The 57,671-nt window shown below is 48.4% G+C and carries 53 protein-coding genes, 1 pseudogene, 1 riboswitch and 2 other annotated features; of the genes and pseudogenes, 9 read left to right on the plus strand and 45 right to left on the minus strand.

Going from position 1 to position 57,671, the window contains the following annotated elements:
- From INF29_RS02850 to INF29_RS02860, 3 genes and pseudogenes are all read right to left on the minus strand, one after another.
- Positions 1-77, minus strand: a pseudogene (locus tag INF29_RS02850) (IS200/IS605 family transposase); the annotation flags it as partial.
- A gap of 225 nt (positions 78-302) precedes the next feature.
- Entirely contained in the window at positions 303-2,933 is a 2,631-nt protein-coding gene (ppdK, locus tag INF29_RS02855) for a pyruvate, phosphate dikinase (RefSeq protein ID WP_072850481.1), read from the minus strand.
- 23 nt (positions 2,934-2,956) lie between these two features.
- Complete coding sequence (locus INF29_RS02860) at positions 2,957-3,127, minus strand: hypothetical protein (RefSeq protein ID WP_193484471.1); 171 nt, start codon at positions 3,125-3,127, stop codon at positions 2,957-2,959.
- Positions 3,128-3,496: 369 nt separating this feature from the next.
- Here INF29_RS02860 and INF29_RS02865 point away from each other — a divergent pair, with 369 nt between their 5' ends.
- Positions 3,497-4,144, plus strand: coding sequence for a DUF1129 domain-containing protein (locus INF29_RS02865; RefSeq protein ID WP_193484473.1), 648 nt, complete (start codon positions 3,497-3,499; stop codon positions 4,142-4,144).
- A 98-nt stretch (positions 4,145-4,242) separates the two neighbouring features.
- Here the strand turns inward: INF29_RS02865 and INF29_RS02870 are convergent, their stop codons facing one another.
- From INF29_RS02870 to glgB, 19 genes are all read right to left on the minus strand, one after another.
- Positions 4,243-5,631: a glycine--tRNA ligase gene (locus INF29_RS02870; RefSeq protein WP_193484475.1), complete on the minus strand. Its 1,389-nt coding sequence runs from the start codon at positions 5,629-5,631 to the stop codon at positions 4,243-4,245.
- A 78-nt stretch (positions 5,632-5,709) separates the two neighbouring features.
- Positions 5,710-5,898, minus strand: a binding site (T-box leader).
- A gap of 60 nt (positions 5,899-5,958) precedes the next feature.
- Positions 5,959-6,729, minus strand: a complete 771-nt coding sequence (recO, locus tag INF29_RS02875) for a DNA repair protein RecO (protein ID WP_193484477.1) — start codon at positions 6,727-6,729, stop codon at positions 5,959-5,961.
- 330 nt (positions 6,730-7,059) lie between these two features.
- The gene (locus INF29_RS02880; RefSeq protein WP_153801576.1) at positions 7,060-7,209 is read right to left on the minus strand and encodes a hypothetical protein; all 150 of its coding nucleotides are present in this window, start codon (positions 7,207-7,209) and stop codon (positions 7,060-7,062) included.
- Between the two features lie 85 nt (positions 7,210-7,294).
- Entirely contained in the window at positions 7,295-8,200 is a 906-nt protein-coding gene (gene era, locus INF29_RS02885; protein ID WP_191343597.1) for a GTPase Era, read from the minus strand.
- 10 nt (positions 8,201-8,210) lie between these two features.
- Positions 8,211-8,678, minus strand: coding sequence for a hypothetical protein (locus tag INF29_RS02890; protein WP_072850494.1), 468 nt, complete (start codon positions 8,676-8,678; stop codon positions 8,211-8,213).
- A 3-nt stretch (positions 8,679-8,681) separates the two neighbouring features.
- Complete coding sequence (locus INF29_RS02895; protein WP_193484479.1) at positions 8,682-9,251, minus strand: uracil-DNA glycosylase; 570 nt, start codon at positions 9,249-9,251, stop codon at positions 8,682-8,684.
- A gap of 6 nt (positions 9,252-9,257) precedes the next feature.
- A complete protein-coding gene (locus INF29_RS02900) occupies positions 9,258-9,596 on the minus strand; it encodes a DUF6054 family protein (RefSeq protein WP_193484481.1) in 339 nt (112 codons plus the stop codon).
- A gap of 26 nt (positions 9,597-9,622) precedes the next feature.
- Positions 9,623-10,015 (minus strand): cytidine deaminase, encoded by a 393-nt coding sequence (locus INF29_RS02905; RefSeq protein WP_193484483.1) that lies wholly within the window; start codon positions 10,013-10,015, stop codon positions 9,623-9,625.
- Between the two features lie 18 nt (positions 10,016-10,033).
- Positions 10,034-10,501, minus strand: a complete 468-nt coding sequence (gene ybeY, locus INF29_RS02910) for an rRNA maturation RNase YbeY (protein WP_072850502.1) — start codon at positions 10,499-10,501, stop codon at positions 10,034-10,036.
- Positions 10,485-12,608 (minus strand): HD family phosphohydrolase, encoded by a 2,124-nt coding sequence (locus tag INF29_RS02915; protein ID WP_193484485.1) that lies wholly within the window; start codon positions 12,606-12,608, stop codon positions 10,485-10,487. Before INF29_RS02915 ends, ybeY begins: the two co-directional genes overlap by 17 nt.
- On the minus strand, positions 12,574-13,578 hold the full coding sequence (locus INF29_RS02920; RefSeq protein WP_191343635.1) for a PhoH family protein: 1,005 nt from the start codon (positions 13,576-13,578) through the stop codon (positions 12,574-12,576). The genes INF29_RS02915 and INF29_RS02920 overlap by 35 nt, the downstream gene beginning before the upstream one ends.
- Positions 13,541-14,785 (minus strand): sporulation protein YqfD, encoded by a 1,245-nt coding sequence (gene yqfD, locus INF29_RS02925; RefSeq protein ID WP_330608254.1) that lies wholly within the window; start codon positions 14,783-14,785, stop codon positions 13,541-13,543. Before yqfD ends, INF29_RS02920 begins: the two co-directional genes overlap by 38 nt.
- A gap of 12 nt (positions 14,786-14,797) precedes the next feature.
- Positions 14,798-15,061: a sporulation protein YqfC gene (gene yqfC, locus INF29_RS02930; protein WP_193484490.1), complete on the minus strand. Its 264-nt coding sequence runs from the start codon at positions 15,059-15,061 to the stop codon at positions 14,798-14,800.
- A gap of 316 nt (positions 15,062-15,377) precedes the next feature.
- Complete coding sequence (locus tag INF29_RS02935; RefSeq protein WP_072850512.1) at positions 15,378-16,172, minus strand: ABC transporter ATP-binding protein; 795 nt, start codon at positions 16,170-16,172, stop codon at positions 15,378-15,380.
- Between the two features lie 4 nt (positions 16,173-16,176).
- Positions 16,177-17,073 (minus strand): ABC transporter permease, encoded by an 897-nt coding sequence (locus INF29_RS02940; protein WP_072850514.1) that lies wholly within the window; start codon positions 17,071-17,073, stop codon positions 16,177-16,179.
- 110 nt (positions 17,074-17,183) lie between these two features.
- A complete protein-coding gene (locus INF29_RS02945; RefSeq protein WP_072850516.1) occupies positions 17,184-18,185 on the minus strand; it encodes an ABC transporter substrate-binding protein in 1,002 nt (333 codons plus the stop codon).
- Positions 18,186-18,539: 354 nt separating this feature from the next.
- Positions 18,540-18,989, minus strand: a complete 450-nt coding sequence (locus tag INF29_RS02950; protein ID WP_072850518.1) for a GatB/YqeY domain-containing protein — start codon at positions 18,987-18,989, stop codon at positions 18,540-18,542.
- 36 nt (positions 18,990-19,025) lie between these two features.
- Entirely contained in the window at positions 19,026-19,202 is a 177-nt protein-coding gene (rpsU, locus tag INF29_RS02955) for a 30S ribosomal protein S21 (RefSeq protein ID WP_022255363.1), read from the minus strand.
- 358 nt (positions 19,203-19,560) lie between these two features.
- Positions 19,561-21,822, minus strand: a complete 2,262-nt coding sequence (glgB, locus tag INF29_RS02960) for a 1,4-alpha-glucan branching protein GlgB (protein WP_193484492.1) — start codon at positions 21,820-21,822, stop codon at positions 19,561-19,563.
- A gap of 416 nt (positions 21,823-22,238) precedes the next feature.
- Between glgB and INF29_RS02965 the strand changes: the two genes are divergently transcribed.
- Entirely contained in the window at positions 22,239-23,864 is a 1,626-nt protein-coding gene (locus INF29_RS02965; RefSeq protein ID WP_193484494.1) for an MBL fold metallo-hydrolase RNA specificity domain-containing protein, read from the plus strand.
- 112 nt (positions 23,865-23,976) lie between these two features.
- Here the strand turns inward: INF29_RS02965 and INF29_RS02970 are convergent, their stop codons facing one another.
- From INF29_RS02970 to INF29_RS02995, 6 genes are all read right to left on the minus strand, one after another.
- On the minus strand, positions 23,977-25,320 hold the full coding sequence (locus INF29_RS02970; protein ID WP_193484496.1) for a TldD/PmbA family protein: 1,344 nt from the start codon (positions 25,318-25,320) through the stop codon (positions 23,977-23,979).
- 9 nt (positions 25,321-25,329) lie between these two features.
- Complete coding sequence (locus INF29_RS02975; protein WP_193484498.1) at positions 25,330-26,712, minus strand: TldD/PmbA family protein; 1,383 nt, start codon at positions 26,710-26,712, stop codon at positions 25,330-25,332.
- Positions 26,706-27,263: a Holliday junction resolvase RecU gene (locus tag INF29_RS02980; protein WP_193484500.1), complete on the minus strand. Its 558-nt coding sequence runs from the start codon at positions 27,261-27,263 to the stop codon at positions 26,706-26,708. The genes INF29_RS02975 and INF29_RS02980 overlap by 7 nt, the downstream gene beginning before the upstream one ends.
- 86 nt (positions 27,264-27,349) lie before the next feature.
- Positions 27,350-28,147, minus strand: a complete 798-nt coding sequence (locus tag INF29_RS02985; protein WP_193484502.1) for a divergent polysaccharide deacetylase family protein — start codon at positions 28,145-28,147, stop codon at positions 27,350-27,352.
- A 110-nt stretch (positions 28,148-28,257) separates the two neighbouring features.
- Positions 28,258-29,628, minus strand: a complete 1,371-nt coding sequence (locus tag INF29_RS02990) for an MATE family efflux transporter (RefSeq protein ID WP_193484504.1) — start codon at positions 29,626-29,628, stop codon at positions 28,258-28,260.
- A gap of 103 nt (positions 29,629-29,731) precedes the next feature.
- A riboswitch (FMN riboswitch) is annotated at positions 29,732-29,843 on the minus strand.
- Positions 29,844-29,854: 11 nt separating this feature from the next.
- Positions 29,855-30,355 (minus strand): zinc ribbon domain-containing protein, encoded by a 501-nt coding sequence (locus INF29_RS02995; RefSeq protein ID WP_193484506.1) that lies wholly within the window; start codon positions 30,353-30,355, stop codon positions 29,855-29,857.
- Between the two features lie 301 nt (positions 30,356-30,656).
- Between INF29_RS02995 and INF29_RS03000 the strand changes: the two genes are divergently transcribed.
- On the plus strand, positions 30,657-31,232 hold the full coding sequence (locus tag INF29_RS03000) for a xanthine phosphoribosyltransferase (protein ID WP_072850542.1): 576 nt from the start codon (positions 30,657-30,659) through the stop codon (positions 31,230-31,232).
- Between the two features lie 402 nt (positions 31,233-31,634).
- Positions 31,635-33,284: a SulP family inorganic anion transporter gene (locus INF29_RS03005; protein ID WP_193484508.1), complete on the plus strand. Its 1,650-nt coding sequence runs from the start codon at positions 31,635-31,637 to the stop codon at positions 33,282-33,284.
- Between the two features lie 71 nt (positions 33,285-33,355).
- Here INF29_RS03005 and INF29_RS03010 read toward each other — a convergent pair whose 3' ends face one another.
- On the minus strand, positions 33,356-33,787 hold the full coding sequence (locus INF29_RS03010; protein WP_193484509.1) for an acyl-CoA thioesterase: 432 nt from the start codon (positions 33,785-33,787) through the stop codon (positions 33,356-33,358).
- A gap of 221 nt (positions 33,788-34,008) precedes the next feature.
- Between INF29_RS03010 and INF29_RS03015 the strand changes: the two genes are divergently transcribed.
- Positions 34,009-35,598, plus strand: coding sequence for a potassium/proton antiporter (locus INF29_RS03015; RefSeq protein WP_193484511.1), 1,590 nt, complete (start codon positions 34,009-34,011; stop codon positions 35,596-35,598).
- 47 nt (positions 35,599-35,645) lie between these two features.
- On the opposite strand, the gene INF29_RS03020 is transcribed toward INF29_RS03015, so the two are convergent.
- The 5 genes from INF29_RS03020 to INF29_RS03040 form a co-directional block, all read right to left on the minus strand.
- Complete coding sequence (locus INF29_RS03020) at positions 35,646-36,578, minus strand: cation transporter (protein WP_193484513.1); 933 nt, start codon at positions 36,576-36,578, stop codon at positions 35,646-35,648.
- 223 nt (positions 36,579-36,801) lie between these two features.
- Positions 36,802-37,149: a CD1247 N-terminal domain-containing protein gene (locus tag INF29_RS03025; RefSeq protein WP_022255378.1), complete on the minus strand. Its 348-nt coding sequence runs from the start codon at positions 37,147-37,149 to the stop codon at positions 36,802-36,804.
- A 36-nt stretch (positions 37,150-37,185) separates the two neighbouring features.
- Positions 37,186-37,749 carry an elongation factor P gene (efp, locus tag INF29_RS03030; RefSeq protein WP_022255379.1) on the minus strand — a complete coding sequence of 188 codons (564 nt, stop codon included), beginning with the start codon at positions 37,747-37,749 and terminating at the stop codon, positions 37,186-37,188.
- 161 nt (positions 37,750-37,910) lie between these two features.
- Positions 37,911-38,420 carry a YqeG family HAD IIIA-type phosphatase gene (locus INF29_RS03035; protein ID WP_193484515.1) on the minus strand — a complete coding sequence of 170 codons (510 nt, stop codon included), beginning with the start codon at positions 38,418-38,420 and terminating at the stop codon, positions 37,911-37,913.
- 9 nt (positions 38,421-38,429) lie between these two features.
- Complete coding sequence (locus tag INF29_RS03040) at positions 38,430-38,777, minus strand: NifB/NifX family molybdenum-iron cluster-binding protein (RefSeq protein ID WP_072850554.1); 348 nt, start codon at positions 38,775-38,777, stop codon at positions 38,430-38,432.
- Between the two features lie 143 nt (positions 38,778-38,920).
- Between INF29_RS03040 and INF29_RS03045 the strand changes: the two genes are divergently transcribed.
- Positions 38,921-40,036, plus strand: coding sequence for an aminopeptidase (locus INF29_RS03045; protein ID WP_022364769.1), 1,116 nt, complete (start codon positions 38,921-38,923; stop codon positions 40,034-40,036).
- Between the two features lie 473 nt (positions 40,037-40,509).
- Here the strand turns inward: INF29_RS03045 and INF29_RS03050 are convergent, their stop codons facing one another.
- Positions 40,510-40,743: a hypothetical protein gene (locus tag INF29_RS03050; protein WP_193484517.1), complete on the minus strand. Its 234-nt coding sequence runs from the start codon at positions 40,741-40,743 to the stop codon at positions 40,510-40,512.
- 162 nt (positions 40,744-40,905) lie between these two features.
- Positions 40,906-41,143 (plus strand) — a binding site (T-box leader).
- A 71-nt stretch (positions 41,144-41,214) separates the two neighbouring features.
- On the opposite strand from INF29_RS03050, the gene metG reads away from it, so the two are divergent.
- From metG to INF29_RS03065, 3 genes are all read left to right on the plus strand, one after another.
- Positions 41,215-43,194, plus strand: a complete 1,980-nt coding sequence (metG, locus tag INF29_RS03055) for a methionine--tRNA ligase (RefSeq protein ID WP_193484519.1) — start codon at positions 41,215-41,217, stop codon at positions 43,192-43,194.
- Positions 43,194-43,949, plus strand: coding sequence for a TatD family hydrolase (locus INF29_RS03060; protein ID WP_193484521.1), 756 nt, complete (start codon positions 43,194-43,196; stop codon positions 43,947-43,949). Before metG ends, INF29_RS03060 begins: the two co-directional genes overlap by 1 nt.
- Before the next feature lie 357 nt (positions 43,950-44,306).
- Positions 44,307-45,098: a G5 and 3D domain-containing protein gene (locus INF29_RS03065; protein ID WP_193484523.1), complete on the plus strand. Its 792-nt coding sequence runs from the start codon at positions 44,307-44,309 to the stop codon at positions 45,096-45,098.
- A 357-nt stretch (positions 45,099-45,455) separates the two neighbouring features.
- Here INF29_RS03065 and INF29_RS03070 read toward each other — a convergent pair whose 3' ends face one another.
- The 10 genes from INF29_RS03070 to secA form a co-directional block, all read right to left on the minus strand.
- Positions 45,456-46,376, minus strand: coding sequence for a stalk domain-containing protein (locus INF29_RS03070; RefSeq protein ID WP_193484525.1), 921 nt, complete (start codon positions 46,374-46,376; stop codon positions 45,456-45,458).
- Positions 46,377-46,528: 152 nt separating this feature from the next.
- A complete protein-coding gene (gene thiI, locus INF29_RS03075) occupies positions 46,529-47,704 on the minus strand; it encodes a tRNA uracil 4-sulfurtransferase ThiI (RefSeq protein WP_022255389.1) in 1,176 nt (391 codons plus the stop codon).
- Positions 47,705-47,713: 9 nt separating this feature from the next.
- The gene (locus tag INF29_RS03080) at positions 47,714-48,868 is read right to left on the minus strand and encodes a cysteine desulfurase family protein (protein ID WP_193484527.1); all 1,155 of its coding nucleotides are present in this window, start codon (positions 48,866-48,868) and stop codon (positions 47,714-47,716) included.
- A 13-nt stretch (positions 48,869-48,881) separates the two neighbouring features.
- Positions 48,882-49,607 (minus strand): 16S rRNA (uracil(1498)-N(3))-methyltransferase, encoded by a 726-nt coding sequence (locus INF29_RS03085; RefSeq protein WP_054328827.1) that lies wholly within the window; start codon positions 49,605-49,607, stop codon positions 48,882-48,884.
- A gap of 3 nt (positions 49,608-49,610) precedes the next feature.
- Positions 49,611-50,588 (minus strand): 50S ribosomal protein L11 methyltransferase, encoded by a 978-nt coding sequence (gene prmA, locus INF29_RS03090; protein WP_072849163.1) that lies wholly within the window; start codon positions 50,586-50,588, stop codon positions 49,611-49,613.
- 332 nt (positions 50,589-50,920) lie between these two features.
- Positions 50,921-51,655, minus strand: a complete 735-nt coding sequence (locus tag INF29_RS03095) for a nucleotidyltransferase family protein (protein ID WP_193484529.1) — start codon at positions 51,653-51,655, stop codon at positions 50,921-50,923.
- 21 nt (positions 51,656-51,676) lie between these two features.
- Positions 51,677-52,660 carry an RluA family pseudouridine synthase gene (locus INF29_RS03100; protein WP_193484531.1) on the minus strand — a complete coding sequence of 328 codons (984 nt, stop codon included), beginning with the start codon at positions 52,658-52,660 and terminating at the stop codon, positions 51,677-51,679.
- 40 nt (positions 52,661-52,700) lie between these two features.
- A protein-coding gene (prfB, locus tag INF29_RS03105) for a peptide chain release factor 2 (RefSeq protein WP_096348611.1) occupies positions 52,701-53,805 on the minus strand; the annotation gives its coding sequence in 2 pieces (ribosomal slippage) (positions 52,701-53,729 and positions 53,731-53,805; 1,104 coding nt in all).
- A 45-nt stretch (positions 53,806-53,850) separates the two neighbouring features.
- Positions 53,851-54,969, minus strand: a complete 1,119-nt coding sequence (locus INF29_RS03110) for a GNAT family N-acetyltransferase (protein ID WP_193484533.1) — start codon at positions 54,967-54,969, stop codon at positions 53,851-53,853.
- A 15-nt stretch (positions 54,970-54,984) separates the two neighbouring features.
- Positions 54,985-57,564 (minus strand): preprotein translocase subunit SecA, encoded by a 2,580-nt coding sequence (secA, locus tag INF29_RS03115; protein WP_072849155.1) that lies wholly within the window; start codon positions 57,562-57,564, stop codon positions 54,985-54,987.
- Between the last annotated feature and the right edge of the window lie 107 nt (positions 57,565-57,671).

A 57,671-nucleotide genomic window follows, 5' to 3' on the forward strand; every position in this document is an offset into this window, starting at 1 on the left:
ATTTTTCTTCTATACTTTGGTGTAAATACGATATGATACTTGCATACCCATTTTGTGTGTGCTAAACTGTTTGCCATAAAAGCATCGTCCTTTCTTATGTAAAATATTTAGGCTTGAACACCCTTATTTTACAACAAGGACGATGCTTTTTGCTTAAGCTTTAATCTCACCCGCAGAGCGGGCGGTTGTTAAAGGCTGCTTTGCAGCCTTCAGCACTAAAGTAATAACAAAAAAAGGATAAATCCTTTCGGATTTATCCTTTTTTGTATCCCTTATATCAGAATCTGTTTACAAATTCCAAATTAGTTTCTGGGGAAGTTGATCTGAGCCTGAGCTGCTGCCAGTCTTGCGATAGGTACGCGGAAAGGAGAGCAGGATACATAGTCCAGACCGATCTGGTGGCAGAATTCTACGGAAGAAGGATCGCCGCCATGTTCGCCGCAGATACCCAGGTGGATGTCAGGGCGTACGGGTTTTGCTTTTTCTACAGCAATCTGCATCAGCTGACCAACGCCTGTTCTGTCCAGTCTAGCTGTAGGGTCGCATTCATAGATGTTTTTGTCGATGTAGTCAGCCAGAATCTTACCAGCGTCGTCACGGGACAGACCATATGTCATCTGTGTCAGGTCGTTTGTACCGAAGGAGAAGAATTCAGCTTCTGTAGCGATCTGGTCAGCTGTCAGAGCAGCTCTGGGGATTTCGATCATGGTACCTACCAGATATTTCAGTTTTTTGCCTTTTTCTTCCATTACTTTTTCAGCTGTTTCTACAACAACGTTTTTCACGTATTTCAGTTCCTTGATTTCGCCAACCAGAGGAATCATGATTTCGGGTACGATTTCGATACCTTCTTCTACAGAAACTTCAACAGCAGCTTCGATGATTGCTTTTGTCTGCATTTCTGCGATTTCAGGATAGCTTACAGCCAGACGGCAGCCTCTGTGACCCATCATAGGGTTCAGTTCGTGCAGACCTTTTGCTTTGATTTTCAGTTCTTCAACAGTTTTGCCTGTTTCTTTTGCCAGAACTTCGAATTCTTCATCTGTGTTAGGCATGAATTCATGCAGAGGGGGATCCAGAAGACGGATTGTAACAGGTCTTTCGCCCATTGCTTTGTAGATGCCTTTGAAGTCTTCTTTCTGGAAAGGTTCGATACCAGCCAGAGCTGCTTTTCTTTCTTCTACTGTTTCAGCCAGGATCATTTTTCTGAATTTCATGATTCTGTCGCCTTCGAAGAACATATGCTCTGTTCTTGTCAGACCGATACCTTCTGCGCCGAAGTCGATCGCTGTCTGAGCGTCGTGAGGTGTATCAGCGTTTGTTCTTACTTTCAGCACTCTCTTTTCGTCAGCCCAAGCCATGAATTTTGCAAAGTTGCCGCTGATTTCAGGGTCAACTGTAGGGATATCTTCGCCATAGATGTTACCTGTGGAACCATCCAGGGAGATGTAGTCGCCTTCTTTGAATGTTTTGCCGCCCAGTGTGAATGTTTTTGCTTCTTCGTTCATTTTGATTTCTTCACAACCGGATACGCAGCATGTACCCATACCACGCGCAACAACGGCTGCGTGAGATGTCATACCGCCACGAACTGTCAGGATACCCTGTGCAGCTGCCATACCTTCGATGTCTTCAGGAGATGTTTCCAGACGAACCAGAATTACTCTGTCGCCAGCTTCAGCCTGCGCTTTTGCGTCTTCTGCTGTGAAGCATACTTTACCAGCAGCAGCGCCGGGAGATGCAGGCAGACCTTTGCCGATAGGAGTCGCTGCTTTCAGTGCTTTCTGGTCAAAAGCAGGGTGCAGGATCTGATCCAGCTGTTTAGGATCTACTTTCATCAGCGCTTCTTCTTTTGTCAGCAGACCTTCGTCTACCATTTCTACAGCGATACGCAGAGCAGCGTTAGCTGTTCTCTTACCGTTTCTTGTCTGCAGGAAGTACAGTTTGCCTTCTTCAACTGTGAATTCCATATCCTGCATGTCTTTGTAGTGGTTTTCCAGTTTATTTGCGATTTCCATAAACTGCGCATATACTTCAGGCATATCTTCTGCCAGTTTTGCGATGGGCTTAGGAGTACGAACGCCGGCTACAACGTCTTCACCCTGTGCGTTAACCAGGTATTCACCCAGCATCGCTTTTTCACCAGTTGCTGCGTTTCTTGTGAAAGCAACACCTGTACCGGATGTATCACCCATGTTACCGAATACCATCATCTGTACGTTAACTGCAGTACCCCAGCTGTAAGGGATGTCGTTCATTCTTCTGTAAACGAATGCACGAGGGTTATCCCAGCTGCGGAATACAGCCATAGCAGCTTCAAACAGCTGTTCCTTAGGATCCTGAGGGAATTCTTTGCCCTGGTCTTCCAGATAGATCTGTTTGAACATTTCAGCAACTTTCTTCAGGTCGTCTGCGGACAGGTCTGTGTCGTATTTTGCGCCAACCTGTTCTTTGTATTCGTCCAGTTTTCTTTCGAATTTGGATTTGGAAACGCCGATAACAACGTCTGCGAACATCATGATAAATCTTCTGTAGGAGTCATAAGCAAATCTGGGGTTGCCAGTTTTTCTTGCCAGACCTTCTACGGAAACATCGTTCAGACCCAGGTTCAGGACTGTGTCCATCATACCGGGCATGGATGCTCTTGCACCGGAACGAACGGAAACCAGCAGGGGATTTTCGGGATCGCCCAGTTTTTTGCCAGCCATTTCTTCCAGTTTGCCCAGAGCCACTTCGATCTGTTCGATCATTTCGTCAGTCAGCTTTTTGCCGCCTTCGTTGTACTCTGTGCAGGCTTCAGTTGTGATTGTGAAACCCTGGGGAATCGGCAGACCCAGGATTGTCATTTCTGCCAGGTTTGCGCCTTTACCGCCCAGCAGGTTACGCATGGAAGCATTACCTTCGCTGAACATGTAAACATACTTTTTGCTCATACTTTTTACCTCCTGTAAACACTTTATAATGATAAAGATGATTTGGGATACATACAAAAATCAAAATCCGCCGTCCTATCAACCGGCGCATCTTGTAAAAAACTTTGCAAGCCGCCTCGCCTTCCCTTTTTTTCTTCCCAATAAGAAACAGACGTAATTTCTTCTTCAGGGCAAGTGTTGATGCAGTTTGCCATGCTTTTTCTTTTGCAGAATTTTCCCTATACTAAGATTATACCAAAACGCCATGGAACGCAAGCCGATTTTTTTGATTTTTTTGAATTGTTTTTGACGTATTTTGCCGCAGGGCTATGTATACAATGTATGCTTTTCAATGAAATGCACAAAAATTTCCATGCGTTTTGTCCAAAACCACCAAAAGAAAAATCAACCTTTCTTTTCACATTTTCTTTTCCCCGTTTCTTGTCAGCAATCTCCTTGGCTTCTGGGGCTTTCCATTGACCCGGAAGCCCCTTGGTTTTACAATATCCATAACGGCATAAGAGGTGCTTTCCACCCCCTTAGTATTACCTGCTTTCCATATATATTGATCGGAGGAAATCTTCATGCATAAAGAAACAAAAGCACTGCTTCAGGAAAACAACCAACGGGAAACCCTGCTTTCTCCCAATTTTCAATCTGTCCTCACCGACATGGTGGTCTATCTAAGAGCCTCTCGTCTGCCATTTTCCCTTCAGGAACAAGTGCGTCGGGACATTACGGATATGTTTCTGGCAGGTCAGGAAAAAGGGGCTTCTCCTGCCGAAATCATCGGCATGGACTTTCAGGAATACTGCGATAGGCTTTTGCAGGAACTTTCTCAGAATAACCGCCGCACGCAAACGCTCTGTACCATCCGTGATATGTCCTTGGTTCTCTGCGTGGGAATGGCTGTTCTGTTCCTGCCGGAACTAATTGGTGTGCTGCTGTCACACACACCCTTTCTGACACTCACGTTGGGGAAACTGATTTTTCTCGTAATCCTCATTACCTTTGCTTACGCCCTCGTGGAGAATATCTGCAAAAACGCTTTCACCTCTACGGAAAAACAAAGCGCTCTCATCAAAAACATGCATTTTCTATGGCTGTTTGTGGGTTTTATACTACTGTTTTTCCTGAAAAAACCCGCTTGGGAAATCCCATTCTTCATTCCCCTCCTCGTTTGTGCCGTCCTGCTTCTGTGCTACGGACTGCTGAACCATTTTCTGGACTGATTTACAAACAAAGAAAGCACGAAACCTTCTATTATATATAGAAAGATTTCGTGCTTTTTCATTGCCGATTTTCAAATATTGCCGATTTTCATGGAAGATTAGAATTCCATTTTTTCTTTCAGGTAAGGAATCAGGTCTGCGATAGGCATTCTTACCTGTTCCATCGTATCTCTGTCACGAACGGTTACGCTCTGATCTTCTTCGGATTCAAAGTCGTATGTGATGCAGAAAGGTGTACCGATTTCATCCTGTCTTCTGTAACGTTTACCGATGGAGCCGGTTTCGTCGTATTCGCAGTGGAATTCTTTGGACAGCATGTTATAAACTTCGATGGCTTTGTCACCCAGTTTCTTGGACAGAGGCAGTACTGCTGCTTTTACGGGAGCAATTGCGGGATGGAAATGCAGAACAGTTCTTACATCGTTTTCACCCACTTCTTCTTCGTCGTAAGCTTCGCACAGGAATGCCAGTGTCATTCTGTCTGCACCCAGGGAAGGTTCGATGCAGTAAGGGATATATTTTTCGTTCTTTTCCTGATCGTAGTATGTCATATCCTGACCGCTTGTTTCCTGGTGGCATTTCAGGTCGTAGTCTGTTCTGTCTGCAATGCCCCACAGTTCGCCCCAGCCGAAGGGGAACAGGAATTCAATGTCTGTTGTGCCTTTGCTGTAGTGAGACAGTTCTTCAGGAGAGTGGTCACGGAGTCTGATGCTTTCTTCGGACATGTTCAGATCCAGCAGCCACTGTCTGCAGAAGTTTCTCCAGTAGCGGAACCAATCCATATCTTTGCCGGGTTCACAGAAGAATTCCAGTTCCATCTGTTCGAATTCTCTTGTTCTGAATGTGAAGTTACCGGGTGTGATTTCGTTACGGAAGGATTTACCAATCTGACCGATACCGAAAGGCAGTTTCTTTCTGCTTGTTCTCTGTACGTTTTTGAAGTTTACGAAAATACCCTGGGCTGTTTCGGGACGCAGGTAAACCACGTTTTTCGCATCTTCTGTAACACCCTGGAATGTTTTGAACATCAGGTTGAACTGACGAATATCTGTAAAGTTGTGAGCGCCGCAGGAAGGACATGCTACCTGGTGTTCGTCAACGAAAGCTTTCATCTGTTCGTTGCTCCAGCCGTCAACAACTTCTTCAGGCATGTTGTGTGTTTTCATGTGGTCCTCGATGAGTTTGTCTGCACGGAATCTTTCTTTACATTCCTTACAGTCCATCAAAGGATCACTGAAGCCGCCAACGTGACCGGAAGCTACCCATGTCTGAGGGTTCATGAGGATCGCGCAGTCAACACCTACGTTGTAAGGGCTTTCCTGAATGAATTTCTTCCACCAAGCTTTCTTTACGTTGTTTTTCAGTTCCACACCGATGGGACCGTAATCCCATGTGTTTGCCAGACCACCGTAAATTTCAGAGCCGGGGTATACAAAACCTCTGTTTTTTGCCAACGCTACGATTTTTTCCATTGTCTTTTCTACCATTTGAAAAACCTCCTTCAAAAATTCCATTAGAAACTTTTTTCGAGGAATAAAAAAAGCCTTTTCATCCCTCGCCGTAAAGCAAGGGACGAAAGGCATCGTGTCTTCCGCGGTTCCACCCTCATTGATTTGCATTGGTTTATGCAAACCCACTCTTGTGAAAAATTGCTGCTCCCAAGTGCCATTCTTCGCTTTGTCCTGCCGGTCTTGCACCAACCGCCGGCTCTCTGAAAGTCCGCCGCAAATACTCCTCTTGTTCGTCACAGCTATGTAATTTGGTATCAATCTAACACGTTTCCAGAAGAATGTCAAGGGGAATTTTGATTTTTTTCAAAAACAAATGTCCGCCGCAAAACGTCTGCTTTTCAAGTCCAATCCCACGTGCATCTGTAAATACTGCCGCATGACCTTGTCCAATTGTTCCAAGGCTTCGGGAGAAAGACGGAACCCGAAAATCTGTTTTCCCTCGTTTTCCAGCACATGAGAAAGAGCCGCTCCCACTGCCGGCAAAAGTAGACTTGCTCCCGGTCTTTTGTGGTTCTGGCAGGTAAATCCTTCCCCGTCGAAATATAGCTGCGCCGGCGTTTCCTCGCACACCATGCAGTCTGCCGATGCCAGCAGACCGGATAGCTGCAAATACTTGATTTCAAAGATACGCCCTGCCAGTTTTGGCTCCAGATGTCCCTTTGCCATACCCTGCAAGGTAAAGAGAAGGAGCTGCACGATTTCATCCTGTTCCATGCCTTCGGGGCATGTTTTCTCCACCAGTTCCGCCAGATACACCGCCTGCGAAAGAACAGCCACGTCATTTCGCAGACCGTAAAAACTCTCAATCAAATCAATCTGCGTCACCGACCAGAAGCCCCGCCCTTCGTAAATGGTAAAATCGCAGTAGGCAAAAAGCTGTGTCCCTGCCAGCAGATGACTTTTGGCATTTTTTGCCCCTCTGGCAGACAGACGCACCTTCCCTACCCCTTTGGCAAGAACGGTGATCTGCTTGCTGCTTTCGCCCCGCTGGGCTTCCCCTATGACGATGCCTCTGATTTTCCCTACGCTCATGGCTCTAACTCCCTTATCCATAAAACCAACGGAGAAAGCCATGGGCTTCCTCCACTCAGGGTGTCGAAAAAGTCGACACCCTGTCGTCAAAATCAGGATTTTGACGAGATTCCTGTATGTATAAACAGTACGTTCCATCGGCATAAAAATGCCTTGAAACGTGCTGTTTTCCTCGTCGGAAGTGAATTCCGACTGCGGATTCCAGTTGGGAAACCCACACCGCAAGAGATGCGGACAGCCATAAATGGCTGGCATTTGCGGAGCAAATGTGTTGACCCTTTGTTTCCCAATCCCTTCCGCGTTCTTGAAAAAATATATCCCTTCGTTTTTCTACAGTTTGAACGGAGAAAGCCATGGGCTTCCTCCGTTATGTCAATAAAATTCTTTATATTTTGAGCTGTCTGTAATACGTCTGCGTCCATTTTCCTGCTCCCGTCTGGTGCTTTCGTGATACCGCAGATAATCGCTGACCTGCCCTGTCTGTGTGAACCGCTGCCATAATGCCGTCTGTTTTTTGTCCATATCCATCGTCCCTTTCCGTTTTTAGAATATGAAAGAGAACCAAAACCATACGGCACAATTCCTGCCAGTTCTTCCAGCGAATTTTTTAAATATTTTTCTTGTCGTAACCGAAGTTTTTCAGCAGGAAATCGCTGTCCCGCCAGTCTTTTTTCACCTTTACCCAAATCTGCAGGAAAATAGGAGAACCTAACAGACGTTCCATATCCTGACGGGCATAGGTGCCGATTTTTTTCAGCATACTGCCGTGTTTGCCGATAATGATACCCTTATGGGAATCTTTTTCGCAGTAAATCAGTGCCTGTACGTCTACCATGTTCTGGTCAGGACGTTTCTTCATGGACATGATTTCCACGGCGATACCATGAGGGATTTCATCCTGCAGCAGATACAGCGCTTTTTCACGAATGATTTCAGACGCAATCTGTCGTTCCGGCTGGTCTGTCACCATTTCCGCAGGGAAATACTGAGGACCTTCCGGCAGGAATTTCCGAATGACAGAAAGCAGTGTTTCTGTGTTGCTGCCTGTTGCCGCGGAAATAGGCACCACTTCTTTGAAGGGGTACAGTTTCCGATAAGCGTCGATAATAGCCAGCAGTTTTTCCTTATCGGGCACGGTGTCGATTTTGTTGATGACCAGCACCACAGGTGTTTTCACGTTACCCAGTTTTTCCAGCACATACTGGTCTGCTTCCAGCACCTTGTCTGTGGGTTCCACCAAAAACAGTACCAAGTCCACTTCCTTGAATGTGTTCTCAGCGGAGCGCACCATAAATTCACCCAGTTTGTGTTTGGGTTTATGAATACCGGGTGTGTCCAAAAATACACACTGGAAATCGTCTTTTGTCAAAATACTTGTGATTTTATTTCTTGTGGTCTGAGGTTTGTTGGACGTAATGGCAATCTTTTCTCCAATCAGGCAGTTCATCAGTGTCGATTTCCCTACGTTTGGTCTGCCGATGAGAGATACAAATCCAGAATAAAATTTTCCCATAGCTGCCTCCTTACGCCTGTTCTGCTTTTTCCGCTTCTTCCGCAGCCTTTGCCGCCGCTTCTCTGGCGTCCCATTCTGCCTGCATTTCCAGCATCATCATATACTGGAGCCATCTGTCGTTTTTGGTGTCGATGTCTTCCTGTGTCAGACCTTTCAGTACGGTCAGAGCCTGATAATATTTCATACCGTCCTCAACGGTGATATATTCGGATTTCATGCCCAGCACAATGCCGATGCGGTTGGGCAGCATATACCGGCGGATTTCTTCCTGTACGCCTTCAATGGGTTTGCCCAGACGTTTCATAAATTCCAGGGCATTTTTGTAGTGGATGATGTATTCACTTTCCTTGATTTTCACCCGCTGACCCTGCCATTTTGTTTCGATGTATTCCACGATTTCATCCATGGTTTTGGGATTTGCCTGTACTTCGATGCCTGCAAATCTTGCTTTCAATGCTTCAATGCCTTTTGCTTCCATTGTTTACACTCCTTGTTCTTTCAATTCATCATATTTTTTCCGAATGGCCTGCATATCTTCCCAAGCCGGTCGTTTTTTCGTTTCGTCCCGTAATAATGCGGAAGGGTGGTAAGTGGCAATGATGTGATAGCCTTTCCGCTCGATCCACTGCCCCCGCTGTCTTGTGATTTTAAAATCAGGCGAAATGATGGTTGTCGCCGCAATTCTGCCCAGACAAACAATGATTTTCGGGTGAATCATGGCAAGCTGGTATCTGAGATAATTCAAACACGCTTCTTTTTCGTCATCATGGGGATCTCTGTTTCCGGGTGGTCTGCATTTGACGATATTTGCCACATACACGTCCTCCAGAGAAAGATTCACCGCCGCCAGCATTTTATCCAGCAGCTGTCCCGCGGAACCCACAAAGGGAATCCCCGTCAAATCTTCCTGCTGACCAGGCCCCTCCCCGATGAACATAATATCCGCGTTGCGGTTGCCCTTGCCAATGACCACGTTCGTCCGCATTTCGCTCAAGCGGCACTTTTTGCAGTTATAGCAGGCACCCTCTAAAATTTCCCAGCTTTTTTCCATAAACCATCACTCCAACATATACTGACGCAAAGCGTTTTCCGCCAGTTCCACAAAATCTTCTCCTGCGCCCCAGTCAAAACGGAAAATGGCACCTTGTCCGCCGCCGCCTGCCGCCAGATGCACATGGGTCACCCCGCCAAAATCTGTGGCAAGAACAGTCAATGTCGCCCGATTGCTGGAACGCACATAATATTTTTCAAATAATCCCATGGCTACAGTCCCCTGTTCTGTTTCCTGAATATATTTATCCAGAAATTCTGCGGAAATGGCATTGCTTACCTGCTGCCACACCAGTTCCAGCACCTCCTGTGGCGCAATGGATACTTTCAAATCTTTCACTTCCATGAGAAATCCCCCTTTTCCTCAGGCTTTTACTTGATATCCTCCCCACGGAAACCAAAAGGCAGCAGTTCCGTCAGGGCAAATTCCTTCTCCCCTTCTAATTCGCTCCAAAGGACCACTTTTCCTTCCGGCATAAACTCAAAAAGTACCTGTCTGCAAATGCCGCAGGGAGCCGCGTAATCGCCGCTGCTTGCCACAATGGCGATTTTCTCAAATTCTCGCACGCCTTCAGAAACAGCTTTTGTCACCGCTGTCCGCTCTGCGCAAATGGTCGCCCCATACGTGGCGTTTTCCACGTTACATCCTGTAAAAACTCTGCCGTCCTTTGCCAGCAGTGCCGCCCCCACCTGAAAATGAGAGTAAGGGGCATAAGCCCTTGTCATGACTTCTTTTGCCTTTGCGATCAATTCCTGATTTGTCATGGAAACACTTCCTTTCCCTTATGCGCGGGGAATTCCCGCCAGTTCCAGAATCTCTTTCTGTTTGGCGAACATTTCTTTTTCTTCTTCCGGCTCCATATGGTCATAGCCCAAAAGATGGAGCATGCTGTGAGCGGTGAGGAAGGCAATTTCCCGTTTCAGGGAATGACCGTATTCCTCCGCCTGTTCTCTTGCCCGTTCCAGAGAAATGATGATATCCCCCAGAACCACTTCGCCCTTCTCGTTTCTGTCCATGATTTCCCCTTCTTCAAAGGTCAGCTGGGGAAAGCTCAGCACATCTGTAGGGCGGTCGATGCCGCGAAATTGTTTGTTAATCTGATGGATTTCCTCGTTATCCACGATGGAAATGCTGATTTCGCATTCTTCCTGGAAGCCTTCGTATTTCAGGCTGTCCAGAGCAATTTTTTCCATAACGGCTTCCATCTCTTCCGGGAAGCCCTCTGTCCGTATATCAATCAGTACTGTCACTGTTTGTTTCCTCCTGTTCTGTGTCTGCCTTTTTCTTGGCAGCCTCTTGGATTTCCTTCTGTTCTGGATAGGAAACCCGTTCATGATACATGCCGTGGAACACCTTCAGAAAAGCCAGTCGGATGGTTTCCAGTTCATTCAGGGTCAAACCGCTGTTGTTCAGCTGTCCATCGTCCAGTTTGTCTTTCATCAAGTTTTTCACAGCCGCTTCTGCTTCTTCCATGGTTTTCCCATGACCCAGCATGGAGCGCACCGCCGCTTCCACCGTATCCGCCAGCATCACCACTGCCGACTCCCGGCTGGAAGGGATGCGTCCCTGATAGCGGTAATCCGCTTCGTTCACATTCTCCGCGCCATAAAGCTTCAAAGCTTTGAAATAGAAAAATTTCACCAGAGAATTGCCGTGGTGCTCCACGATCATATCCCGCACCACCGGCGGCAGTTTATACCGTTCTGCCAGTTCCAAGCCGCCTTTGGTGTGTCCCGTGATGATTTTCGCACTTTTTTCCGGCGGCAGTTCGTCATGGGGGTTATGTCCCGACTGATTTTCCGCAAAAAACTGTGGATACCGCAGTTTTCCCACATCGTGATAATAAGCCCCGGCTCTTGCCAGCGCCGTATTGCCGCCAATGTCATAAACGGCTGTTTCTGCCAGATTTGCCACAATCAAACTATGGTGATATGTCCCCGGCGCCTCAATCATCAGCTTCCGCAGCAATTCGTTGTTGGGATTGGTCAGTTCCATCAGTCGCAGTGGTGTGTTTGCCTCAAACATATTTTCCCAGAAAGGCAGACTGCCCACAGCCACAATCATAGACAGCAGTCCCGTTACGGCGCCAATGCCGCCTTGGAACAGCAGTTCCGTAGAATACCCTTCCCCGAAGAAAAATCCCAGAGAAATGGTAGTCACAAAATCCACTGCCGCCATGCCCAACGCCGCCGGAATCAGATGGGAACGCTTGTCCGTTTTCTGAATGATGAGGGCAGCAAAAGTACCGCTGATGAGGGCGTACATCAAAAACTGCACATCCCCATTGAAGATAAAGCATCCGATGATGCAGAACAAAGCATTGAGCCACAACGCCATCCGTCTGCCCACCAGCAGGCTCACCAGCATAGCAAAGAGCCCTACGGGAACAATGGTGAATATTGTCAGGTTTGCCAGTATCCGTATGAGCAGCACCATCATCATGTAGATGGTGAATAACATGCGTATTTCATTGGGCTTGAGGAGAATATTCCCCTTGCCCCACCGGAAAAACAGATACAGCGCCGCAAAGAGCATACCTGTAATGACCAGACTGCCCAGCATAGGCATCAAACTGCCTTCCAGCCCCGTTTCACTGACCAGATTCAGCGCCACCAGCTTGTCGTAAATCTCCTGGGTGATGATTTCCCCTTCGTCTACGATTTTCTGGTTTTTGCGGATGAGAACTTCATCCACTTCCGCCCGTTTTTCCTCTTTGGCTGCTTCCACAGCCGCCTCATCCACAATGAGGTTAGGTTCCACAGCTGCCGACAGGATGACCCCTGCCATGGTTTTCAAGTCACTGCTCCATGCCAGTTCCTGCAAGTAAGTCAGCCCGGACGCTTTGGCTTCCGTCAAACCGTCTGCTGTGACCCCTTTATCATAAATCTCCTTCAGTACCGATACACAGTCATTGGCAAATGCCTTCCGCTGTTCTGCCGTGAGATTTTCATAAGCCATGAGCTGTCTGTTGGACAGCACCACAGGCAGTTCCAGCGAAATCTCCTGGACAGCGTTATAAAAACTTTCCCCCTCCGGCAGTCCTGCCAGAACTGTATCCAGCTCCTGAAAGACCCCTTCCACCATGGTCACGTTTTTATCCATGACAGTGGTATCCGTTTTATAAATTGGTCCCACACTGTTTGCCGCCGCTTCCCGGAGTTTCTCCGTTGCCGCTTCATCCACCGTGTCTTCCGGTGCCACATACCGCTTGGTTGCCACAGAGCCTACCTGCACCGTTTCCCGCTGCTGGATAGAGCCTGTCCCAATGCAGACGATGGTCACCACAAAAGCCAGCACAAACAATACAATCCGGTGCAGCTCCTTACGCTCTGCCCCATCTGCTATCTTTCTTTCCATCTGCATCACTCCGCTTTCTGGATTCAAACTTTTCATATGCCAGAATGATTTTCTGTACTAAGGGATGACGCACAACGTCCTTGTTGGTAAGGGTAATCATGCCGATGCCCTCGATGCCGCTCAAAATTTTGGTAGCTTCCAACAAGCCGGAGCGTTTGCCCTCTGCCAAGTCGATCTGTGTCAAGTCCCCCGTAATGACCGCCTTGGAACCATACCCGATACGGGTCAGGAACATTTTCATCTGTTCCGGTGTGGTGTTCTGGGCTTCATCCAGTACAATATAGGCGTTATCCAGTGTACGTCCGCGCATATACGCCAGAGGCGCCACTTCGATAAGCCCTTTTTCCATATTTTTTGTGAAATTTTCTACCCCCATGATTTCATAGAGCGCATCATAGAGGGGGCGCAGATAAGGGTCTACCTTCTGCTGCAAATCCCCCGGCAAAAAGCCCAGTTTTTCCCCTGCTTCAATGGCAGGACGGGTCAAAATGATGCGGTTGACTTCATTGTTTTTGAATGCGGTGATAGCCATTGCCATTGCCAGATAAGTTTTCCCGGTACCAGCAGGACCAATGCCAAATACCACCGTATTGTTCTTCATCAGGTCGATATATTTTTTCTGCCCCATGGTCTTGGGTTTTAAGGGTCTGCCGTTGGCAGTAATGCAGATCAGGTTGTCATAAACCTTTTCCAGTTCCTGCAAATCGGCTTCTTCGGCGGAAGAAATGAAGTATTCCAGATTCTGTTCTGTGATTTCTTCCCCTCTGCGGGCAAGGGCAGCCATGGAGTTGAGCACATTCCAAGCCTTGTGTACGCCTCTTTCTTCCCCAACCACTTTCACATCATCGCCGCGGTTGACGATCTGCACACCGCAGCTTTTTTCGATTTTTCTGATATTGCTGTCAAACTGCCCGAATACAGGCAGGATAATGTCATTCTCCAACTGAATGGTTCTCTCTATTTGACTCATCTTCGACATCAAATTCCTTTCTCACTTGTTTTTTTCCAATTTCTTCGGACAAAGTCACTTTGCACACTGCCCGGACTCTGTCTGTATATGTTTCATATCTGATTTCCGTCTGCTCCACGGACTCGCCTTCTGCCAGCCCTTCCGCCGCTTTTTCCTTGCATTTTGCTTCCAAAAGGGCTTTGGCTTCCTCTACAGTATAAGTCTTTTCCGCCGTTTCATAGGGGCGGTAAACCTCTGTCCGCAGAGAAAAAGGCAGTGTCCAGTCTCCCAGACCCATGTTTTTTTCTTCCAAAACTTCTTTCTCGAAGTCGCTTTCCATGTGTGGCTTGATGAAATCCAGTTCCAAATCCCCAAAAAGCAGCACATGATTCTCCTTATCCTTGCCGCCGAAAATCTTTTCCGTTTCCGTCAGCATTTGTTCTTCCGTCACCTCTGCCCATGTGGTTGCCTGCACGCTTCCGCTGGCTGCCACATATTCTGTTTCCATGGGCTCCCCTTCCAGCCCCACCTGCACCTCCGCGGAAATGAGCACATCCCCAGCCTGTACCACATCTCCCGCCTGCACAAGGGGCGTTCCTTTGGCTGCCGTGATTTTCTCCACCACGCCGTCTTTTTCGGCAATGATGTCACAGGGCGTTTCTTCTTCCATGGGCGTAGGAGTCACAATGGTTTCCGCTACTTTTACCGTAGCTTCTGCCCCCTTGATGGACACACTCACCCAAGATAAGTCCGAAATATCCGCCAGCAGCGCCTTGGTCACCGCGTCTGCGTCCACCTGTTTTTTCCATTTTCCCGGCTTCAAGCCGTATGCCTCGCAGGCAGTCAAAATCTCCTCTGTTGTCAGCCGTTCATTGCCTTCCACATGAACCACCCAGACGAAAGAAGAAAGCACATAGAGTGCCGCCGCAAAAAATAAGATGCCCACTGCGAATATGGGATGGGTCTTTGCATGCCGCATCTTTTCCGGCAAACCACCCAATGCCAAAATCTCCAAATGGCACCCTGTCTTTTGGGCACATTCTTCCAGTTCTTTCAGTCCCGCCAGAGAAGTTTTCATCTCCATACCGCCGCCGACACCCTTGGCATCCCAGAATAAAATCCGGCGGTATGCAGCCAGATTCATGAACCGTTCCATGGAAAAACCGGTTATTCTTATCATAACATATCCACGCAAATAATACCACAATACGGGCAACAAATTCCGCACCTGCCTTCCTTCCTACCGCAAAAATTCCAGGCGGAAAATCCGCCCTTTCACCACGATACAGGCTGCCGACATCTGCTTCAGTTCCAGCCCTTCTCCCGTCAGCAGCAGCCTGCCTGCGCCCGTGGCAATGTGTATGGTTTCGGCGCTGTATTCCAAGAGCCCCTTATGGTTTTCCACGGTCACTTCCTCCTGCCCCACCATGGACACCAGCGGCAGATCCAGCACCACTTCCTTGGGTAAATCCAGCTTTTCCGCCATGCCTTTGCCAAATCCCATGACCAGAACCTCCTTTCTGTCAAATGCCCTCTTTTATAGGTATGCCAGCTGCCCCCGTCCCATACCCGCAAAAAAAGCCGGAAGCCCTTTCGGGGCATCTTCATAAGAAAACAAAGAAAGCCAAAATCCTTATCATTACAAAGGATTTTGGCTTTCTTATTTTATTAAGATTTTATTTGTTATGTTTTCTTCTGAAGACAGCCGTCGCAATTCCCCTTAAGAAATCAAGAAAAAGGAAAATCAATGTTTTCTTAAGGGGAAATTGCTTTGGCAAAAACAAAACTTCTTCCGGCTGTATGTTTCTATGGATTTTTTATCAGGACAACAGCGCCCGGTCGCTGGAAAATTCACTGCCGCTGGCAACAGAGAACTGCCGCAGCAGGTCGTCCACTGTGAGTTTCTTCTTTTCTTCCCCGCGGATATCCAGAATAATCTGTCCGTTGTTCATCATAATCAGACGATTGCCGTGAGCAATGGCGTCTTTCATGTTATGGGTAACCATAAGGGCAGTCAGGTTATTTTCCGCAATGATGCGGTCGGAAATTTCCAATACCTTTGCCGCCGTTTTGGGGTCGAGGGCTGCCGTATGTTCATCCAGCAGCAGTACTTTGGGCTTTTTCAGGGTAGCCATGAGCAGTGTCAATGCCTGCCGCTGACCGCCGGAAAGAAGCCCCACCTTGGAACGCAGGCGGTTTTCCAGCCCCAAATCCAGTGTTTTCAAAAGTTCCTTGTATTCTTCCCGTTCTTTGGCTCGGATACCCCAGCATAAGTGCCGTGTTTTGCCGCGACGGTAAGCAATTGCCAGATTTTCCTCGATTTCCATATCTGCCGCCGTACCCATCATAGGGTCTTGGAACACACGTCCCAGATAAGCCGCCCGTTTGTAGTCCGGCAGTCTGGTGACATCTTTTCCGTCGATAAGCACCTGACCTTCGTCTAAAGGCCATGCGCCGCAGATGGCATTCATCATGGTAGATTTTCCGGCGCCATTGCCGCCGATGACGGTGACAAAATCCCCTTCTTCCAGCTTCAGATTCAAGCCGCTGAGGGCTCTTTTTTCATTGATGGTATTTGCATTGAATGTTTTCGATACGTTTCTCAATTCCAACATAATCTCAAGCCCCCTTTCCTGCGCGGCGAATACGGCATCTTCCCTGGAGATAAGGCACTGCAAGGAAAAGCGCAACGATGAGCGCACTGATCAATTTCAAGTCTGTGGTTTCCAGCCCCAGCCAAAGGACAACGGCAATAACCACGAAGTATAAAATCGCGCCGAATACAACGCTGAGCATACGCAGGGCGAAATTATTGAAAATCTTGCCGAACAGCACTGCACCGATGATAACTGCCGCCAAACCGATAACGATGGCACCTCTGCCCATGTTAACGTCAGCATTGCCCTGATACTGGGCGTACAGCGCGCCGGAAAGTCCTACCAGCGCATTGGAGAGCACCAGACCAAATACTTTCATACGGTTTGTGTTAATGCCCTGGGCACGGGACATATTGGCGTTATTGCCGGTAGCACGAACGGCACGGCCCACTTCTGTGCCGAAGAACCAGTATAAAACGGCGATGGTGACCGCTACAAAAATCACAGATACCAAAATGGCATGAGGAATATCCCGAAGGCTCAAAATCAGGTCATACTGATTGACGTTGATGGCTTTGTTGGACGCCCCCATAATACGCATATTCACGGAATACAATCCCAATTGTGTCAAAATCCCGGACAGGATAGGCGGAATCCCAAACAGGGTATGGAACAGCCCTGTCACCAGACCAGCCAGTGCCCCTGCCGCTGTGGCACATACCAGCGCCACATAAGGATTGACCCCTGCCAGCATCATGACAACAGCCACAGCGCCGCCGGTGCCGATGCTGCCGTCTACCGTCAGATCCGCATAGTCCAGAACTTTATAAGTGATGTATACCCCAATTGCCATAATTCCCCAAATGAGCCCTTGGGCTACAGAGCCGGGCAGTGCTCGTATCAGATCCATGATTTCCATGGGTGATCCCTCCTCTTTTTTCTTTCCTCTTTCCTTTGGAAGAAAAAACAACGGGACGGTTGGTCCCGCTGTTCCTTCTAAAATGATTACGTCATGTCAATGTTCATTTTTTATTCTTCAGCACCGATGGCAACCATGTCTTCCGGCATAGTGATGCCAAGTTCTGCCGCGATTTCCGCATTGTACTTCGGTGTGATGTTTTCGGAAACATATTCGATGGGCATGGTCGCAGGATCTGCACCATTTACCAGGATTTCGTAAGCCATTTCACCGGCTTTGCAGCCCAGTTCGTAGTAGCTGATGCTCAGTGTTGCCAGGCCGCCAGCTGCACACATATTTTCTTCTCCAGTGATTACGGGAATTTTCGCAGGTACGGTCACGTTTTTGATGATCTCCATGTTGTTTGCCATGGTGTTATCTGTAGGGATATATACTGCATCACAGTCTGTGATGGCGTTTGTGATCACTGCCTGTACTTCGTTGGAGTCAGCCGCTGTAAATTCTTCCCACGCGATGCCGGCTTTGTCCAATTCTGCCTGTGCCAGCTGAGACTGGAACTGGGAGTTGGGTTCCGCACTGCAATATACAATGGCCACTTTCTGTGCGTCAGGTACTACTTTTTGCAGCAGTGCAATCTGCTGGTCAACAGGCGCCAGGTCAGATGCGCCGGTTACGTTATAGCCCGGTGCCTCATTGGATTCGATAACACCTGCTGTCATATAGTCAGTAACGGATGTACCCACGATGGGGATATCGCCTGTTGCCGCCGCAGATGCCTGCAAAGCGGTTGTGGCATTGGCCATAATCAGATCCACGTTATTGGAAACGAATTTGGTTGCGATGGTAGCGCAGTTTGCCTGTTCGTTCTGGGCGTTCTGATAGTCAAATGTCACTTTGTCCCCCAGCTTTTCTGTGAGGGTATCCTGAAAACCTTTGGTGGCTTCGTCCAGTGCCGCATGTTCCAGCTGCTGGATGATCCCTACGGTATAAGTACCGTCGCCAGTGGTTTCTGCTGTTGTTTCTTCTGCTTCTCCGCTGCTTCCACAGCCTGTCATGGCTATCATGACAGCCGCCATGGCTGCCGCCGCAATCACTCGCATCTTTCTTTTCATAGTCATACACTCCCTTATCTATTTTTTGCTTTTGTAACACACTTACGGTTTACTTTCGCACGCACACACGGTTATGCTGTGCTTTGTTAAAGTACATTATAGACCTCAAAAACAAAAAGTCAAGGATTTTTCTTTTTTTCTAATGCAAATACATCGTGCATGATATTTATGCGTTTTTTCCCAACAAAAAAAGCAGTCCCTCTCAAGGACTGCTCCACAAGTGCCCAAAAATAGCCAAAAACCCTGAAACACCAAGGGTTCCGGTCAATTCATTTTTATAAAAAATAATGTTTTCCACCCTCTGCCGAACAGAAAAAAGCGAACCACATAAGTGGTTCGCTCTGAACTCTGATTTTATTTGCCTTGGAGCATTTTTCTCACAAGATTGCCTACGACTTTGTTGTCCGCACGACCTTTTACCTTAGGGGTAACAATGGCCATTACTTTCCCCATTTCTTTTACGGATGCTGCGCCGCTTTCGGCAACGGCTTCCTCTACAATCTTCTGAATTTCTTCTTCACTTAACTGCTCTGGAAGGTAACCCAATAAAATTTCGATTTCTCTGTTCAGTTTGTCGATCAGATCCTGTCTGCCGCTTTTTTCATATTCAGGCAGAGAGTCACGGCGGCTTTTCAGCTGTTTGGCAATAACGTCCAGAACACCGTCCTCATCCAGTTCGATCTTCTTATCTTTTTCAATCTGCAGAATACCAGAACGAATGAGCTGTACGGTATCTTTCCGAACCGTGTCTTTCTCTTTCATGGCAGTCTTCAGGTCCGCAAAAAGCTGTTCTTTTAATGACATAACCATCATTCCTTTGCGCAACAAAATAAAGTAAAATTATTTGAATTTACGTTTTCTGGCAGCTTCGGATTTCTTTTTGCGTTTTACGCTGGGTTTGTCATAATGCTCTCTTTTGCGTACTTCGCCCATGATGCCGTCTCTAGCACATGTTCTTTTAAAACGACGCAGTGCGCTGTCTAAGGATTCATTTTCTTTAACTTTTACCTCTGACATGAATTTCCCTCCCTCCAGATGCGAGATTCGTGTACGGGAAAGGCTTACCTTTTTTACCGTACATTTAGGAATTATACACAAAAAAACGGCTCTCGTCAATAAAAATAAACGGATTGGGGCGAGAAAATTTGATTTTTCCGCAAATTTTGGCTTTCCCGACCAAAAAGCAGACCATCTTTCCCCCTTCTGTCTGTTTCCCGCCAGACAAAAAAACGGAAAAACCACGGGCTTTCGCCTGCATCTTGCCTGTCGGAGAGAAAAACGGAGGCTGCTCCCCCAGAAAACAAGTACAGCCGGAACCCCTTGGATTCCGGCTGCCATATTCTCTTACTTCAAGAAATCAGCTTAAAGCATGTTTTCACGCTTTTTTCTTTTCTGTTTTCTTAGGGGTCTTTTTTTCTGCCTTTGCTTCTTCCGGTACTTTCCGCTCCAGCACCACCATACCCAGAGGAGGTACTTTCACGCGGATGCTGTTCTGGTAGTGATTCCAAGGCATTTTTTCGCTGACTGCGGCTTTTTTGTTGACCACGCCGCTGCCGCCGTATTTTTCCGCGTCACTGTTGAACACTTCTTTGTATGTTCCTGCAAAAGGCACACCAATACGGAAATCTTCATACGTTTCCGGTGTGAAGTTGCAGATGAAATACAGTTCCTTGTCCTGACTGCGGCGGATGAAGGAAACCACAGAGGATTCCGCGTCGTCGCATTCAATCCATGTGAAGCCATGGGGGTCATAGTCCTGCTGCCAGAACGGACTTTCAGACAGATAGAAGTGGTTCAGGTCTTTCATGTACAGCTGCATCTGTTGATGGTCTTTGTACTGAAGCAGATGCCAGTCCAGAGAACGTGATTCGCTCCATTCGTTGAACTGTGCAAATTCCCCGCCCATGAACAGCAGCTTTTTGCCGGGATGACCGTACATGAAACCATAGGACAGACGCAGGTTTGCGTATTTCTGCCACAGGTCGCCGGGCATCTTGCCAATCATAGCGCTCTTTTCGTGTACCACTTCATCATGGGACAGTACCAGTACGAAGTTTTCAGAGTAATTGTATGCCATACCGAAAGTCAGATTGTTGTGGTGATACTTCCGGTAGATAGGGTCTTTTTTGATATAGAACAGGAAGTCATTCATCCAGCCCATGTTCCACTTCATGGTGAAGCCCAGACCGTTGTCGTCGGCGCTCTTTGTAACGCCTTTCCAGGATGTGGATTCTTCCGCAATCATCATGGTACCGGGCAGACGTTTGGACACGATAGAGTTCATGTGCTTGATGAATTCCACAGCTTCCAGATTTTCTCTGCCGCCATATTCGTTGGCAGCCCATTCGCCGTCGTTCTTGCAGAAATCCAGATACAGCATGGAAGCCACCGCGTCTACACGCAGACCGTCGATGTGGTATTCATCCAGCCAGAACAGGGCGTTGGCAATGAGGAAGTTACTGACTTCTTTTCTGCCGTAGTTGAAAATATAGGTACCCCACTGGAGATGTTCTCCCCGTCTGGGGTCCTGATGTTCATACAATGCTGTGCCGTCGAACCGCCCCAGACCGAATTCGTCTTTGGGGAAATGAGCAGGCACCCAGTCCAGAATGACGCCAATGCCGTTCTGATGGCAGGTGTCGATAAATTCTTTGAACATGGCAGGTGTGCCGTAACGGCTGGTAGGTGCGTAATATCCTGTCACCTGATAGCCCCAGCTGCCGTCAAAAGGATGTTCTTCCACAGGCAGCAGTTCAATGTGGCTAAAGCCCATTTCTTTCACATAAGGCACCAGTTTTTCCGCCATTTCTGTATAGGTCAGGAAGCGGTCCCCTTCTTCGGGCACACGCATCCAGGAACCCAGATGAACTTCATAAATATTCATAGGCGCTGTGTAGACATTGGCTTTCTTTCTGGCAGTCATCCATTTTCTGTCTTTCCATTTGTACCGCCCGATGGGGTAAATCACAGAAGCCGTTTCTGGACGGAGCTGTGCGTAGAAAGCGTAGGGGTCGCACTTGTCCACCTGTTTGCCAGTGGACTGTACCACATGGAATTTATACTGGTCCATGGCAGCCAGACCGGGAATGAACAATTCCCAGATACCGGACTGTCCCAACAGACGCATGGGATGTCTGCGGGTGTCCCAGCCGTTGAAGTTCCCAATGACGCTGACGCTTTTTGCATTGGGTGCCCAAACGGCAAAGGAAACGCCTTTTGCCCCTTCAAATGTAATCAGGTGCGCGCCTAATTTTTCATAAATTTCGTAGTGATTGCCTTCACCAAACAGATACCGGTCATATTCAGAAATGGTCGGGCTGAAGGCATAAGGGTCATATGTGTGCCAGCTGTTGCCCTGATAATCGGTGCATTCCAGCCGGTAACGGAACCATTCTTCTCTGTCAGGAATAATGACTTCAAAAAATCCGTCCTCATGAATGCGTTCCATGGGATATTTCAGTCTTCTGGTGTTGGCATCCACAACGGTAATGGTCTGGGCGCCGGGGATAAACGCACGTACAACCACGCATTTTTTTCCGTCTTCCTCCACTTCGTGCATTCCCAGCACGGTATGGGGGTCGGCATGCTCCCCGTTAATGATTTGGAAAAGTTCATTCAAGTGTTTAATGGTAATCATCCTCTCATCCCCTTTTGTATCTCTCAACTTTTGCTGGCGAGATGTATTCAGATTATATTATATACCATTTTTGTTCTGAATTCTATCCAATTTCATAAATCTTTGCACATAAAAAACGACAATTCTTTCAGGGCATCTTCATCAAAAACCGAAATCCTTCTCATAAAAAAGCTTTGCCTATCCTATTTTTACAAGGCATGTTTCTTCTGAAGACAGCCGTCGCAGTTCCCATCCAGAAATCATGAAAAAGAAAAACACGGTTTCTGAATGGGAAACTGCTTTTGACCTGTCTTTTTCATGGGAAAACAGATTGTAAAACACCATAAAAACAGATATACTGTAATTAGAAAAACAAATGTCTTTCACAGACATTCATTCTATAAAGTGTTTGTAAATCACCGAGGGGGGATTGCTTTATGAAACTGATGTTTTTAGGCGCTGACCATGAAGTCACCGGCAGCTGCCATTATATCGAAGCCTGCGGCAAAAGCATCCTGTTGGACTGCGGCATGGAACAGGGACGGGATACTTACGAAAATCAGGAAATTCCCGTTGCCGCTTCCGCCATCGACTATGTGTTTTTGTCCCACGCCCATATTGACCATTCCGGGCTTTTGCCCCTGCTGTACAAAAACGGCTTTCAGGGGAAAATCTACGCCACCGATGCCACCACGGACCTGTGCCGCATCATGCTGTTAGACAGTGCCCACATTCAGGAATTTGAAGCCCAGTGGCGGAACCGAAAGGCAAAACGTGCCGGCGCACCGCCCTTTGAACCTCTTTACACCACAGCAGAAGCCACAGCCGTTATGGAACACTTTGTTCCCTGTGACTATATGGAAATGGTGGAAGTCTGCGACGGCATCCGCCTGCGTTTTACAGACGTTGGGCACCTCTTAGGCTCCTCCAGCATGGAAATCTGGCTGACAGAGGGGGATGTGACCAAAAAACTGGTATTTTCCGGTGACATCGGCAACATCAACCAGCCCATCATCCACGACCCCCGCTACACAGCGGAAGCGGACTACGTCATCATGGAAAGCACTTATGGTGATCGGCTCCACACCGTCCCGCCTGACTATGTGCAGGCATTGGCGGAAGAAATCCAGGAAACGCTGGATGCTGGCGGCAATCTGGTCATTCCTTCCTTTGCCGTAGGACGTACACAGGAAATGCTCTACTTCATCCGGGAAATCAAGGAACGGAATCTGGTAACGGGACACGATAACTTCCCCGTTTACATCGACAGCCCCCTTGCCATTGAAGCCACAAGGGTATTCATGGAAAATCGTCTGGACTGCTTCGATACCGCCGCCATGGAACTGGTGAAAAAGGGCATCAACCCCCTGCAGTTCCCGGGTCTGAACCTTGCCATCACACCGGAGGATTCCACCGCCATCAACTTTGACCGGACACCCAAAGTGATCATTTCCGCTTCCGGCATGTGCGAAGCGGGACGTATCCGCCATCATCTGAAACATAATCTCTGGCGTCCAGAATGTACCATTCTCTTTGTAGGCTATCAGGCCATCGGTACACTGGGGCGCAACATTGTGGAAGGCACTAAGGAAGTGCGGCTGTTCGGTGAAACCATCGAAGTCAATGCCAAAATCCATCAGCTTGCCGGTGTCAGCGGTCACGCGGACAAAAAAGGTCTGCTGAACTGGATTCACCACTTTGACCAGAAGCCCCAGACCGTCTTTGTAGTACACGGGGAAGATCTGGTCTGCGAATCCTTCAAAAATTGCCTGAAAGAAGACTATGGCTTCCATGCCGTAGCCCCTTACAGCGGTGCCTGCTTCGACCTCTCCGACGGCTCCATGATTTCCGCTGGTGTGAAGATTCCCGTTGTGCCGAAACTCTATCCCCATGCCCGTGCGGCAACGGAAGGCGGCAAACGCGCCATGTACCTTTCCGATCAGCTGGACGAAGCCGGCAAACGCCTCCTGCGCATCATCAGCCAGAACAAAGGCGGCGCCAACCGGGATATGGAAAAACTCCTCAAGCAGATCAATGCCCTTTGCGACAAATTGGAAAGTTGACTTTCCCTTCTCATACCCAACCCCTGAAAACGTCGGAATTCTTCGGATTTCCGGCGTTTTCCCGTTTTTCCAAAGAAAAAGCACGAAATCCATCGAGATTTCGTGCTTTATATTATTTCCCTGCAATGTCCATTTCTCTCACCCGTACGGAGGGTGCCCCCTTGCCGCCGCTGGTGAAATACAGGTCATTTGCCGCTTCTGTGATGTTTTTCAGCAGTTCGTAAAAATTCCCTGCCACGGTGATCTGTTCCACCGCCTGTCCCAGTTTTCCGTCTGTCACCAGAAAGCCTTCTGCCGACAGGGAGAAATCACCGGAAACGGTATTGGCGCCTGCGTGCAGCCCCGTAATATCTGTAATGAGGATGCCTTCGCCCATATCCGCCAGCAGTTCCTCCTGACTGCGCTGTCCCGGCGCCAGATAGAAATTGGTCACCGCTGTTTTGATAGGCGCTGTCAGCCCTGCTTTAAAGCCGTTCCCTGTGGAAGGAACGCCGTCCTTTCTTGCCGCCTTCCCGTTATACAGATATGTTTTCAACACACCATGTTCCACAACGGCTTTGTTATAACAAGGCACCCCTTCGCTGTCAAAAGGCGTAGAGGCGTACCCCTCTGGCAGCAGAGGATCATCCCGCAGTGTCACACAATCTGCCGCAATCCGCTCTCCCGCTTTTCCGCCCAGCATGGAAAATCCTTTCTGGATATTTTCCGCAAAGAATACCCCGCAGAATACCCCCAGAAAGTTTGCCATAACGGGACCATCCAGTACCACTTTATATTTTCCGCTGGCAATGGGTGCCGCGCCCAAATGGCTTGCGGCAATCTGCGCCGCCTTTCTGCCTGTTGCCACAGGGTCAAACTGTTTCCAGTCGTTTCCTTTCCAGAAGTAAGAGCCGGTCTTGACTTCTTCTCCATCTTTTGCAATGGCACAGACGTAAGCCGTCACACTATTTTTCGCATGATAGAGGGATAAGCCGTAGCTGTTGGCAATGGCAGTTTCCATCCAGTCTGTATCCAGCACGCAGTAATCCATGGAGGCAATGGAATCTTCCCCTTTCAGGGCGGCATGCTCCATTTTCTTTGCCGCCAGTATTTTTTCTTCTGTGGTCAGCCGTTCCAGAGCCTGATTTTCCCCTTCCAGCGCAGGATAAACGTCCCCAGCGTGGTACAGTTCCTCCCATTCGCTTTCGGAAAGAAGTTCCGCGTGTTCTTTTGCCGCTGCCACCAGATAATCCGCCGCCGGCTCTGTCAGTTTTTCCGTATAGGCATAGCCTGTCCGTCCCTGCCATGTGCCGCGGAAAGAAATCCCCTGCAATGTGCTGTTTTCGTAATCGGAAACTTCTCCCTCCATAATCATAACCTCAAAATGTTTGCTGCCTTTATAATATACCTCGCAGTCGGAAAATCCTGCCGCAAGGGCTTTTTCGATGAGTATTTTCTGAAAATTCTTGTAATCCATTCTTTTCGGTTACCCCCTTCCGCCTACGGTCATTTCTTTGACCCGAATCATAGGCTGTCCCACATCTGTGGGAATGGAGCCGCTGATGCTGCCGCACATGCCCTGTGCCCGCTTCAGGTTGTTGCCCACTTTGTCAATCTGCATAAGGACTTCCGCCCCCTTGCCGATGAGGGTCGCTCCACGGACAGGCTCACAAATCTGTCCATTGCGGATGATATAAGCTTCCAGCACCGCAAAGTTGAATGTGCCCGTTGCCGGGTCTACGCTGCCGCCGCCCATCTGCTTTGCATACAATCCATAAGGCGTGTCTGCAATGATGCTTTCCGGTGTACTGTCCCCCGGAGCCAAAAATGTATTCGTCATGCGGCTGGTAGGCGCGAAACGGTAGTTTTCCCGTCTGGCACTGCCTGTCACTGCCGCTCCCATTTTTCTGCCGTTCATACGGTCCACCAGATAGGTTTTCAGGACACCATTTTCAATGAGTACATTCCGTCTGGTGGGTGTGCCCTCGTCGTCCATGTTGGCGGAGCCCCAGCCGTTGGGAATGGTGCCGTCGTCAATGGCTGTCACCAAAGGAGACGCAATCTGCTGTCCCAGTTTTCCGGCGAATACAGAGGCGTTTCTTGCCACCGCTGTGGCTTCCAGCCCATGTCCGCAGGCTTCATGGAAAATCACGCCGCCGAAACCATTGTCGATGACTACCGGCATTTTCCCCGCGGGACAAGGTTTTGCCCCCAGCATGGTCATGGCAATTCTTGCCGCTTCCCTTGCCGTATCCTCCACGTTAATCTGGTCAAAAAGTTCAAAGCCAACCGAACCGCCGGGTCCTAGATGTCCGCTCTGTTTTTCCGTTGCGGAAGACGCCACCGCCTCCACCGTAAAACGGCTGCGCACCCGTCTTTCTTCTGCCCAAACGCCTTCGGAATTGGCAACCAATACGTTTTTGGTCACATCCAGAAAGCCTGTGCGGGTCTGGGTAATGGCAGGGTCATAGGCAAAAGCCACCGCCGATGCTGCCGCCAGATAATCGGCTTTTTTCCGTTTTTCCACATCGTCCGGCAGTACAAAAATGGGGTTGATGTTCTGCCACTGACGCGTTTTCCAGTCCGGCAGACGCAAAAGATGGGTGCCCTTCACCGTTGACGCCATTTCCCGTGCCGTCCGCACCAGATTTTCTTCGGAAGTATCATTGACAAAGGCGTAAATGACACGATTGCCGCAGAATAAGCGAATCCCTGCGCCGTAATCCAATCCGCCCAAAGCCGTTTCTACCTGCCCGTTCACCATGGCAATATGGTTGCGTTTGGTCTGTTCCACATATAGTTCCGCAAAGTCCGCCCCTGTTTCCAGAGCCGCTTCCAATGTATGTTCCACCACAGATTTTTTCAGCATGTGCCATCACTTCCTTTCGGTTCCGTTTCTTCCAGATAGCGGGCAATGGCTTCCAGATAATGAAGCATGCCGCCGCCCTGCTGGAATATCTGATATTTCTTCTCAAAAGCAGCATAGGGGATGGATTTGCGTCCGCCTTTCTGTGCCGCTTCCCAATAGACTTGCAATGTTTCCAGAGGTAAAAAATAATATTCCCCCAACGCAGAAAAATACACCAGCAAAAAGGCAATGCCCCTTTGTGCCTGAAAATCCTCCATAAACCGCAGCTGATGCTCATGGATATTCTGGAGGGGCAGGTGCTTCTGCGCCGTTTCCTTGGCATCAAAGCATACGGGAATCCCCTGCACCACGCCCATATAGTCTACGGTACTGTTCTGGTCGAAGTATGCCAGCGTAATGGTGCGGCGTTTGTTGTCCACCTCCACCGGCGTAATGGGCGTGGGTATTTTCTGAAACAATGCCAGCCCTTTTTTCCGGTAGGATTCGTTTGTGAAATTGATGATTTCTTCTAAAGCGCTGCCCCGCAGCCCTCTGGAATTCCAGTATGCCATAGTTCCTCCTAGGGAAAATTTCCCTGTTCTGCAAATTTTATTTTGCAGACATTATACCACAGTTTTGGTTTCCCGGCGCAACTATTTTAATGGCTGCCAGCCAGTTCCGACACCGTCACAAAACGGATGCCTTCTTTTTCCAGTTCCGGTGCCATTTCCGCCAAAACCCGGGCTGTCAGCACACCCCCTTCCGGCCCCACATGCCCAATGGCAACGGCGCTTCCTTTTGCTTTGGCAATGTTTGCCGCTTCCCGCAGCCGTTCCTCCACCACGCTTTTTTCCGTGGTGCTGTCCAGAAATACATCCCGTTCCAATAAAGGCACTCCTTTTTCTCCTGCCAATGTGCCGCATTTGCTCTCTGCCGTGGTGACACTGTCCACAAAGACGCCGCCTTTTTCCCGTACCACATCCAACACACAGCCCAATGTATTCGCATCCTCCATGACTGCCGAACCCATGTGGTTATTGACCCCTGCCGCCTGAGGTACCGCACAATACGCCGCCTCCATACACTGCCGGACTTCCGCCGCCGACATGCCCCGGCACACAGCACCATCCCCTACCCATTCGGGTTTTCCTGTCAGGGATTCCATGGGCATATGTATAATGACCTCTTTTCCTGCCGCTTTCGCCTGTGCCGCGTTTTCCGCCGTATGGGAAGAAAAAGGCAGCACCGCCGCTGTAAAAGGAATGTCCAACGCCAGCATCTCTGCCGTTCCTGCGCCGTTGTAGCCAAAATCGTCAATGATAACCGCCAGTTTTGCCTCCTCCACTGTCATTTGTGCCGCCGGTACAAAAGCCGCCTGCAATTTCCCTGCTGTCTTGCCTGCCAGAAAACAACACACAAACAGCAACCCAATTCCCAGATATTTCTTCTTTTTCATGGCATCCACTTCCGTTTTTTACCTTTATCCTATCCCCCTTTTCTTGTCCTTATGCCTTTTGGGCAGAAAAAAAGCCGGTATCCGCTAAAGAAAGCAGATACCGACCCAATTTATGCCATACTGTTTTTCTTCCAGAACCGAAACTCTGTCCAGATGAGCACTGCCGCCAGCAGACACGCCAGCACATCGGCAATGGGCGCCGCAGCCAATGCCCCCGTCAATCCGAATCTGCCGGACAAAATCAGCGCCAGAGGAATCAGGAAGATAATCTGTCTGGACAATGCCACCAACAGGGATTTTGCGGGCTTGCCAATAGCCTGGAAAAAGGACGCTGTCACCTGCGGCAGACCATACACGAAGAAGCCCAGCATATACAGCTGGAAGCAGAACACCGCAAATTCCAGATGCAGAGGTTCATTCTTCACAAAAAGCCCAGCCATGAAGCCGCCGCCCAGCTGGAAAATGCCGAACCACACAATGGAAATGATGAACGACACCGTCACAGCCACACGGAAAGTCTGTTTCACCCTGCCATACTGTTTTGCCCCGAAATTGTAGCCGTTGATGGGCTGTGTGCCGGATGCCACCCCAACGAACATGGCATGTGCCACCTGATAAATCTTCATCATGATGCCGTAGCAGGACAGGGCAATTTCACTGCCGTATTTTGTGACCGCACCGCAGTCTGTCATGAGGTTGTTCATGACGATCTGTGTCAGCGCCGTTGCCATCTGCATACAGAAACTGGGGAAACCCAGAGAAAGGATACTGCCGCAGGTCTTGCCGGACAGTTTCAGATATTTTTTATAGAAAGTGATGTGCTCAAATCTGGGAATATAGGCCACGCAGATAAGTCCAGCCACTACCTGCCCAATGATGGTAGCGATAGCTGCCCCTGTGACACCCATATCAAAGCCGAAAATGAAGATAGGGTCTAAAACCAGATTGATGCCTGCCCCAATCATCATACTTCGCATGGTATACTTGGGATTGCCGTCAGAACGGATGATTGCCGTAAATGCCATATTTGCCATCTGGAAAGGCAGCCCCAGTGCAAGGATGCGCATATAAGTCACAGACAAATCCAGAACCGCATCTGATGCCCCAAAAAGACGGGCGCAGGCAGGGCCGCCGATGATGATGACAGCTGCCAGCAGAACCCCTGCCAGTATCAGCAGTACAAAGGCATTGCCAAAGGTCTGTTCCGCTTTGTCCCGTTCCTTCCTGCCCAAACAAAGGCTGATGTTGGCAGCACAGCCGTCCCCCACCATAAGGGCAAGGGCTGCCGAAAGGGTAATCATGGGGAATGCCACGTTGGTGGCTGCTACGCCGTTGATGCCCACGGCGCGCCCCACGAAAATCTGATCCACAATGTTATACAGACAGTTGACAATAAGCGTCAACACTGTCGGTATGGAAAACTGCATCAATAGTTTACTGATCTTTTCCGTACCCAGAATGTTTTCTTTTCCCGTTTCCATGCCATTCCCTCCTCATTTTTGCAGAAAAAAAAGACGCCTTTCGGCGTCCTTTTGAAATTCTTCTGTTCTCTGGACAGCCGAAAAAATCAATGTCATTTCCATTGTATTTCTTCTCCCATCCAGACTGTCTGTCGGCTTCGTAATTTCAACGAATCAGCCTTTCGGCTCGCGGGCTGTTACCGCCGGTAGAGATGCACTCGTTTCCGAAGAATGTGTCTTTGTTTTTTTATTTTACATCATCGGCAGGCTTTCCGCAAGCGCCGCAGAACTTTTGTCCTTCTGCCAAAGGTGCGCCGCAGCCGCCGCAGAATCTGCCCACTTCACCGTCCGCATCGGTGACCTGTACATCACCGGCTGCTTCCGCCGCTTTCTGGGCAGCCCTTTCTGCTGCCTCCTGTGCCGCAGCTTCTGCTTCCAGACGTTTCTGCTCTGCCCGTTCCGCTTTTTCCGCTTCCCGGTCCGCCTTCACCTGTTCGATTTCCGCTTCCAGTTCCTTGATGCGGTCTTGTGCCTTTACGATTTTATCACAAATGGCTGTAGCTTCTTCGTCCAGCTGGTCGCCCATGACGAATTTCGCCCAGTAATACATGCCAAGCTCCCGCTGGTACTCATTGATATTGCCTTTCTGTATGACAATATCGCTGTTGATGCGGTTGATTTCCAGTCCATCATTGGCTTTGTCCGCCGCGGTTCTTGCCAGTTCTCCTAATTTATCCAAAAAAGCCATTTCCAGCGCCTCCTCATTTGTTCCATTTGCTTTGTATATTCGCCAAAACATACGCTTTTTCCTGCAAAAAAGCAGAAAAATGCATCTGCTTGCATGAAATTTGTATCTTTCCCCCTGTTTTTTTCCTGTCCATTAGGGAAAGCGTCCGAAAATTGCTCCTTTTCTTTGGACTTTTCCTCTAAATGCACAAAAAACAACCTTTTCCCAAAACACCTGTTTACATTGCAAAAATACTACCGTATAATGATAATACTTTATTTTGATACGGAACGTGTTATTGCAGTGAGAGGGAGTCTGAATCATGGAGTTGTTGAAACAAAGAATATTAAAAGATGGGACAGAAATCGGCACCGAAGTCGTAAAGGTAGATTCTTTTCTGAACCATCAGTTAGATATCGGTCTGTTTATGGCGCTGGGCAAGGAGATCCACCGTCGTTTCGGTCATCTGGGCATCAATAAGATCCTGACCATCGAAGCGTCCGGCATCGGCATCGCTGCCATCACCGCCATTTATTTTGATCTGGTGCCTGTAGTTTTCGCCAAGAAAGCACAGCCCAATACCATGACAGAGGAATTTTACGGCGCGCCCGTCAAATCCTTTACAAAGGGTACCGTGTCCATCGCTCGTGTATCCAAAAATTATCTCAACGCCAATGATAAAGTTTTGATCATTGATGATTTTCTTGCCCACGGCGAAGCAGCAGCAGGTCTTGCCAATCTGGTAGAACAGGCAGGCGGCACTGTATGCGGTATTGCAGCCATCATCGAAAAAGAATTCCAGGGCGGCAGCAAAAAACTCAGAGATGCCGGCTATCTGGTGGATTCTCTGGCGGTCATCACCAAAGTGGAAGACGGCAAGATCTATTTCAAAGACTGAAAATCATACACGAAACAGAGGCACAGGGCTTTTCCAAAGAAGAAAACTCCTGTGCTTTTTTCATGTTTTCTCTCCCCTTTGTCCATCCGCAAAAGACATTCGGAATTTTTGCATATTTTGTTATATGATTGTATGTTTGTATGTTACCTTTATGAAAGAATGTCAGTTTTTTCCATTTTTCTCAACACCTTCCCCTTACAACATAATATACAAAAAAATGTATGACACCCATGGTTATTTTTTCCATCTCTTTTTCCACTTACCCATTGAGAAACCATCTGCTTTTTGCTATGATGGAAGCGCATGTGCCCCTTTGATTGTCACGACCAAGAGACACTGGGAGCAGATGCATTTTTTATGTTTTTGAATGGATTTATGTGAAAATTTAAGGGGGTTTTTTCTATGCTGCGAGGGTTCGCAGAAGATTTGAAACACGAGTTTCGGGGATACAATTCCGCCGCACTGATGAAAGACCTGATGGCAGGTCTGACCGTTACCGCCGTTGCGCTGCCGCTGGCACTGGCATTCGGTGTCAGTTCCGGTGCCGATGCCGCATCTGGTCTGATTACCGCCATCATTGCCGGTCTGGTCATGAGCTTGCTGGCTGGGGGATATTATCAGATTTCCGGTCCCACAGGGGCTATGGCAGCCATCCTCACTTCACTGGTGGCAGGCTATGGTCTGGACGGCGTATTCATTGCCACACTGCTGGCTGGTATCCTGCTGCTTCTGGCGGGCATCCTCCGTCTTGGGAAACTGACCTCTTTCATACCCGCTCCCGTTATCACAGGCTTTACCTCCGGTATTGCCATCGTCATTGCTCTGGGGCAAATTGACAACTTCTTCGGCACCCACAGCGAAGGCGCCTCCACCATTGCCAAACTGGCAAGCTACGGCACACTGGGCTTCCATCCCAATCTGACTTCCGTAGGCATTGGTCTCTTTGTGGTGCTGTTTATGGTGTTCTTCCCGAAAAAATGGAATGCTGTGGTTCCTGCATCTCTGGTGAGCATCATTCTCACCACTGCCTTTTCCATTTTCGTTGGTTTGGATGTGCCCACCGTTGGCACCATCCCCCAGACCCTTTTCCCGGAAAAACGACTGCTCTTTTCCGCACTGGATTTGACCACCGTCACAAACCTCATCATGCCTGCCTTCAGTATTGCCATTCTGGGCATGATTGAAAGTTTGCTCTGCGGTGCCAGCGCAGGTCAGATGACAGGTGTTCGACTGAAAAGCAATCAGGAACTTATCGCCCAGGGCGTGGGCAATATCCTGCTGCCTTTCTTCGGCGGCATCCCTGCCACAGCTGCCATTGCCCGTACCAGCGTTGCCATCCGTTCCGGCGCAAAAACACGTCTGACGGGTATGTTCCACGCCGTAGGGCTCTTGATTTCCATGTTCCTGTTGGCTCCCGTCATGAGCCAGATTCCCATGGCAGCCCTTGCCGGTGTCCTCATGGTAACTGCATGGCGCATGAACGAATGGAACTCTATCCTGTATATGTTCTCCCATAAATTCAAAGGGGCTATGCTGGAATTTCTGGCAACCATGATTGCCACCATCGTATTCGACCTGACCATTGCCATTCTGGTAGGCGTTGTCATCGGTCTGATTTTCCTGGTGTCCCGTCTGTCCTTCATCGAAATCAACTACGAAAAGGTAGACATGGAACGTCTGCGTGTGACAGACCCTGTCCTGCGGAATCGTTACAATAACGCCATGGTGGCTTACATCACCGGTCCTATGATTTTTGCCAACACCCAGAATGTGGCAGATATCTCCACAAAAATCGGCGACTGCGACACACTGCTCTTGTCCATGCGTGGTGTATCCAACATTGACATTTCCTGTGCCCAGACCCTCCGCACCCTCATCGGAAACCTGCGGATGAAAGGCGTAGACGTGGTTCTCTGCGGTCTGCCCTCCCGTGCCATGGAAATGATGCGCAGAACAGACCTGGACGAATATGTGGGCAAAGAAAACTTCTACTGGAGCGTAGAACGTGCCCTGCTGACAAACCGTCCCCTGCCTCCCTGCCGTCAGGACTGAAAAAACGCAGTTTCATAAGAAAACAAAAAAGGCTGAAATCCTTACCATACCAAGGATTCCAGCCTTTTTTCTTATGCTTTTTCCGCCTCGTATTCCGCTACGCAGTTTTTCAGGATTTCATCCAGCTCCTGCCATTTCTGTTTCAGCCGCAGAGGCTTGCCTGCCTGTTCTAAGAAGCAGTGTTCAGAAACGCCTGTAAAGAGCACCTGTGCGGTTCCTGCCAGTTTCATTTCGTATGCCAGATGCATCATCATGCCGTTGTATTTCTGCACCTTTACGGTGATTTCCAGCACATCGGCAAATGTGCAGCTTTTTTTGTATCGTCCATGTACCCCTACCACAGGGGAAACAATGCCCTCCGCTTCCAGACGGTCAAAACCCCAGCCGATTTTTTCCAGAAAATCCACCCGGGCTTCTTCCATCCAGCGGATGTAATTGGAATGATGGGCAATGCCCATTTTGTCTGTTTCGTAATACTGTACTTTATGCAAATATGGTTCCATAATTCGCCTTCTTTCTTCAAATGGTTTCCTTTTTTTGTATTCGCCGCCGGTGCTGCGATTCCTTCCCACTTCTGCATATTGACATAATTTTTCCGCAAAAAGGCCGCCTGCTTTGCCAAAATTTTACAAATCTGAAAAAATCGTTGCCAAAACATGCCGTTTCCCACTAAACTTAGAATAGAAACTTATGCCGCCGGCAGGCAGAACAGGAGGAATGTCCATTGAACGAAATTTTATTGCTGACAGGCATTGTCATCATCATCTGCATTCTGGTGCATCGTCTGACCTTTCGCCTAGGGGTGCCGTCCCTGTTGGCGTTTCTGGCTCTTGGCATGTGCTTCGGCGTTGATGGCATACTGCATATTTCTTTTAACAATTACCATATTTCAGAAATCATCTGTTCCATCAGTTTGATTTTCATCATGTTTTACGGGGGCTTTGGCACCAATTTTGAAGAAGCCCGTTCCGTTGCCGTCAAATCCACATTGCTTTCCACCCTGGGCGTACTGTTCACTGCCGGGCTGGTGGGTGTCTTTGCTCACTTCGTCCTGCATCTTCCCTGGGCAGAAAGCATGCTCATCGGCTCTGTCATCTCATCTACAGACGCCGCTTCCGTATTCAGCATTCTCCGTTCCAAAAAGCTGAATCTGAAAGACCACACCGCTTCCATGCTGGAAATGGAGTCCGGTTCCAATGACCCCATGTCCTATATGCTGACATTGCTGTGGATCACCATACTCACAGGGGATCAGGTATCTGTACCTTTGTTGGTGCTGCGTCAGCTTGCCATTGGCAGCATTTTGGGTCTGCTGTTGGGAAAAGGCGCTGTTTTTGTGCTGAACCGCTGCAATTTCTACATCGACCAGGGGAATACCATATTCCTTCTGGCTGTTTCCGCGCTGGCTTATGCTCTGCCTTCCGCTCTGGGCGGCAATGGGTATCTGAGCGTATATCTTTGCGGCATCGTCATGGGGAACTCCTATCTGCCCCATAAACGCGATCTGGTGCTGACATTCGACGTATTGACAGGCATTGCCCAGATGGTCATCTTCTTCCTGTTGGGACTGCTGGTGACGCCTTCTCAGCTGCCTGCGGTGTTCCTGCCCTCTGTGCTTATCATGGCGTTTTTGACCCTTGTGGCAAGACCCCTTTCCGTAACTGCGGTGCTTGCGCCTTTCCGTTCTTCCAAAGAACAGATCGGCTTGGTTTCCTGGTCTGGGCTGCGGGGAGCCGCTTCCATTGTGTTTGCCATTCAGGCAGTCCTCAGCGGCGCACCTATGGAATACAATCTGTTCAACCTGGTGTTCTGCATCGTGCTCCTTTCCATTTCTCTGCAAGGCACTTTGCTGGCACCTATGGCACATAAACTGAATATGATCGACGAGAAAGCCGACGTCCGCCGCACATTCAATGACTATCAGGCAGAAAGCGACATCACCTTTTCTAAGATTTCCATCAGCCCTCATCATCCATGGGTAGACCATTCCCTGAAGGATGTCCCCCTGCCGCCGGAACTGCTGGTGACCCTGATCCTGCGAAACGGCGTTTCTCTGGTGCCCAATGGCTCCACCGTCCTGCAGGCAGGCGACCTGCTGGTACTGGCAGGACATGAATTCGAAGACCGGGAAAACCTGACCCTCTACGAAGTTTCCATTGACAAGACCCATAAATGGAAAGACAAATCCCTGCGGGAACTGTCCCTGCCCAAAGGCACCCTTATCGTCATGATACAAAATGAAAAGGGCACTGTCATTCCCGATGGCAATACGGTCATTCATGGGGAAGATACCCTGGTCATTGCCAGATTCTGATACCAAAAAAGCTGATTCTCAAAGAGAATCAGCTTTTTTTATCTATATCATGCCTGTTCCGGCACCAATTCGCAAACGCAGTAATCCCATTTTTCACACAGATGTTTCTGCGCCTCCTTGGATGCCTGTCGCATACAATCCAGAGAAAGCACATCCCCTTCCGTGTGGAAATATACAGAAACCCACATTCTCCGTCCCGTGCGGGTCACATCATAAAACACAGGCTCAAATCCATATGCCTGCAAAAGAGGCTCACAAATCCCCTTGACCTGCTCCAGTACTTTTTCATCAGGCGCAAAAAGGAAAATGTCTTTCACGGCGCCAAAAAACATTTTGGCTGCCCCCGGCAGTGCGAAAGCCACCACCAGCAGTGCCACCACCTGGTCCACGTAGGGTGCCATCCACGCAAGGCTGGTATCCTTCAGTACCTTTGCGCCAAAGAACGCCGCCGCCATACCCATGCTGTAAAGGACATCCAGCCGCCACGCCATCCACTCTGTCTGCAATATGGGAGAAGCCACTTTTCTGGCACCCACATACATAACCCCCAGAATACAAAGGCTCACCAACCCCAGCAGCAGCTGGAACATGGATACGACACCATATGCCACATGAGCACCGCCGGAAAGCATGGTCTGGATAACATTCACTGTCAATCCTGCCATAACGGAAAGCATCATGGCAGACTTCACTGCTGTAAATACAGATTCCACCTGCGCATAGCCAAAGGGATATTTCTCTGAAATCGGTCTGTAAAAAAGAGGTGTCAAGCAGACAGCCGCTGCCATCATGAGCATTTCCGCCCCATCATAGGCGGCATCCATGAGTACCGACTGGGAATGGCTGGCAAAAGCAAACAATAACTCTGCCGCCACAAAACACACGTCGGCAAAGACAGAGAGCTGCAAAATCCGTTTTTCCGTCTGCAATTCTTGATTTCTCGACCTTTTGGGCATGACTGCCCCTTGGGTTTGTTCCATTTTCATTCACTCCTTATAAAGACGCTTGCTGTTTTTGAAAACCATCACCGTCCTATCTGCGGCAGACCGCTGCCCCCGTGATGTTCTTCCAAATGGTTTTCTCTCGCTTTTTTGCGGCTAAGGAAGATATATTGTTGTCCCAAACCCCTTTCTTTTGATTCCTGCTTCTGATTTATCATATAAAAAAAGAGAGAATATGGATTCTCTCTTTTTTCGTCGCATTTTAAAACTTTAATTCATCGATATCCATAGTGCCCATGGGAATGCTGTTGCCGCAAGCGGGACAGGCAATTTCCTTCTGGGTTTCCATGGTTTCCTCATCCACGTCGATTTCCTCGCCGCAGTTGGGGCAGATGAAGGAATAGAAGTACACGGGTTCTTCCGTTTCTTCTTCATCCAGTTCCATTTCTTCCAGTTCTTCATCGTCCAGGAAGGTTTCCAGCATAAATGCCATATCTTCCAGAATATCCATGATGCCATGGAAAATCTTGCCTTCTTTGGTGTCGGGATCAAACCCGCTGCCGTCGCAAAGCCCTCTCAGATATGTGATTTTCTTATCGAAATATTCCATTTATCACTGCCTCCTTCCGAAAGATTGGAAAAAAGATTAGTTGTTCACTCTGCTCAGGTATTCGCCTGTACGAGTGTCGATTTTGATGATTTCACCCTGGTTGATGAACAGAGGTACCTGAACGGATGCGCCTGTTTCAACGATAGCGGGTTTTGTAGCGCCCTGTGCTGTGTTGCCTGCGAAACCGGGTTCTGTGTCTGTGATTTCCAGTTCAACGAACAGAGGGGGTTCGATACCGAATACGTTGCCGTCATGAGCCAGCAGTTTTACGTTTTCGTTTTCTTTTACAAATTTCAGGGAATCGCCAACGTCATCAGCGTTCAGAGCGATCTGGTCGAATGTTTCGTTGTTCATGAAGTGATACAGTTCACCGTCATTGTACAGGTACTGCATATCCATTCTGTCGATGTGTGCTTTGGACATTTTTTCAGTAGGACGGAATGTTTTTTCCACTACTGCGCCTGTTTTGATGTTTTTCAGTCTTGTACGAACGAAAGCCGCACCTTTACCGGGTTTTACATGCTGGAATTCCAGTACGCTGTAAATTTCGCCTTCGTATTCCATGGTTACGCCGTTTCTAAGTTCACCTGCAGAAATCATGTTTCATTTCCTCCTCAAATTTCATCTTACGGGAAAAAATTCCCGCTGCTTTTAAAAATTATACTATATTTCTTATTCTAAAAATAAGCATATCCTATTATATTTTAATGGAAAATCAATGTTTTTTCAATACATAATCTGAAAAAAACCATCTTTTTGGCTCAGATCATGCCATTTCTCTTGAAATAAACCTGCATCACTTTCCGCTCTGCCCCGCGTTTTACCTTTGTGATGAGCTGGTCACGGTCGCAGATGGGCGCTGTCATGATGCAGTACAGACCGCCTCTGTGGCCGCACCACATATCCGTAAATACCTGATCGCCTACCATTGCCGCTTCCCGGGGCACCAGCCCCAGTCGTTTCAATGCCTGTTTCATTTTTCTGGGGTTAGGCTTGCCTGCTTTGTGGATAGCAAGGGCTTTCAGGGGCTTATTGAAGCGATGCACCCGTTCTTTGTTGTTATTGGACAGGATGCACAGGCGGAAACCCATGTCCTGCATCTGGGCAAAAAAGTCAATGAGCTTTTCATCCGGGTCTGCCACATCAAAGGGCGCCACCGTGTTGTCGATGTCGAATACCAGTCCCCGTATGCCCATTTCCTTCAGCTCCGCCAAAGGCAGGTCATAAATGGACTGAATGTACAAATCAGGGAAAAAACGTTCCAGTATCATATTGCCTCCTTATATCCTCTCGTCCAGTTCAATACGCAGCAAAGCGTTTTCCTCCACCGTTCCCAGCTGCTCCCCGCTGAGATAGCGGATCATGGCTTCGTCGGCGTTTCCCGTCACGCCGTAAATCAGTTCAATGCGCTTGGTGCGGAGCAGGGTTCTACCTGCCGACCGGATATTGGCGCAGAGCACCACATTGATGTCCTGTTCCGTGAGAAACTCCGCAATGGTCTTATCCCCCAAGGGCACCACTTCTTTTGCCTTCACCAGTTCGATTTCCACATCATAGACTGTAAATTCTTTCGTTTCGCTGTACCGGAGAAAAATCTCCCCGTCCTTTGTGGGAATGGCAACCCGCATGACCCACACCTTCCTTTCTTTGTCCTATTGTATCCATCCTTTGGGGGCGTGTCAAATTTTCCCGTAATTTTTTTTGCGTATTTCACCGAAAAAGGGTAAAATAGGAACGAATACAGAAGTTTACATCGAAAGGAGATTGAAATATGGACCCTAGAATTGAACAATTGGCTTATAATCTGGTGCATAATTCCTGCCGCCTGCAAAAAGGCGAAAAAGTCATGATTCACCAGAACGGCATCCATCCGGCGCCGCTGGTAAAAGCCATCATCAAAGAAGTATACAAAATCGGCGCAACACCCTTTTTGCAGCTGATGACAAACTCTCTGGAACGTGAACTGCTGCTGGGCGCCACAAAAGAACAGATGGAGCTCATGGCAAAGGCAGACAGCCTGCTCATGAACGAAATGGACGCATTCATCGGCGTTCGTGGTGAAGACAACATCACCGAACAGGCAGACGTGCCCAACGAAAAACAGAGCATTTACGAAAAATATTACTCTGCGCCTGTCCACCATGAAATCCGCGTGCCCCATACAAAATGGGTGGTACTGCGCTACCCCACAAACGGCATGGCACAGTCCGCACACACCAGTCTGGAAGACTTTGAAGATTTCTACTTCAATGTATGCAATCTGGACTACGGCAAAATGTCCAAAGCCATGGACAGCATCGTTGACCTGATGAACCGCACAGACAAAGTTCGTCTGGTGGCAAAAGGCACCGACCTGACATTCTCCATCAAGGACATTCCCGCAGTGAAATGCGCCGGCACCTGCAACATTCCCGACGGGGAAATCTACACCGCCCCCGTTCGCGACTCCATCAACGGCGTTATCACTTACAACACCCCTTCCGAATACAACAGCTTTACATTTGAAAATGTAAAACTCACATTCAAAGACGGGAAAATCATCGACTGCGACGGCAATGACAAAGAACGTCTGGAACACATTTTCAACACCGACGAAGGCGCAAGATATGTGGGTGAATTTGCCATCGGCGTAAACCCTTATATCACAAAACCCATGAACAACATCCTGTTCGACGAAAAGATTTCCGGCAGCATCCACTTCACTCCCGGTAACTGCTACGACGACGCACCCAACGGCAATAAATCCGCTATCCACTGGGATTTGGTGCTGATTATGACACCGGAATACGGCGGCGGCGAAATCTGGTTCGACGATGTGCTCATCCGCAAAGATGGCCGTTTCGTACTGCCCGAACTGGAATGCCTGAATCCTGAAAATCTGATGTAATTTTGTTTCAGCAGGAAACATAATAATAGTAGAAACAGCCTTTCTCAAACAGAGAAAGGCTGTTTTTTTCGCATATTTTTGAAGAAAATAGAAAAATTTGGGGCAAATTCTGCTCTTTCAAAATCCCTATGTTGTCGTTTCCGACTCTCCCAGTCCGCACCGGACTGGCGAAAAGGTTTCCAAAGGGAAAATCTTTCCCTTTGGTCGCCTGTGGGGGTTTGGGGACCATGGGAAAGGTCCCCAAGTTTTGGGTACTTTTGCGCCAAAAGTACCTCTCCGAAGGACACTAGCCCTTAGGGGCATCTTCATAAGAAAACAAAGAAAGCTGAAATCCTTTTCATATATGAAGGATTTCAGCTTTCTTATTTTTACTAGTTTATAATGGATATGTTTTCTTATGAAGACAGCCATCGCAATTCCCCTTAAGAAATCAAGAAAAAAGAAAACCAATGTTTTCTTGAGGGGAAGTTGCTTTAGATATCCGTTTTCTGCGCCTTTCGCCTCTCCCGAAACAGCTCCTCCGTTGCTGCCAAAAGTTCCGTCTGTATCTCCTCCACCATCTCTGTCATGTGGGACACCGTTACCACATAAGGCGTTTTCCATGGGTCACAGCCTGCGGTCATGGCATCCAGCAAAAGGGAAAGGATGCTTCGCACCAGGTCTGTTTTCTGGTATAAATCCTGCAATACATCCAATGGTTTTTCCACGTTTTTCTCCCCTCCTTTTGCCCATGGTATCACACCTTTTTCCCTTTCATGGGAAAATGCCACAATCCTGTGGCATAATTTTTTTCCACAAAAACCATTTATTTCTCCTTTTCCCTGTATATCCGTTGACAGAAAAGCCCAAAATATAGTAAAATGCAAGGGACAACAGCAATGAAAAGGAGAGTAGGCGGCACAAAATGCCACAGAGAGCCCCGGTAAGCTGAAAAGGGGCGCAGGAATGACGCTGAACATGGCCTTGGAGCTTCGCACCGACTGCTTTTGCATAGGCTGCGACGGGTTGCGCCCGTTACTGCGTGAGGGTATTTATTGTACCTGCTGAGGTCTTTTTTGTGAAAAAAAGATAAACTAAGGTGGTAACACGGTCACTTCCGTCCTTTGCAGAAAGGGCGGTTTTTTTATTGTGTGCCATCTTCCATTTTTGTAGAAAACCATTGAAAAGGAGAGATATTTGTGGCAAAAGAAAAATTTTATATCACCACACCCATTTACTACCCCAGTGATAAGCTGCATATCGGTCATTCCTACTGTACCGTTGCAACAGACACCATGGCACGTTACAAAAGACTGCGTGGCTACGACGTTATGTTCCTGACAGGTACCGACGAACACGGTCAGAAAATCGAACGTATCGCCAACGGTCAGGGCATGACACCCAAGGAATACACCGACAAAATCGTCAAAGGCATCAAGGAACTGTGGAGCACACTCTGCATCTCCTATGATAAATTCATCCGTACCACAGACGATTACCATGTAAAAACCGTTCAGAAAATCTTCAAACAGCTCTACGATCAGGGCGACATCTACAAAAGCTCCTATGAAGGCTGGTACTGCACACCTTGCGAATCCTTCTTCACAGAACATCAGCTGGTAGACGGCAAATGCCCCGACTGCGGCCGTGATGTGGAACTCTTGAAAGAAGAAAGCTATTTCTTCCGTCTTTCCAAATATCAGGACAGAATCATCAAATACATGGAAGAAAATCCCGAATTCCTGCAGCCCAACACACGCCAGAACGAAATGATCAACAACTTCCTGAAACCCGGTCTGGAAGATCTGGCTGTTTCCCGTACCTCCTTCAAATGGGGCGTACCTGTAGAATTTGACCCCGGACACATCGTATACGTTTGGGTAGACGCTCTGTCCAACTATATCACTGCTCTGGGTTACGGCACAGAAGATGACAGCCTGTTCAAAAAATTCTGGCCTGCTGACGTACACGTTGTTGGTAAGGAAATCGTACGTTTCCACGCCATCATCTGGCCTGCAATGCTGATGGCTCTGAATCTGCCTCTGCCTAAACAGATCTTTGGTCACGGCTGGCTGGTTATCAACGGCGGCAAAATGTCCAAATCCGTTGGTAACGTTGTAGACCCTAACGTACTGGTTGACAAATACGGCGTAGACGCCATCCGTTACTTCCTGCTCCGTGAAATCGCATTCGGTCAGGACGGCAACTTCAACAACGAAGCACTGATTCAGCGTATCAACTCCGACCTGGCAAACGACCTGGGCAACCTGGTTTCCAGAACCGTTGGTATGATTGACAAATATTTCGGCGGCACACTGCCCGCAGAACGCACTGCAACACCTTTTGATGAAGACCTGAAAGCTGTTGCACTGGCTACCACAGAAAAAGTGGAAAACGCTATGGAAAAAATGTTCTTCAGCGATGCTCTGGTAGAAATCTGGAATCTGGTTCGCCGTACAAACAAATATATCGACGAAACACAGCCTTGGATTCTGTGCAAAGACGAAGCAAAGAAAGCAGAACTGGCAAACGTGCTGTACAACGTTGCAGAAAGCATCCGTATCGTTTCTATCCTGATTCAGCCTTTCATGCCCAACACACCTGCAAAAATCTGGGCACAGTACAACATCACAGAAGGCGACGCAACTGCTTGGGACAGCACAAAAACATGGGGCGTACTGCCTGCTGAACTGAAAGTACAGAAAGGCGAAACACTGTTCCCTAGAATTGATATGAAGAAAGAACTGGCAGAACTGGAAGCAGCTATCAAAGCTTCTCAGGCAACATCCGTTGCAAACCAGCAGAAAAAAGAAGCGGAAAAGAAAGCAGAAGCTGAAAGCGAATACCCTGCAGAAATCACCATTGAAGACTTCTGCAAAGTACAGCTGAAAGTAGGCGAAGTGCTGGAAAGCAAAGAAGTAGAAGGCTCCAAAAAACTGCTGCGCAACGTGATCAAAATCGGTGACGAAGAAAGAGTTATCTTCTCCGGCATCAAAGACGCTTATGCCCCCGGCGAACTGGTAGGCAAACGCGTTGTGGTTGCTTATAACCTGAAACCCAGAAAAATGATGGGTGAAATGTCTTACGGAATGATTCTGTGTGCCGAAGACGGAGACGGCAAACTGAGCGTTCTGACAACAGACGACAAAGACTTTGCAAGCGGGAGCAGCATCAGCTGATGTATTTCGAATCTCACGCACATTATGACGATAAACGCTTTCGTGAAGACAGGGAGAAGCTCTTAGAGCTTCTCCCCTCTTGCGGTATTGACCATGTAGTCAATATTGGCTGCGACCTGAAAAGCTCCAAAGAGAGCATCCGTCTGGCTGAAAAATATGACTACATTTACGCTTCCGTCGGCGTACACCCTCACGAAGTCAGCGAAATGACCTCTCAGACCATCGAAGAACTCCGCCGCCTTGCGGCTCATGAAAAGGTGGTTGCTATCGGCGAAATCGGTCTGGATTATTATTACGATTTCAGTCCCAGAGAACTGCAGCAGTTCTGGTTCCGCCAGCAATTACGCCTTGCAGAATCTGTTAACAAACCTGTAATAATTCACTCCAGAGATGCTTCTCAGGAGACCTTTGACATCATCAAAAGCAGCCCCATCCGCCGGGGTGTCATCCACTGTTACTCCGGTGCATGGCAAATGGCGCAAGATTATGTCAATATGGGCTTTTTTATCGGTGTTGGGGGGGTAGTGACCTTCTCAAACGCCAAAAAACTGGTGGAAGTGGTGGATAAAATCCCCATGGAAAAAATTCTCATCGAAACAGACAGCCCTTATCTGGCACCTAACCCCAACCGCGGCAAACGTAACGACTCCAGAAATTTACAATTTGTTGTCGAAAAGATTGCGGAAATTAAGAAATTGTCACCGGAAGATGTCGCAAAAATTACGTTTGATAACGCAAAATCGCTCTTTTTTTAAAAAAGGGTTGCATAAATGTTACAAATATGTTAATATAAGCAACGTAATAAAAATGAAGGTATATCGTTATGGTATATCTTCATTTTTTGCAGTTGTGAATTTAACGAAATTTATCGATAGAAGTGACGACTTCCATCCCTTACGACTGCGATACCGAATGACCCCTAAGGTCTTTCGGGAAAGGCATAAAATCTAATGTCTATCATCTGAATACGAGAGGAACGCCAGGCGGCCTTGGAGAAAAGACGCAGAATTTTTTCCGAACCGTCAACCCCAATCCTTTTCGGCTCCCACTCATTTTTACCCACAAAAAAGAGTGGTACAGAAAAAAGGAACCAACGTTCAAGGAGGAAAACAATGAAAAAACATCTTAGAGTATTTGCTATCGTGGTATCTATTTTAGCAATCGGCTGCGGCACAGCGTCCGCTTATGACAAAAACACACAGTCCGTATTACTGGATATGGACGGTGTACCCCGCATGGTGACAACAGATAAGACGACGGTCGGTGAACTGATGGCTGACCTTGCGGAAAACGTGGAAACAGAATACATCGTAACAAACGCAGATGAAAGCGATGTACTGGTAGACGATATGGAACTGACTCTCACATCCGTAACAGAAAAAACAGTTTCCACAACAAAAACAGTGCCCTACGAAACAGTAGAACGCACAAACAACAATCTGAAAAGCGGTGAATCCCGCGTGGTACAGGAAGGTGTTAACGGCACCGCAACTGTTATCAACAAAGAAATCTATCACGGCACAGAACTGGTAGAAACCGTTTTCGTAGAAGAAAAGGTTGTTACCGAACCCGTAGATAAAATCGTGGAAGTAGGTCCCGAAAATGTCATCAATGGTTATACCTACTCCAAAGCAATCAATGTAAAAGCAACAGCCTACACACCTTATGACGCAGGCTGCACCGGCGTTACAGCCACCGGTATGAAAGCCGGCAGAGGCGTAGTAGCCGTTGACCCTAAAGTAATCCCTCTGGGCTCCAGAGTATACGTGCCCGGTTACGGCGTAGCCATTGCCGCAGACACTGGCGGCGCCATCAAAGGCGGCAGACTGGATGTATGTGTGGACAGCGTTTCCGAAGCATACAGCTGGGGTGTTAGAAACGTAACTGTATACGTTCTGGAATAAGACCCGTTGAAATAGAATACAAAACATCATATACCACAAAAAATAGCAACAGCGTCCGAGAGATCGGGCGCTTTTCTTTTCGTCTTTCTTCTCCCCTTCAAAATCCCCTTTCTCCTAAAAAATGCCCTCATTTTTATCAAAATCTCCTACTCCGTACAATTTTGTATCCTGTATACATCTTATTTCCATTATAAGCCACTCTCAGGGGTTTTTACCCCCTTCCATGAAACTTTCCCCATAAAATATAAAAACGCCTCTAAAAACCCCCTTTTTGACGTTTTCAAGCTAGGGTATCCCCTTTACGCTTTTTTCCATAGAAAAAGGAACATGGATTTTCCATGTTCCTTCTGGATTTCCTTATTTTGTGCTGTCTACAGTGATGGTCTTTGTAGCATCGTCCCAGCCTACAGCAATATCCATCAAACTGCACAGGTCACGCAGTTTGAAGTATGTACTGCCGTTGATGGTGTAAGCAGGCATTGCGTATTCCATCCATCCTCTGTACACAGGTGCAGCGGAAGGCAGTGCCTGTTTTGCGGTGCCGTCCCCTGCTGCCAGTTCGCCGCCTACTGCCACGTAAGCTGTACCACCCTGCAAACTGATGGCTTTGGCTTTTGCATCCCAAGTCACGTTAAAGCTCTTCGCTGTGCCATTGACAGCTGCCGCTACGTCACGCAGTTTGAAATATGTATTGCCGCCGATGGTGTAAGCGTCAAAAGCCACTTTCTTGCCATTTACCAGTACTTTGGCTGTACTGGGTGTAGCTGTGGTATACTGGGGCTTTGTCAGGCTTGCCGCTGTTTGTCCATTGCCTTCCACCACCAGATATACTTCCGCGCCGCCTGCAATGGCAGGATACATACCAAGGGCACGATAGATGCCAGGTTCTTTGATGGTATAAGTGGTGCCAACTTTTACAACAGCCTCTCCTTCGCTGTCAAAATAGAGAGCGTCCCAGCTTTCCTGTGTGTAGCCGTCAGGAAGCATAACTCCTTGGGCTGCCAGCGCGTTTCCGGCACTGAGATACTTTGTCACTTCAAAAGTCTGCAGCTCGTCCACAGCACTGACTTTCACAGGTGCCTGACACACATAAGCTTCCTTTCCCGCCACAGTGGTCTTGCCAGTCACATTGGAGATGCTGAGCTGATATTCAGCCGCTTCCCCTTCCATTCTGTCATAGCCGTCCACCTGCACGGTTTCTGCCCCGAAAGCTGTTACAGGCAGTGCCATGGTCAGCACTAGTGCCGCAGCCAGCCCCCTCATACTTCTTTTTTTCATAAATAACCCCTCCTAATACATAAACATTTTTTTGTATCCACACAGATACAAGCCCATTATAACAAGGAAAGTGTTCCTCCACAAGAACATTTTTCCTCCCCATAAAAAAACATCGGCATACTCTAAAAACTGAGCATACCGATGTTTCTATGTTACAGTTCGATGATTTCCGCGTTTTCCACGGCTTCTTCCAGATATTTGTCCAAATCTGTCAGTTTCCGTTCAATCCGTTCGATGACATTCAGACGAGGTTTGATCTGGGGGTGTTTTGCCACAAAAATGGTGCAGCAGTCTTCGTAAGGACGAATGGAAATGTCATAGGTGCCAATCTTGGTACCAATGTTGATGATTTCCTGTTTATCCATACCTGCCAGAGGACGCAGTACGGGCATATTGCAGACTGCGTTGATGGCATAGATGCCCTGCATGGTCTGGCTGGCTACCTGACCTACACTTTCGCCGGTGATCAGGCTCCATGCGCCATCTTTTTCGGCGATTTTTTCCGCCGCACGCATCATAGCACGTTTCAGGTGGATGGTCAGCTTATCATGGGGCACATTTTCCAGCAGATACAGCTGCAAATCCGTAAAAGGCACTACATAGAGCTTAAATTCGCCGGTAAAGTCCGCAATGCGTTTTGCCAGGTCGATAACCTTCTGTTTTGCCCATTCACTTGTATACGGAGGGCTATGGAAGTATACGCCTTCCACTTCCACCCCACGTTTTGCCATCATCCATGTGGCAACAGGGCTGTCGATCCCGCCGGAAAGGAGGGAAACGCCCTTGCCGGAGCTGCCGTAGGGCAGACCGCCGTAAGTCTTGATGATTTTGGAATACATGTAAATGCGGTTACGCACTTCGATGTTCAGCACAACGTCAGGTGTTTTCACATTTACAGTCATGTTAGGCATGTGGTCGAGGATGTATTCCCCTACATCCGCCGCAATCTGCATAGATGCCACGCCAAAACCCTTATTGGAACGACGAGCGTTTACCTTAAATGTCATGGGTTTATCGCCGTAGAGCTCCTGCATGTGGCGCAGAGCTTCTTCTTTGATGGCGTCCATGGACATTTCCTGCAACCGGATACCGGGGCACAGTGCCACCAGACCGAAAATAGGCTCTACTCTGGGAATCACCAAATCATAGTCCATTTCGCCGCCACGGTCTTCCACAATGAGGCGACCGGGTTCTCTTACGACATAATAATTTCCCACAGGGTCCAGATTTCTGCGAATCGCCAGAATCAGACGATTGATGAAGATATACTGGTTATCGCCACGCATGGCAATTTCCCCGAATTTTACAAGCAATACTTTATCCGCCATACTTCCTCCTTATCTCTGTCGGTTGATTTTACGCAGGAAAGGTACCGTTTCTTCCAGCGCTTTCAGACATTCTTTGGCTTCTTCCACGGTATTGTACCGGCAGAAGCTGAAACGTACCGCCCCTTCGATTTCTTCAAAAGGCATACCCATGGCTGTCAAAACAGGGCTGCCGATTTTCTTTCTGCTGTCGCAGGCAGAACCTGCGGATACGAAAATCCCCTTGCTTTCCAGGCTGTGCAGCAATACTTCACTGCGCAGGCCTTTGAATGTCACATTCAGTACATAAGGGCTGGCTTCTTCCAGTCCATCCCCGTTGACCTGTGTGTCAGACATTGCCAGAATGCCATCCATAAGGGTTTTCTTTACTTCTTTCACATGTTCGATGCTTTCTTTCATGGAACGGAAGGCAACGTCTGCCGCTACCCCCAGACCAGCCACGCCGGCGCCGTTTTCTGTACCTGCACGCTGACCTTTCTGCTGACCGCCCCCCAGAATGAAGGGACGTACTTTCAGACCTTTGCGCATATAAACCATACCTACGCCTTTGGGGCCATGGATTTTATGACCGCTCATGGTCAGCAGGTCGATTTTCATTTTCTGTACATCAATGGGGTATTTGCCGAAAGCCTGCACGGCGTCCACATGGTACAGGGTATTGGGATTTTTTTCTTTGATGAGTTTCCCAATGGCTGCCGCATCCTGAATGACACCTGTTTCGTTGTTCACCAGAATGGTGCTCACCAAAATGGTGTCAGGACGGATGGCATTTGCCAGTTCTTCCAGAGAAATATGTCCCTTTTCGTCTACGCCCAGCCATGTCACTTCATAGCCTTTTTCTTCCAGATGCTTCATGGGATTTTTTACAGCGGGATGTTCAATGGCTGTAGTGATGAGGTGCTTGCCGTTTCTGGCATAGCCTTCCGCTGTGCCGTAAATAGCCCAGTTATCCCCTTCTGTGCCGCCGCTGGTGAAGAAAATTTCTTCTTCTTTGGCACGGATGCCATTGGCAAGGATTTCCGCCGCTTTGCGGATTTCCTTTTCCACTTCCAGCCCCATGACGCTGACGGAAGCAGGGTTCCCAAAGTTTTCACACAGCATATAGGTCATTTTTTCCGCCACTTCGGGCAGCGCTCTTGTGGTGGCGGCATTATCGAAATAAATCATTTCTCTTTCCTCCTTAGCCCAATTCATACAACAACAAGGCAACGGTGGTCATGCCCGCCGTTTCCGTCCGTAAGATTCGTTTGCCCAGTGTCACTGGCAGAATGCCTGCTTCCTGTGCCAACTGGATTTCCTCCGGCGCAAAACCGCCTTCCGGTCCGATAAAGACCCCTACGGTCTTACCGGAAAAGCCCTGCACAAACTGGCGGATGCCTCTTTCTTCCTCTTTTTCATAAGGAATCAGTGCTCCATCCAGCTTTGCCGCTTCCGCCACAGCCTCCTTAAAGGTCAGGACGCTTTCTCCCATCTGAGGGATGATGCCACGTCCGCTCTGTTTGGCGGCGGCTTCGGCGATTTTCTGCCAGCGTTCCAGCTTCTTGCCTTCTTTTTTGTCCAGCTTCACAATGGCTCTTTCCGTGGAAACGGGCACGATTCGCTCAATACCCAATTCCACGCATTTCTGGATGATCCATTCCATTTTATCCGCTTTAGGCAATCCCTGATAAAGGGTGATTTTCGTTTCCGGCTCCACATCGCAGGGGGCGGAGGAAAGGACTTCCGTCACCACACCACGTTCCAGAGAAAGGATGCGGCACTGATAGTCCGTTCCTTCCCCATCACATACAGTGATTTCTTCCCCTTCTCTTGCCCGGAGCACGGTCTTGATATGCTTTTCATTTTCCCCTGTCAGGGTGATTTTCTTCCCCACAATGTCCTGTGGTGTCACAAAAAATTTCGGCATGGCTTATCCCTCATAACGGGTAGCAATGGCAACCCAGCTTGTTTTTTCCTTGATGTCCAGCACAGCGAAGTTTGCGGCTTTCAATGCTTCCAGCACATCTTCCTTCCGTTCGGTGATGATGCCGCTGCACAGGAAAATGCCGCCGTCTTTGATGTAATCAGGCACCTGTTTTGTCAAAGCGATGATAACGTCTGCCACGATATTGGCAGCCACCAAATCGTATTTTTTGCCGCTGTAAGACGCCTGCAGTTCTTTGTCTTCCAGAATATTGCCGGCTTTTACATGGTAACGGCTCCGGTCGATATCGTTTCTGTCGCTGTTTTCATAAGCGATCTGGATGGCATTGGGGTCAATATCCACAGCGTCGGCTTCTTTTGCATCCAGCAGCAGAGAAGCGATGGACAGGATACCGCTGCCGCAGCCAATATCCAGTACCATATCATCTTTCTTCACATATTTTTCGATGAGCTCCATGCAAAGCTGTGTGGTTTCGTGGGTGCCTGTACCGAAAATATGACCGGGGTCGATTTTCAGGATGATTTTATCTGTCTGGGCAGGCAGTTCTTCCCAAGAGGGCTTGATCATGATTTTATCGCCGACGGGGAAGGGTTTGAAATATTTCTTCCAGTTGTTTGCCCAATCTTCTTCCGCTACGTTTTTCATGGTCACTTCCAAAGAACCCAGATCCAGTTCTTTTTCTGTTTCTTTCACGCTCTGGAGTGCGCTTTTGATCTGGGACAGCTGTTCTCTGCCATAGAGGTTATCACGCAGGAAAAAGGTGATGCCTGTGGTCTGTTCCTGTTTTTCTTCCACCAGTTCATCGGCAACATAGTCCCATTCTCTATTGGGATTTTCCAGAAATTCCGCAAAATCCGCTTCGTCGTGAATCATCAGCCCATTCAGACCGCACTGGTACAGCACGCCTTCCACCGGCTCCAGCCCCATCTGGGATGTGGCTACAAATACTTCGATCCATTCCATGTTCTTCTGCCTCCTTATTGTCCGTTCCACTACGAAAAAAATCCGACACGTTGTGTCGGCTGAGGGTGTCGAAAAAATCGACACCCTTCGTCAAAATCAGGATTTTGACGAGGTTACTGTATGTATAAACAGCACGTTCCATCGGCATAAAAATGCCTTGAAACGTGCTGTTTTCCTCGTCGGAAGTAAATTCCGACTGCGGATTTCATTTGGGACACGCTTCGTTTCCCAATCCCTTCCGCAGTTCTGCAAAAGTGTAAACTCCAGTTTTTGACACCCTGATCCGAAACGTTATGTCGGCTTTTTCTGCCTCACCTCTGCCAGAATGTTTCTTATTTTTCATACATGCGGCAAACTTCCCGGTAGCTTTCCGGTGTGCCGATGTCATAACATTCTCCGGAGAATGTGTAGGCGTACACGTCTTTGCGTTTGTACAGCCATGCGGGGAAGTTCCCCGGTGCGTCGGGATTGTTGCCGCTTTCCAGATATTCCCGGAACATGGGCACAGTATCCCGTTTGTAAAGGTAGGTGGCAAATACCGCTGTGTCGGACTTGGGCTGTTTGGGTTTTTCCTCAATATCCAGCACCTTGCCGTTTTCATCCAGCAGCGCCACGCCGAACTGGGACAATTCCTTTTTGTTGGGCCATTTCTTGACGCAAACACAGTCATGGTCTTTTTCCCGGTAATAATTCACATAATCCCGCAGGGAGTAAGTGAAGAAGTTATCTCCGGCAATAACCAGCAGTTCGTCGTCGATTTTCTTTTCAGCAATGACAAAGCCAATATCACCTACCGCGCCTTTTTTGTTTTCGTCGCTGGTGGTGCCGTCATCCAGCACAGAAATGGGAGTTTTCCCCGGCGCTGTTTTTGCCCAGTCTGTGAAATGCTGTGCAAAACGGCTGTTTGTCACCACATAGATTTCGTCAATCTCAGAAATGGTGTTCAGTTCGTCTACGATATAATCAATGATTGGTTTTTTGTTGATTGGAAGCAATGCCTTTGGCGTATTGATGGTCAAAGGATATAATCTGGTGGCATAGCCTGCCGCCAATATAATTGCTTTCATGAAATCACTCCTCTTTCCTCATCAGAAGTGTCCTTCTTCGCCAAACAGACTGTCACAAACAGCCTGCATGTTTTTGGGCAAAGGCGCCGTCATCTGTTTTCCGTACAAATAGGACAGGAAACCTTCTTTTTCCTTCCAGACGATTTTCCGAGCATGCAGACATTGATTGGAAATGGCAAACTCCCCTCTGACCTTTCGGTTCGTTTCGGCATCGCCATATTTCCTGTCACCCAAAACGGGATGGTCCATAGCCTGCATGTGGGCACGAATTTGATGGGTCTTTCCGGTGATGAGCTGCAGTTCCAGCAAAGTATAGTCCTTTGTGTGGGCAAGGGGGCGGTACTTTGTCAGGGCACGGCGGTATCCCGCTTTTTCCTGATGGCTTGTCCGCACCTGATTATGCTCCTCATCCTTGGAAAGATACAGGTCGATTTCTCCCGCTTCTTCCACTACGCCTTTTACCAATGTAACATAATATTTATCCATACGCCGGCTGCGAATGGCTTCATTGACTGCCTGCACGGCACGGAGGGTTTTCCCTGCCACCACAATGCCGCTGGTGTTTCTGTCCAGACGGTTGCAGACTGCCGGTGTGAACGCGCTTTCCGCAGAAGGCGTGTATTGTCCTTTTTCGTAGAGGTAATACAAAATCTGGTCTGTGAGGGTATCCCGATCCTCCGCTTTTTCCGGATGGGTCAGAAGCCCGGCGGGTTTATTCACCACCAGAATGTCATCATCCTCGTAAACAATGCCGAAGTGACGCTCTGCCACAGGAACGGTCTTTTCCTCCATAAATCCTGCCATGGTTTCTTCCGCCAGATACAGCTGGAGGGTATCCCCCTCCAGCAGCATCTCGCTGCCCTCTGCCTTGCCTTTGTTGAGCTTGATGCGTTTTTTCCGCAGCATTTTATAGACAAAGCTTTTGGGCGCTTTGTTGAAGTATTTCAGCAGATATTTATCCAGTCTTTGATTTTCCTCATTTTTGGTGATCTTGATCTCTTTCAATTCTCCCAAACTCCTTTGAGAAATCCTCCCCAGCTTGTTTTTAGCTGTGGATCCAAGCCAGATATGCACTGATGAAGTTGTCGATGTCGCCGTCCATGACTGCCCCTACGTTACCGGTTTCTTCCCCGGTACGATGGTCTTTGACCATGGTGTAAGGCATAAATACATAGGAACGGATCTGGCTGCCCCAGCCGATTTCTTTTACATCGCCGCGGATTTCCGCCAGTTTCTGCATCTGTTCTTCGATTTTCAGTGCCAGCAGTTTACTTTTCAGCATTTTGAACGCACGTTCCTTATTGCTGAACTGGCTTCTTTCATCCTGACACTGTACCACAATCCCTGTAGGGAAGTGGGTGATACGGATGGCAGAAGATGTTTTGTTGACATGCTGACCGCCGGCGCCGCTGGCACGATATGTGTCGATACGGATGTCGTCGGCTTTGACTTCGATCTCATTGTCGTTTTCGATTTCCGGCATAACATCGCAGGAAGCGAAAGACGTATGACGTCTGCCGGAGCTGTCGAAAGGAGATACACGCACCAGACGATGGATGCCTTTTTCGGACTTCAGATAGCCGTAAGCGTTTTCGCCGTTGACCTGAATGGTAACGGATTTCAGACCTGCTTCGTCGCCGTCCAGCATATCCAGCACTTCCACCTCAAAGCCTGCTTTCGCAGCCCATTTGGTGTACATACGGAACAGCATGTTGGTCCAGTCGCAGGCTTCTGTGCCGCCGGTACCAGCGTGGAGGGTAACGATGGCGTTATTGCGGTCGTATTCCCCGTCCAGCATGGTGGCTACGTGAAGCTGTTCGTATTCCTCCAGGAAGGAATCGTTCATTTCCTTGACTTCCTCGTAGATGCTTTCGTCTTCTTCTTCGATGCCCATTTCAATGAGCGTGAGGATATCCTCGTATTTGGTCACAAGACCTTCATAATGTTCTACCTTGTTTTTCAGCGCTTTGAGCTGCTGCAAGGTTTTCTGGCTCTTCTGCATATCGTTCCAGAAATCAGGATCGGCAGAAAGTTCTTCCAGTTCGGCTATTTTCTCTTTGGCGCCAGCGACGTCAAAGTGAAGCCCCCATTTCCTTTAATTTTTCGTCATAAGCGGAAAGGCCCAGACGGATCTGTTCTAATTCGAACATGCAAAAATCAACTCCTTTAAAAATAAGATTTTTTTGGTTGTTTTTTTATTTATGATAAACGTAACGAATATCCGTAAGTGTTTTGCCGTCTATGTCGCACAGACAGGCATCTTCTGTGGGCACAAAGCCCAGTTTTTCATAAAAGGCTCTTGCCCTCATATTCTCCCGCAGAACCCAAAGGTAAACCCCTTCGTAAGTCCCCAGAAGTTCGTCCCTGACGCTTTCCAGCAGCTCTCTGCCATATCCCTTGTCGTAATATTCCGGCAAAAGATAAAGAGAAGCCACTTCGCCAAAGGCGCTGTAATCGCCGCCGTTTCCCACAAGGGTTCCCCCAGCGGGCAATTCTGTCCTGGCAGCGCCATAAACCACTGCCCCCACGGCTCTTTCCTTATCAAAAATCAGTTTGGCAGACAAGCTGCCTTCTGTCAATGCTTTTTCAAAAAAGGCTACCCAATGATTTTCGGACAATCCATCCAAAAAACCGTCAGGCACATTCCCCCGAAAAGCCACTTTCCAGCTTTCGGCGTAAATACGGCTCATGACAAGGGCGTCTGATACCTCTGCCTGCCGCAAAGTGCCGGCTTTTCGAAAACGGATATAATTCCCGGAAAAAGAAGGTTCCAACTCCTCGGCGGCAACTGCCCAATGGGGCACGTTATATTCCGCATACATGGAGGGATGATGAAGCAGAAAATAGGCTGCCTTTCCCCCTTCTGTTTCACAGCCATACACAGGCACCAGATGTCCGCCTTTTCCGTAAAAACTCCCGTCCGGTTTCTGCTGACCAAAACGGAAATAAGGTGTCACGGAAGCGATGCAGACAAAGCCGTTTTCCAAGTCTTTTTGGAGGTCCGCAAGGTTCTTGCCCCGTTTTGCCTCTCCAAAAATACCATATTCCCCAGCCATTTCCGCCAGTTTTCCATGAATCCAGCCCACGCCTTCTTTATAAGCCCCTGCCGCCAGACCTTTGGAAATCATCTCTCCCTGTCTGCCGCAGACGCAGCCGAAGCCTTCCAGCACCATCCGAAGGGAAGCGATGCCGCAGCCTCTGCCGCTCCAGCTTTCCGCCTCGGCAAGGGAGGGAAATCCCTCCTCCTGCCAGTTTTCAGCGGTCATTCTTTGGGTATAAAAAGGCAAATTTACCAGCTGTATCCGTTTTTTCATGGTTTCACCTGCTTATTAAGCGTTTCTGCCGCAGCACTGTTTGTATTTCTTGCCGCTGCCGCAAGGGCAGGGATCGTTTCTGCCAACTTTTTCTTCGGCACGTTTCTTAGGCTGTTTCACTGCGGAATCGTCCTTGTTGGTGAACATAGGTTTCTGCACTTCTTCCCGTTTTGCTTCGGTTTCGATGCGGACACGGTAGAGGATCTTCAGGGTGTCTTCCTGAATGTGGTTGCTCATTTCCTCGAACATGTCGTATGCAGCAAATTTATATTCGATCAGAGGATTTCTCTGGGCGTAAGCGTGCAGACCAATGCCCTGACGCATCTGGTCCATATCGTCGATATGATCCATCCATTTCTGGTCGATGACACGCAGCATGACCACGCGTTCCAGTTCACGCATTCTTTCTTCGTCGCCGATTTCTTTTTCTTTCAGTTCATAAAGCTGAACACCCAGTTTTTTCAGGTTTTCTTTCAGCTTGTCTTTTGTCATTTTTTCCAGAGCGTCTTCTTTGATGTTGATTCTGCCAACAGGGATGATGGCGGAGAAAGATTCGCTCAGAGCGTTCATATCCCATTCTTCGGGCATCTGTTCATCGCTGATATGGGCGTCGATGATGCGGTCGATGGTCTGGGAAATCATGCCCATGATGCTGTCGCGAAGGTTTTCGCCGTAAAGTACACGTTTTCTTTCGCCATAGATAACTTCACGCTGTTCGTTCATAACCTGGTCGTATTCCAGCAGATGTTTACGAACGGCAAAGTTGTTGCCTTCTACTTTCTTCTGGGCGTTTTCGATGGCTTTTGTCAGCATGCCTGCTTCGATGGGTTCATCTTCATCCATACCCATGGCGTCAACCAGTTTCATGGTCTTTTCGGAGCCGAACAGACGCATCAGGTCGTCTTCCAGAGAGATATAGAATCTGGATTCACCGGGGTCACCCTGACGGCCGGCACGACCACGGAGCTGGTTATCGATACGTCTGGATTCATGACGTTCTGTACCGATGATCTTCAGACCACCCAGTTCCGCAACGCCTTCACCCAGCTTGATGTCGGTACCACGACCAGCCATGTTGGTGGCGATGGTAACGGCGTTCATCTGACCAGCCAGTGCAACGATTTCCGCTTCTTTTGCGTGGTATTTTGCGTTCAATACCTGATGAGGGATGCCTTCCCGTTTCAACAGTTTGCTCAGTTCTTCGGATTTATCAATGGTAACGGTACCTACCAGTACAGGCTGACCTTTTGCATGAGCTTCTGCGATGTCACGAACAACAGCACGGAATTTGCCCGCTTCTGTGCGGTAAACAACGTCCTGCAGGTCTTTTCTGGCAACAGGTTTGTTTGTGGGGATTTCCACAACGTCCATACCGTAGATGTTACGGAATTCGTCTTCTTCTGTTTTCGCTGTACCAGTCATACCGCATTTTTTCTTATATTTGTTGAAGTAGTTCTGGAATGTGATGGTAGCCAGTGTTTTGCTTTCCCGGCGTACCTGTACATTTTCTTTTGCTTCGATTGCCTGATGGAGACCGTCGGAGTAACGTCTGCCGGGCATCATACGGCCGGTGAATTCGTCAACGATAACGATTTCCCCTTCATGTACCACATAGTCTTTGTCCAGATGCATGTTGTAGTTTGCTTTCAGAGCGTTGTTGATGTGGTGCTGCAGTTCCAGGTTTTCGGGGTCAGACAGGTTATCTACATTGAAGAATTTTTCTGCCTTTGCGATACCTTCCTGTGTCAGCACAACGCTTTTTGCCTTTTCATCCAGAATGTAGTCCCCTTCTTCCTGAAGTTCTTCCTTCATCAGAGGGTTCATGGCTTCTTCTTCGTTCAAGATGCGGCCTTTTTTCAGCTGTTTTACAAACAGATCGGCTACACGGTACAGGTCTGTGGACTTGGAGCCGCTGCCGGAAATGATCAGTGGTGTTCTGGCTTCATCGATAAGGACGGAGTCCACTTCGTCGATGATGGCAAAGTGCAGGTCACGCTGTACCATGCTTTCTTTGCGGACTACCATGTTGTCACGAAGGTAGTCGAAACCGAATTCATTGTTGGTGCCGTATGTGATGTCGCAGGCATAAGCGGCACGACGTTCGTTATTGTCCATGCTGTTGAGGATACAGCCAACGGTCAGACCCAGGAAACGGAATACTTCGCCCATCCATTCGCTGTCACGCTGTGCCAGGTAGTCATTGACAGTAACAACGTGTACACCCTTGCCTTCCAGTGCGTTCAGGTACGCAGGCAGGGTAGCCACCAGTGTTTTACCTTCACCAGTACGCATTTCGGCAATACGTCCCTGATGCATCACGATACCGCCCATGAGCTGTACAGGGAAATGACGCATGTTCAGTACATGGGGACGGGAAGCCGCTTCTCTTACAACAGCGTATGCTTCCGGCAGAATATCGTCCAAAGTTTCGCCTTTTGCCAGACGGTCTTTGAATTCCTGTGTTTTGCCTCTGAGTTCTTCATCAGAGAGTTTTTCGTATTCAGGACCCAGTGCTTCGATTTTGCTTACGATTGGTTTGATTTTCTTGATTTCTTTTTCACTGTAGTTCCCAAATATTTTTTCCAATAAACCCATTTGGTTCACCTCATTTTTTCTTTTTCCTGTATGTCCCTTGGAAAGCCATGCTTTCTCATAGGCATACTTTTACATTATTATAGTTTAGCAGAAAAACAGCCTTCGGC

It is taken from the genome of Anaerotignum lactatifermentans, assembly GCF_014982935.1.
Taxonomy (GTDB): Bacteria; Bacillota; Clostridia; order Lachnospirales; family Anaerotignaceae; genus Anaerotignum; species Anaerotignum lactatifermentans.

Bases quoted from the DNA above. Each gene is read 5' to 3' on its own strand.
- ppdK (WP_072850481.1), bottom strand. From the start codon at position 2,933: ATGAGCAAAAAGTATGTTTACATGTTCAGCGAAGGTAATGCTTCCATG.
- INF29_RS02860 (WP_193484471.1), bottom strand. From the start codon at position 3,127: ATGGCAAACTGCATCAACACTTGCCCTGAAGAAGAAATTACGTCTGTT.
- INF29_RS02865 (WP_193484473.1), top strand. From the start codon at position 3,497: ATGCATAAAGAAACAAAAGCACTGCTTCAGGAAAACAACCAACGGGAA.
- INF29_RS02870 (WP_193484475.1), bottom strand. From the start codon at position 5,631: ATGGTAGAAAAGACAATGGAAAAAATCGTAGCGTTGGCAAAAAACAGA.
- recO (WP_193484477.1), bottom strand. From the start codon at position 6,729: ATGGCTTTCTCCGTTGGTTTTATGGATAAGGGAGTTAGAGCCATGAGC.
- INF29_RS02880 (WP_153801576.1), bottom strand. From the start codon at position 7,209: ATGGACAAAAAACAGACGGCATTATGGCAGCGGTTCACACAGACAGGG.
- era (WP_191343597.1), bottom strand. From the start codon at position 8,200: ATGGGAAAATTTTATTCTGGATTTGTATCTCTCATCGGCAGACCAAAC.
- INF29_RS02890 (WP_072850494.1), bottom strand. From the start codon at position 8,678: ATGGAAGCAAAAGGCATTGAAGCATTGAAAGCAAGATTTGCAGGCATC.
- INF29_RS02895 (WP_193484479.1), bottom strand. From the start codon at position 9,251: ATGGAAAAAAGCTGGGAAATTTTAGAGGGTGCCTGCTATAACTGCAAA.
- INF29_RS02900 (WP_193484481.1), bottom strand. From the start codon at position 9,596: ATGGAAGTGAAAGATTTGAAAGTATCCATTGCGCCACAGGAGGTGCTG.
- INF29_RS02905 (WP_193484483.1), bottom strand. From the start codon at position 10,015: ATGACAAATCAGGAATTGATCGCAAAGGCAAAAGAAGTCATGACAAGG.
- INF29_RS02915 (WP_193484485.1), bottom strand. From the start codon at position 12,608: ATGGAAAGAAAGATAGCAGATGGGGCAGAGCGTAAGGAGCTGCACCGG.
- INF29_RS02920 (WP_191343635.1), bottom strand. From the start codon at position 13,578: ATGAGTCAAATAGAGAGAACCATTCAGTTGGAGAATGACATTATCCTG.
- yqfC (WP_193484490.1), bottom strand. From the start codon at position 15,061: ATGGGATTTGGCAAAGGCATGGCGGAAAAGCTGGATTTACCCAAGGAA.
- INF29_RS02935 (WP_072850512.1), bottom strand. From the start codon at position 16,172: ATGTTGGAATTGAGAAACGTATCGAAAACATTCAATGCAAATACCATC.
- INF29_RS02940 (WP_072850514.1), bottom strand. From the start codon at position 17,073: ATGGAAATCATGGATCTGATACGAGCACTGCCCGGCTCTGTAGCCCAA.
- INF29_RS02945 (WP_072850516.1), bottom strand. From the start codon at position 18,185: ATGAAAAGAAAGATGCGAGTGATTGCGGCGGCAGCCATGGCGGCTGTC.
- INF29_RS02950 (WP_072850518.1), bottom strand. From the start codon at position 18,989: ATGTCATTAAAAGAACAGCTTTTTGCGGACCTGAAGACTGCCATGAAA.
- rpsU (WP_022255363.1), bottom strand. From the start codon at position 19,202: ATGTCAGAGGTAAAAGTTAAAGAAAATGAATCCTTAGACAGCGCACTG.
- glgB (WP_193484492.1), bottom strand. From the start codon at position 21,822: ATGATTACCATTAAACACTTGAATGAACTTTTCCAAATCATTAACGGG.
- INF29_RS02965 (WP_193484494.1), top strand. From the start codon at position 22,239: ATGAAACTGATGTTTTTAGGCGCTGACCATGAAGTCACCGGCAGCTGC.
- INF29_RS02970 (WP_193484496.1), bottom strand. From the start codon at position 25,320: ATGGATTACAAGAATTTTCAGAAAATACTCATCGAAAAAGCCCTTGCG.
- INF29_RS02975 (WP_193484498.1), bottom strand. From the start codon at position 26,712: ATGCTGAAAAAATCTGTGGTGGAACATACATTGGAAGCGGCTCTGGAA.
- INF29_RS02980 (WP_193484500.1), bottom strand. From the start codon at position 27,263: ATGGCATACTGGAATTCCAGAGGGCTGCGGGGCAGCGCTTTAGAAGAA.
- INF29_RS02985 (WP_193484502.1), bottom strand. From the start codon at position 28,147: ATGAAAAAGAAGAAATATCTGGGAATTGGGTTGCTGTTTGTGTGTTGT.
- INF29_RS02990 (WP_193484504.1), bottom strand. From the start codon at position 29,628: ATGGAAACGGGAAAAGAAAACATTCTGGGTACGGAAAAGATCAGTAAA.
- INF29_RS02995 (WP_193484506.1), bottom strand. From the start codon at position 30,355: ATGGCTTTTTTGGATAAATTAGGAGAACTGGCAAGAACCGCGGCGGAC.
- INF29_RS03000 (WP_072850542.1), top strand. From the start codon at position 30,657: ATGGAGTTGTTGAAACAAAGAATATTAAAAGATGGGACAGAAATCGGC.
- INF29_RS03005 (WP_193484508.1), top strand. From the start codon at position 31,635: ATGCTGCGAGGGTTCGCAGAAGATTTGAAACACGAGTTTCGGGGATAC.
- INF29_RS03010 (WP_193484509.1), bottom strand. From the start codon at position 33,787: ATGGAACCATATTTGCATAAAGTACAGTATTACGAAACAGACAAAATG.
- INF29_RS03020 (WP_193484513.1), bottom strand. From the start codon at position 36,578: ATGGAACAAACCCAAGGGGCAGTCATGCCCAAAAGGTCGAGAAATCAA.
- INF29_RS03025 (WP_022255378.1), bottom strand. From the start codon at position 37,149: ATGGAATATTTCGATAAGAAAATCACATATCTGAGAGGGCTTTGCGAC.
- efp (WP_022255379.1), bottom strand. From the start codon at position 37,749: ATGATTTCTGCAGGTGAACTTAGAAACGGCGTAACCATGGAATACGAA.
- INF29_RS03035 (WP_193484515.1), bottom strand. From the start codon at position 38,420: ATGATACTGGAACGTTTTTTCCCTGATTTGTACATTCAGTCCATTTAT.
- INF29_RS03040 (WP_072850554.1), bottom strand. From the start codon at position 38,777: ATGCGGGTTGCCATTCCCACAAAGGACGGGGAGATTTTTCTCCGGTAC.
- INF29_RS03045 (WP_022364769.1), top strand. From the start codon at position 38,921: ATGGACCCTAGAATTGAACAATTGGCTTATAATCTGGTGCATAATTCC.
- INF29_RS03060 (WP_193484521.1), top strand. From the start codon at position 43,194: ATGTATTTCGAATCTCACGCACATTATGACGATAAACGCTTTCGTGAA.
- INF29_RS03065 (WP_193484523.1), top strand. From the start codon at position 44,307: ATGAAAAAACATCTTAGAGTATTTGCTATCGTGGTATCTATTTTAGCA.
- INF29_RS03070 (WP_193484525.1), bottom strand. From the start codon at position 46,376: ATGAAAAAAAGAAGTATGAGGGGGCTGGCTGCGGCACTAGTGCTGACC.
- thiI (WP_022255389.1), bottom strand. From the start codon at position 47,704: ATGGCGGATAAAGTATTGCTTGTAAAATTCGGGGAAATTGCCATGCGT.
- INF29_RS03080 (WP_193484527.1), bottom strand. From the start codon at position 48,868: ATGATTTATTTCGATAATGCCGCCACCACAAGAGCGCTGCCCGAAGTG.
- INF29_RS03085 (WP_054328827.1), bottom strand. From the start codon at position 49,607: ATGCCGAAATTTTTTGTGACACCACAGGACATTGTGGGGAAGAAAATC.
- prmA (WP_072849163.1), bottom strand. From the start codon at position 50,588: ATGGAATGGATCGAAGTATTTGTAGCCACATCCCAGATGGGGCTGGAG.
- INF29_RS03095 (WP_193484529.1), bottom strand. From the start codon at position 51,655: ATGAAAGCAATTATATTGGCGGCAGGCTATGCCACCAGATTATATCCT.
- INF29_RS03110 (WP_193484533.1), bottom strand. From the start codon at position 54,969: ATGAAAAAACGGATACAGCTGGTAAATTTGCCTTTTTATACCCAAAGA.
- secA (WP_072849155.1), bottom strand. From the start codon at position 57,564: ATGGGTTTATTGGAAAAAATATTTGGGAACTACAGTGAAAAAGAAATC.